The sequence below is a fragment of the Methylobacterium sp. W2 genome, assembly GCF_020662345.1.
In the GTDB taxonomy this organism is placed as follows: domain Bacteria; phylum Pseudomonadota; class Alphaproteobacteria; order Rhizobiales; family Beijerinckiaceae; genus Methylobacterium.
Genome location: NZ_VMOA01000028.1, coordinates 1 through 57401 on the forward strand (window position 1 = coordinate 1; position 57401 = coordinate 57401).

The following is a 57401-nucleotide window of genomic DNA, read 5'->3' on the forward strand; positions in this document are numbered from 1 at the left end:
CCCGATCCCATCTCGAACTCGGCCGTTAAACACACCAGCGCCCATGGTACTGTGTCTCAAGACACGGGAGAGTCGGTCGCCGCCAGACCTGCACAGAACAGGAAACATACACTCCCAATAAACGATCTCGACCTTGCCGGCGCACCCTCGCCGGCAGAACACCCTGGCGCGGGGTGGAGCAGCCCGGTAGCTCGTCAGGCTCATAACCTGAAGGTCACAGGTTCAAATCCTGTCCCCGCAACCAACATCACAGACCATCTCCAGGCACCCCATACCCAAAGCCCGCAGCGCACAACGCCGCGGGCTTTGTCGTGTCCGTCACAATAGAAATACTCAGCGCGAACGCATCACAATCCAAAGAGCGTGGATCGAGCCTGGCAGATAGAACAGAATGCACAGCAGGATGTTCAGGAAGAACTGAACCCCGATCCCGACGGTCATAAGCACCGCAATCGGCGGCAGGAAAATCGCGATGAGAATGCGGATAAGGCTGGACACGGTGTTTCCCTGATCGATCGAGTGATGGGTCGCCCCGGTGAACCGAAACGGCCGCGCTTAAGTTCCCTCAGCCTCGCTGTTCCCGCTGCGTGAATGGTCGACATCTCATGCTGATCGAAGGGTTTCATTACTTTACGACACCGGTCCCGCGGGCGCAGCGGAAGCTGGGTTATCTGCGCGAGAGCGTCCTCTTGATGTCGCGGTCGCGGCGTTGCCGTGCGGCATGGGCGGATCATCTCGATGCGGCCCGGTCCGCCACCCGGCAATCCTGCGCAGATCTGGTTCGTCGTCGCACCGCCGTGATCCTCGGCTCGGGCCTTCTTGACGACGTGCCCTTGGATGATCTGGCCCAACGCTTCGCGCGCGTGATCCTGGTGGACATGGTCCATCTCTGGCCGGCTCGCTGGGCAGCGCGTCGCTATGCGAATGTCACTCTCCAGGTCCTGGATCTGAGTGGATGCGTCAGCTGGCTGAGAGGGGAGGGGGAGCGGTGTGCCGATCCTCTCTCGGTGTTCGACCGGGACGACATCGACTTCGTCGTGTCTGCCAATTGTCTTTCCCAATTGCCGATCCTGCCCCTGGATTGGTTCGAGGCGCGCAATAGGCCCCCTCCCAGCGACCTCGGCCGCAGCATCGTGGCCGGTCACCTCGAAGGATTGTCGCGTCTACAGGCGCGTGTCTGCCTCATCGCCGATACCGGGCAGGTGACGGACGATCGCGAAGGCCACGTCATCGAACGGCTCGATCTGCTCCATGGCATCACTCTGCCCGATCCCGACCGGTCCTGGATCTGGGAGATCGCGCCGTTCGGTGAAGTCGGGCGGCACCGGAGGGAGCGCCATCACGTTCAGGCTCACCTCGACTGGCGGTCATAACGATCGATATGAAAAAAGCCGCCCCGAACGGGGGCGGCTTTCGAAATGTCTGAACGACCGACCTTCCGATAATGGTCGAGTAGCGGCTCCGATACCCTATTCCACGGTGGAGGGCGTATCGTCGGTGCTGTTGCCGCCGCCCTCGGAACTGTCCGATCCCTCGAAACGCGGACGACGCCGACGACGCGGCTTGGGGGTGGTGGGAGAGGTCTCGTCCCTGGGCACCTCGCCGGCGAGATCCCGCGTCGGCTCCGCCTCGCTCGTCGGTTCCACGAAGCGCTCGGGCGCCGGCGCCGCAACCGGACGGGGGGCGGCGGTCAGGAAAGCCGGCAGGGCACCGACGACATCCTCGGAAGAACGCAGATCGGGCTCCTCCCGGCGACGGGACCGCCGCGGAGCCGTCTCAGACGAACGGCGACTGTCGTTGCGCGGGGTGTCCTGACGGGGTGCATCCTGCCGAGCGGCTTCAAACCGGACAGGCTCCTGGCGTGGGCTCTCCTGACGAAGAGCTTCCTGCCTGGGCGCCTCCTGACGTGAGATGTCCTGGGAGGTCACATCCTGTTTCGGCGGAGCGTCGTTGCCCTGAAACTCGCTGCGAGGGGCGTCGTAGCGGGAGCTGTCGTTGCGGCCCTCGTTGCGGCCCTGGGCACGGTTGAAATCGGCACGCGGCTGGTCCTGGCGAGCGTAGTCCTGGCGCACCTGGTCTGGCCGAGCTTGGTCCGGTCTGGCCTGCTCGTTCCGTGGCTGCTCGTGCCTCGGGCTGTCCTGCCTGTTGCCCTCGCCCCGGAAGGAATCCTGCCGATTGTAATCCTGTCGGCCACCGTCGTTGCGGTTTCCCTCGTAGCGGGAGCCTTCCTGGCGGCCGCCATCTTGCCGGTTGCCGTCCTGCCGCTGGCTGTCCCGATTGCCTTCGAAACGCTGCGGACGATCGTTGCGGTTCTGGAAGCGCTCACGGCGCGGGTTGCGCTGATCCGACGGCGATTCCTGCCGTGTATCTTGGCGCGTATCCTGGCGGGGCTCGTAGGATTGCGGCTGAGGCTGCGGCTGTTGGGCCGGATCGCCGTATTCTTCGTTATAGCCGTTGCCGTAGCCGTTGGCGGCATAGCCCAGGCTCGCGCCCTGACCCTCATCGTCGCCGTCGTCATCGTCGTCGTAGCCGTTGCGGGCATACCCACCATTCTGCTGGCGGTTCTGCTCCTGGGCACCCGAGATGATGCGGAAATAATGCTCGCCGTGCTGGAAGTAGTTCTCCGCAGCCACCGGGTCGCCACTTGCTTGCGCATCACGCGCGAGCTGGGCGTATTTGTCGGCGATGTGCTGCGCCGTCCCACGGATTTTTACATCCGGCCCGTTGGACTCGTAGGAACGCGTCAGCGGATTCGGACCTTTGGGGCGGTTGCGACCGCGCATCCGTCTATTCTGGTTTGGTCTCATCGGTCTCGATTGACCCTCGTTCAAATCGGAGCGTCTGATGATGCGGCGGGGCTACGGGCGAAGAAAGATGACCCGTTTCGGGCTCTTCCTAGTCCTCGTAGGATCCGGTCAGTGGTTCCGCGATCGATTTTGCCGTGCTCGCCGTATGTCCGGTCAACCGATTCCCGCGCTCACAGTGCGGCGCTCATCGGTCGTCTGGCACTCAATTCATCAAGCTTCCACACGGCGTCTCGTGCGTATCGGCTTGATGGTGGGGAGATCGTCTAAAAGTATCGCGTGCTAGACGCCGCCGACACTTCTACCTCGATCCGCCTTGACGGATCGTTCGCGACCTGACTGTGACATTAGCGGCTCCCCAAGCCTACAACAAGCTCTTTTTCATCGCCTGTCATCGTTGGCTGTTGGCAGAAGGCCGGACAATGTGACGACACGGGCGTGACCAGCAAGATCATGCCTCACGGACCCGCGTGCGAAACCCGCTTGGCGGCCGATCCGCAAGACGTCCTCGGCCTGATCATGACCGATCTCGAAGACGAGGGCACCGTCCGGCGTGAGAAGAGCGCAACCGCCTGCTGCCCCGCGCACCTCCGTCACGATCCGTCTGTACGCCGCGAGTCCATCCTCGCCACCATCGAGGGCGCCGCGTGGATCGTGGCAGCGGACTTCCTTGGACAATGTCGAAATCGTTGCGCTCGGAATGTAGGGCGGGTTCGAGAGGACGATGTCGAAGGGCTTGCCGAGGGCGGAGCACCAATCGCCGGCCAGGAAGGCGGCACGCCGTCCGACACCGTTGATCCGCGCGTTGGTCCGGGCGCAGGCGAGCGCTTCGTGCGAGCGGTCGAGGCCTACGCCGAAGCCCTGTTTCCATTCGCTCAGGAGCGAGACGAGAATGCAGCCGGATCCGGTTCCGAGATCGAGGAGGCGCAGGGGGCGGTCGCGGGTGGGGTGGAGCGCCAATGCGGCATCGACAACTGTCTCGGTGTCCGGCCGTGGAACCAGGGTGGCGGCGTTGAGGACGAACGGGAGGCCCCAGAACTCCCACTCGCCGAGGATACGCGCCACGGGCTCGCCAGCGAGCCGCCGCCGCATCGCGTCCCCCAGCCGCAGGGCGCCCTGCTCGCCGATGGGGACCGTACCGGAAAGGGCGAGTTCGGTCGGCGTGATGCCAAGAACGTGGAGGAGGAGGAAGCGGGCGTCGTTTGCGCCGCCGTCGATCCCGGCCTCCGACAAAGCCGTGACGGCGTGGCGTAGGGCCTGCGCGCGGCTCTGCCGAGGATCGATGCCGCTGCTCACAGCGCCGTCGTCCGTGACGGCAATTTGCTTCACGCCATGCCTTCGGCGGCCATGAGTTCCGCCTGATGCTCGGTGATGAGGGCATCCACGAGCTCGTCCAGCGCCTCGCCCGCGAGCACCTCTTCCAGCTTGTAGAGGGTGAGGTTGATGCGATGATCGGTGACCCGCGCCTGCGGGAAATTATAGGTCCGGATACGCTCCGAACGATCGCCGGACCCGACCTGCGACTTGCGGTCTGCGGCCCGGACGGCGTCCTTTGCCGTCCGCTCGGCATCGTAGAGCTTGGCACGCAGGAGCGACATGGCGCGCGCACGGTTCTTGTGCTGCGAGCGTTCTTCCTGGACGAAGATGACGATCCCGCTCGGCATATGGGTGATGCGGATCGCCGATTCCGTCTTGTTGACGTGCTGGCCGCCGGCGCCCTGCGAGCGCATCGTGTCGATCTTCAGGTCGGCATCGTTGACGACGATATCGACCTCCTCGGCCTCCGGCAGCACCGCCACCGTGGCGGCGGAGGTGTGGATGCGCCCTTGAGCTTCGGTATCGGGCACGCGCTGGACGCGGTGCGCGCCGCTCTCGAACTTGAGCTTGGCGAAGACGCCCTTGCCCTTCACCTCGGCGATGACCTCGCGATAGCCGCCGACAGTGCCTTCGCTCTCGGAGATGACGTCGACCTTCCATCCCTTCAGGTCGGCGTATCGCGCGTACATCCGGAACAGATCGCCGGCGAAGAGTGCGGCCTCGTCGCCGCCGGTCCCGGCACGGATTTCGAGGATGGCGCTCTTCTCGTCGGCGGCGTCCTTGGGCAGCAGGATGACCTGGAGCGCCTTGTGCGCGGCCTCGAGCCCCGCTTCCGCATCGGGCTTCTCGGCGGCGGCGAGCGCACGCATCTCGGCATCGCCCCCTGGCTCGTCGATGAGGGCCTCGATCTCGGCAAGGTTCGTCGCCGCGGCGCGGTAGGCATGGATCGCCGCCACGACGCCGTCGAGTTCGGCGAGCTCCCTCGACAGTTGGACGAAGCTGTCGGAATCGGCCGAGCCCGCGCTGAGCGTGGCGGTGACGATGTCGTGCCGCGTCAGGATGGCGTCGAGACGGTCTGAAGGAATAGGGGTCATCGCCCGGAGGATACTCTCAACTGTGGAATGCGCATGTCCGACGGACGTGCCGGGTCCGCGGGGGTGGTCATGGCTGTCGGCAAGACGCCGTCACGCTCGCTAGATAGGCACGCCCTGCGCCTTGGCGAAGGCGGTGAGGACCGGCCTCAGGCTGGCGCTGTCGCCCGACCGTTCGATCTCCGCATCGATGAGAGCGGTAACGGCGGCCGCATCGAGGGCGAGCACCATCGCCTTGACCGGGCCGATGGAGGCCGGCGACATCGACAAGTTGCGGAAGCCGAGGCCGATCAGGGCCATCGCCTCCAGGGGCTTGCCGCCGATTTCGCCGCAGATGGTGACGGGGCAGCCGGCGGCGGTCGCCCGCTCCGCGATGAGGCGGAAGGCGCGCAGGGCCGGGATGCTCAGCGTGTCGAACCGGTTGGCGACGCGGCGGTTCTCGCGGTCCACCGCGAAGAGGAACTGCATCAGGTCGTTCGAGCCCACCGAGAGGAAATCGGCCACCTTGGCGATCTCGTCGATCTGGAACAGGAGCGAGGGCACCTCGACCATCACCCCGAGGCGGCAATCGCTCGGCAGGACATGGCCGTGGCGGCGCAGATGCGCCTTCTCGCGATCGACGATGGCCTTGGCGCGGACGAACTCGTCCACCGTCGCCACCATCGGGAACATGATCTTGAGCGGCCGGCCCGATGCGGCTCGCAGCAGGGCGCGTAACTGCACCCGCAGCAGGGCGGGGCGGTCGAGGCCGATGCGGATGGCGCGCCAGCCGAGGGCCGGGTTCTCCTCCTCGAGGGCCGGCATGTAGGGCAGGATCTTGTCGCCACCGATATCGAGGGTGCGGATCGTCACCGGCAGGTCGCCGGTGGCCGAGAACACCGCCTCGTAGAGCGATTGCTGCTCGGCGGCAGACGGCATCCGCTGCGCCACCATGAACTGCAGCTCGGTGCGGAACAGGCCGATGCCCTCCGCCCCGGTCTCGTGGAGATGGGTCAGGTCCACCAGCAGCCCGGCATTGAGCTGCAGGCCGATGGCGACCCCGTCCCTGGTGACGGCCGGCAGATCGCGAAGCGCCCGGTACTGTTCCTGGCGACGCGCACGCAGGCGGACCTGCTCGGCATAGGCAGCCTCGATCTCAGGCCCGGGCCGGACCTGGATCTCGCCGGTGACCCCGTCGACGATGATGGCGTCGCCCGCGTCGCAGAGCGCCGTGGCGTTGGCGATCTCGCCCACCGCCGGGATGCCCAGCGCCCGGGCGACGATGGCGATGTGGCTCGTCGGGCCGCCTTCCTCGAGCACCACGCCGCGCAGGGAGGCGCGGTCGTAATCGAGGAGGGCCGCCGGCCCCATGGAGCGGGCGACGAGGATCGCGTTCTCGGGGAGCTCGCGGTGCGTGCCGTTGCTCTCCGTCCCGATCAGCGTGCGCAGGAGCCGGTTGGCGAGGTCGTCGAGGTCGTGCAGCCGGTCGCGCAGATACGGATCGCTCTGCCGCATCATCCGGGCGCGATTGTCCGATTGGACACGCTCGACAGCGGCCTCCGCCGTGAGGCCGGAATGGACCGCCTCGCGCATCCGGCGCAGCCAGCCCTTGTCGTGGGCGAACATCCGCACCGTTTCCAGCACCTCGCGCGACTCGCCGGTGCCGATGATGTCGCCGCGCTCAACGAGCTCGTCGATGGCCGAGCGGACCTCGCCGATGGCCTCCTCCAGGCGCTCGACCTCCCGCTCCAGGTTTTCGGCGATGAGCTGCTTCACGATGATGCGCGGCTCGTGCAGCACCACGTGGCCGAGGCCGATGCCGTCGGCGAGCGCCACGCCGCGCTGGCTCACGGCACGGCGCGCGGCTGAGCCCGCACCCGGGGCCAGGGATTGCAATTCACCCGAAGCGATCATCTCGGACAGCACCATCGCCGTCGTCTGGAGCGCTTCGATCTCCTCCTCCGAATAGACCCGGTAAGTGAGGTTCTGCACCACGAGGACGCCGAGGGTGTTCCCGGCGCGCAGGAGCGGCACGCCGAGGAAGGCGTGGTAGGCCTCTTCCCCGGTCTCGGGCCGGTACGAGAAGGACGGATGCGACTGGGCGTCCGAGAGCGAGAGCGGCTCGGCGGTCTTGGCGATGAGGCCGACGAGGCCCTCGTCCGCCCGCATCCGGGTCAGGTGGACGGCCGAACGGTTCAGGCCCTCGGTGGCGAACAGTTCGAGCGTGTTGTCATCACTGAGGACATAGACCGAGCAGACCTCGGCGATGACGTTCGCCGCGATGAGGGTGACGATTCGGTCGAGGCGTGCCTGTGGACTGACCGGCTCCGCCATCGCTTCGCGGAGGCGGCGCAGCAGCAGGCGCGGGCCTCCGGGCGCAGCAGGCATAGACTCCTCGATCCGAATTCAGTCCCCCGAGACCCGCAGGCGCAAGTTTCATGCGCGGCGACGGGGGCGGCGCTCAAGCCTGATCGAGGCCGTATAGCGAGTGGAGCGTGCGCACGGCAAGCTCCGTGTAAGCCGCATCGATCAATACGGAAAACTTGATTTCCGACGTGGTGATCGCGCGGATGTTGATTCCCTTTTGCGCGAGCGCCCTGAATGCCTTGGCGGCGACGCCCGCATGGCTGCGCATGCCGACGCCGATGGCCGAAACCTTCACGACATCGGTGGCGCCCTCGATCTGGGCGAATTCGATGATGCCGCTCTGCGCGTCGAGAATCGTGCGGGCGCGGTCGTAATCGGCGGACGGGACCGTGAAGGTCATGTCGGTGGTCGACTGGTCGCCCGACACGGTCTGGATGATCATGTCGACGTTGATGTTGGCATCCGCCAGCGGCCCGAAGATCGCCGCGGCGACTCCGGGGCTGTCCTTGACGCGGCGGAGGGTGATCTGCGCCTCGTCCTTCGAGAAGGCGATCCCGGTGATGATCTGCTGTTCCACGATGTCGTCCTCGTCGCAGATGAGGGTGCCGGTGCGGGCATTGTCGGGCGGGTCGAAGCTGGAGCGCACCGTGGTGGGTACGCGATGGACCATGGCGAGCTCGACGGAGCGGACCTGGAGCACCTTGGCCCCGAGGGAGGCCATCTCCAGCATCTCCTCGAAGGTCACCCGCTCCATGCGCCGGGCCTTGTGCACCACGCGCGGGTCGGTGGTGTAGACGCCGTCGACGTCGGTGTAGATGTCGCAGCGCTCGGCGCCGATGGCGGCGGCGATGGCCACCGCGCTGGTATCCGAGCCGCCCCGGCCGAGCGTCGTGACGCGGCCGGTCTCGGCATGGATGCCCTGGAAGCCGGCGATCACGGCGACTTCACCGCGGGCGAAACCGGCATCGAGATTCTTGGGGTCGATCGCCTCGATCCGCGCCGAGCCGTGGGCATCGGAGGTCTCGATCGGGATCTGCCAGCCCTGCCAGGAGCGGGCCTTGATCCCGTTCTTCCGGAGCGCCGTGGCGAGGAGGCCCGCGGTGACGAGTTCGCCCGAGGCGACGACGGCGTCGTACTCCGCCTCGTCGTAGAGCGGGTTGGCGTCCTTGACCCAGGCCACGAGTTCGTTGGTCTTGCCGGACATGGCCGAGACCACGACGGCGACGTCGTAGCCCGCCGCGATCTCGCGCTGCACGTGGAGCGCCACGTTGCGGATACGGTCCACGGTCGCCACCGATGTGCCGCCGAACTTCATCACCAAACGGGGCATGTCGGGTCCGCGTCGATCCATTCCAGAGCCGGCTGTCTGCCGGGAGCGCGGCGCTTTATCGGCTTCGAGCCGGAGCGGCGTCCCGCCGCTGTACCGGCCGGTGCTTCGGCGGGTACAAGGGCACTTCGGACGTGTCAACAATCGGGCATGCGGGCGGGATGGCCCGCATCCGGGTCGGAAGGTCAGGCGAATGAATCCAGCGGCATCCTCTTCCGTCGACGCCGAGGAAGTCGCGCGCTTCGAAGGCATCGCCGCGACGTGGTGGGCCGAGGACGGGCCGATGAAGGTGCTGCACCGGTTCAACCCGGTGCGCCTCGCCTATATCCGCGACGCCATCTGCGCGAAGTTCGGCCGCGACCCGCGCATGTCCTACCCGCTGAAGGGGCTGACCATCGTCGATGTCGGCTGCGGCGGCGGGGTCCTGTCCGAGCCCCTGGCGCGGCTTGGCGCCACCGTCATCGGGCTCGATCCGGCACCCACCAACATTGCCGTGGCGCGTTCCCATGCGAAGGCCGGGGGCGTGACGGTGGATTACCGCTCTCAGACCATCGAGGAGGTGGTGGCCGCGGGCGAGCGGTTCGACGTCGTGCTAATCATGGAGGTGGTGGAGCACGTGGTCGACATGCCGGCCTTCGTCGCCAGCGCCTGCCAGGCGGTGAAGCCGGGCGGTCTCCTGTTCGCCGCCACCCTGAACCGCACGATGCGCTCCTTCGCGCTGGCCATCGTCGGAGCGGAATACGTCCTCGGCTGGCTGCCGCGCGGAACCCACGACTGGAACAAGTTCGTGAAGCCGGAGGAACTCTCCCGCGCCATCGCGCGCGGCGGCCTCTCCGTCACCGATACCACCGGCGTCGTGTTCAATCCCCTCGACGGGAGCTGGCGGCCTGCCCGCGACACGGCTGTGAATTACATGGTCGCGGCCGCCCGTCCGGCCTGAACCGGACCCCACCCTCCTCGTTGACGATGCGGATCGACGAGGAGACGTCATGCTGGAAAAGCTTCCGCACGCGGTCGGCTCGGCCCTGTCGGGTCTGAAAGCCGGCCTCGACACAACCGCTTACCACCAGGATTTCGAGAGTGTGCCCGAGACGATTGCGCTGACGAGCCCGGCCTTCGCCGATGGGGCGAGCCTGCCGGCTCGTTTCACCGAGGATGGGCCGGGCGTCTCGCCACCGCTGGCGTGGAGCGGCCTGCCGGCCGGCACGAGCCGCGTGGTGCTTCTGGTTGAGGATGCCGGCAGCCCGACGCCGAAGCCCCTGGTTCATCTCATCGCCTGGAATCTCCCAGCACAGGAGAGCCTGTCCGAAGGCGATCTCGCCAGCACCGCCGGCGAGGGGCGGGGGCATGACCTGGGCAAGAACAGCTTCCTCAAGGACCAATGGCTGCCGCCGGATCCGCCCACCGGACACGGTCCGCATGCCTACCTGTTCCAGATCTATGCCTTGTCTGCTCCGCTCGACCTGCCGGCGAGTCCGGGACGCGCCGCACTCATCGAAGCCATGGCGGGTCGGGTCCTCGCCAAGGGCTGCCTGACCGGGCTCTACGAGCGCCGCTGACGGCGAACGCTTGCGCTGCTGCCGCCAATCGGTGCAAGCGCGCTCAAGCAGGAGGCGCTGCGGCTCAAGGGAGGATCGGCATGAAGGCTTTGCTTTGCACCAAACTCGGCGGCCCCGAGGATCTCGCGATCGTCGAGGTGGCCGATCCGGTCGCCGCGACCGCCGAGGTCGTGGTGCGGGTGACGCTGGCCGCGCTGAACTTCTTCGATACGCTCATCATTGCCGGGCGCTATCAGGTGAAGCCCGATCTGCCGTTCTCGCCCGGCGGCGAAGCGGTCGGAATCATCGAGGCCCTCGGGGAGGGCGTCGAGGGGTTCGGGATCGGCGACCGCGTCATCGTCCACCGCACCTACGGCACCTGCGCCGAGCGCATCGCGGTGGGCATTCGGCATCTCACGCCCGTGCCCGATGCGGTGAGCGACGAGCAGGCCGCCGGCCTCACCATCACCTACGGCACCTCGCTCCACGCCCTGCGGGATCGGGCGAAGCTTCAGGCCGGCGAGACGCTGGCGGTGCTCGGGGCGTCAGGCGGAGTCGGTCTCGCCGCGGTGGAACTCGGCGTGATCATGGGGGCGAAGGTGATCGCCTGCGCCTCCTCGCCGGAAAAGCTCGCGGTGGCGCAGGCGCATGGCGCCGAGATGGGCCTCGATTACAGCGCGGACAATCTGCGCGAGGGGCTGAAGAAGCTCACCGAGGGACGGGGCGTCGATGTGATCTACGATCCGATCGGCGGCGACTATGCCGAGCCCGCCCTGCGTTCGCTCGGCTGGAAGGGGCGCTACCTCGTCATCGGATTCGCCGCCGGCGACATCCCGCGCATCCCCCTCAACCTCGCTCTCCTGAAGGGCATCGACATCCAGGGCGTGCATTGGGGCGTGTTCGTGGAGCGCGAGCCGGAGGCTCACCGGGCAAACCAGGAACAGCTCCTCGCCTGGGTGGCGGAAGGGCGCCTCAAGGCGAAGATCCACGGCACCTATCCGATGGAGGAGTTCGTCGAGGCCCTGGGCATCCTCAAGCGCCGCGAGGCGGTGGGCAAGGTGCTGCTGCGGCCGTGATCCTGTTTCCTTTCATCAATGGAAGTCCCGGCTGCGGTAGACGCGCCGGTCCGGCGGTGCCCCGAAATCCGTGGTCTCCGCCGGGAGCTTGAGGCCACCCTCGCGCAGGGTCCGCAATTCCTCCGTCAGGTCGCGGAACTGCTCGGCGAGGAGATGGACCACCAGCCCCGAGCGCTGGATGCGCCCGCGCACGGCGATGAACCGGGCACTCATGGCGATGCGCCGGTTGGCCTCGAACACCTTCTTCCAGACGATGACGTTGCAGATGCCGGTCTCATCCTCCAGCGTCAGGAACACCACGCCCTTGGCGGTGCCGGGGCGCTGCCGGGTGAGGACGAGGCCCGCCACCGTGACGCGGGCGTTCTGCGCCCATGAGGGATCGTGATGCGCTGCCGCCGGGATCGCGCCGATGCGGGCGAGGCGGGCGCGGAAGAACGCCATCGGATGGCCCTTCAATGAGAGCCCGGTGGAGACGTAATCCTCTGCCACATGCTCGGAGAGCGCCATCGTGGGCAGTTCCACCGCGGGCTCGGCCCGGAACAGGCCGTCATCGGCATGGAAGGCGAAGAGCGGCATGGCGGCGTCGAGGAGATGGGTGCGCCGGTCGGTGGGGACGCCCCGCGCGGCGCTGGCGCGCATCGAGGTGCCTTCCAGCGCCCGCACCGCCCAGAGGGCGGCTCGACGGTCGAGGTCGAGGGAGCGGAAGGCGTCGGCCTCGGCAAGGCGCTCGAGGGCGTTGCGGGGCAGCGTCAGGGCGGCTTGCAGACCCTCGACGCTGGCATAACCGTTGCCGCGCAGGGCCACGAGCCGGGCCATGGCGGCTTTCGGCAGGCCGCTCACCTGCCGCAGGCCGATACGGACGGCGAAGCGGCGCTCCGGCCCCCACTGCTCCGAGGCCGGCTCCAGGGTGCAATCCCATTCGCTGGCATTGATATCGGGTCCGCGCACCTCGACGCCATGGGCGCGGGCATCCCGCACCAGCTGGGCCGGCTGGTAGAAGCCCATGGGCTGCGAATTCAGGATCGCGGCGAGGAAGACGTCCGGGTGGCGGCACTTCATCCAGGCGGAGGCATAGACCAGCAGGGCGAAGCTCGCCGCGTGGCTCTCGGGAAAGCCGTAGGTGGAGAACCCCTCGATCTGCTTGAAGCAGCGCTCGGCGAAATCGCGCGGATAGCCGCGCCCGGCCATGCCCTCGATGAACTTGGTCTTGAAGTTTCCGATCTGGCCGTTGTGCCGGAAGGTCGCCATGGCCCGGCGCAACCCGTCGGCCTCCGAAGGCGTGAAGCCGGCCGCCGTGATCGCGATCTGCATGGCGTGCTCCTGGAACAGCGGCACGCCGTAGGTCCGTTTCAAGACCTCTTCGAGTTCGTTCACCGGCCCGTGCTCGGGAGAGGGGGAGGGGAAGACGACGGGCTCCTCGCCCGAGCGCCGCCTCAGGTAGGGATGGACCATGTCGCCCTGGATCGGCCCCGGACGGACAATGGCCACCTGAACCACGAGGTCGTAGAATTCCTGCGGCTTCAGGCGCGGCAGCATTGACATCTGCGCCCGGCTCTCGACCTGGAACACGCCGACGGAATCGGCCTTCGACAGCATTGCGTAGACGTCCCGCTGCTCCCTCGGGAGGTCTGCCAGGGTCTCGTAGGCAATGCCGTGATCCTCGCGCAGGAAGTCGAGGCCGCGCCGGAGGCAGGTGAGCATGCCGAGCGCCAGCACGTCGACCTTGAGGAGGCCGATCGTGTCGATGTCGTCCTTGTCCCATTCGATGAAGGTACGGTCGGCCATCGCTGCGTTGCCCACCGGCACGGTCTCGTCGAGACGTCCCTTCGTCAGCACGAACCCGCCCACATGCTGCGACAGGTGGCGCGGGAAGCCGATGAGCTGGATCGCGAGGTCCACCGCCTGTCGGATCGCCGGGTTGGCGGGGTCGAGCCCGGCCTGCGCGATATGCTGGTCGGGCAGGCCGGCGCCCCAGGAGCCCCAGACCGTGTCGGCCATCATGCCGGTGATGTCGGGGGTGAGGCCCAGCACCTTGCCGACCTCGCGGATCGCGCTGCGGGGCCGGTAGTGGATCACCGTGGCGCAGATCGCCGCCCGGTCCCGCCCGTAGCGCTCGTAGAGATACTGGATCACCTCCTCGCGGCGCTCGTGCTCGAAATCGACGTCGATGTCGGGCGGCTCGTCCCGGCTCTCGGAGATGAAGCGGGCGAACAGCAACCGGATCTTGGTCGGGTCCACCGCCGTGATGCCGAGGCAGTAGCAGACCACGGAATTGGCCGCCGATCCGCGGCCCTGGCACAGGATTCCCCGATTGCGGGCGAATTCGACGATGTCGTGGATGGTGAGGAAGTAGCGGGCGTAGTCGAGGCGGCGGATCAGATCGAGTTCGTCGGCGAGGGACGTCGCGACTCCATCCGGGATGCCGTCCGGGTAGCGCAGTTCTGCCCGTTGCCGGGTGAGGTATTCGAGATGCCCCTGGGCCGTCCGGCCGGGGGGGACGGACTCGTCGGGATACTCGTATTTCAGCTCCTCCAGGGAGAAGCCGCAGGTCTCGGCAATCTCGATCGTGCGCGCGATCGCCTCCGGGTGGTCGGCGAAGAGCCGGGCCATCTCGGCCGGCGGCTTCAGGTGACGCTCCGCATTGGCCTCCAGACGGTAGCCGGCCTCGACCAGGGTGCAGCCCTCGCGGATGCAGGTGAGCACGTCCTGCAGGGGGCGCCGGTCGGGATGGTGGTAGAGCGCATCCGAGACCGCCACCATCGGTGCGCCGAGGCGCTGCCCGAGCCCGGCGAGGCGGCCGAGTCGACGCCGCTCGTCGCCGCGGTAGCGGTGGCTCGCGCCCAGGAAAACGCGGCCGGGGGCCGCCTCCGCCAGGGCGGCGAGATGGCGGGCGAAAACGGGATCGTCCTCCTCCGGCGGGAGCGCGATGAAGACCTGCCCCCTTGTCGCCGCGAGCATGTCCGGGACACCGAACCGGCACGCCCCCTTCTCCGAGCGGCGGTTGCCATCCGTGAGCAGCCGGCAGAGCCGGCCGTAGCCGTCGCGGTCCATCGGATAGGCGACGGCCTCGAACCCCTCCTCGGTGACAAGGCGAACGCCCGGCAGGTAGCGGATCGTCGCTTCGCCCGCCTTCTCCCGGCGCTTGGCCTCGGCATGGCCGCGCACCACGCCCGACAGCGTGTTGCGATCGGCGATGCCGATGGCGTGGAGCCCGAACTCGGCACCCTGCGCCACCATTTCCTGCGGATGCGAGGCCCCGCGCAGGAACGAGAAGTTCGTGGTGACCGCGAGCTCGGCATAGGGCGGGGTCATGCGCAGAAAGATGGGCCGTTCGCGCAATCCCCTCTCCCCGCACGCGGGGAGAGGGCCGCGACGACCCCGTTGTCGGCGCGGCGAGGCGGTAGCCGAGGGTGAGGGGGCGCGTCCGAAGGAGCCTCGTCCGGAATCTCCCCCTCACCCTCGCTCCGGCTTCGCCTCCGCTCATCGCAGGCACGGCAAGGTGCCCGCGATCCTCTCCCCGCCCGGCGGGGAGAGGGGAGGGCGCTCATCTCGGCCCTCACGCGAACAATCCCTGCACGAACCAGCGCGCCGCCGTCTGCGCCGTGTGGAATCCTTCCCGGTAGAGCCAGAGGCGCCGGCCGGTTTCGTCCTCGACCACGTAGTAATCCCGGGTGGGGGCAGGCGCGTGCCACCAGGCGTCGGCGATGCGCTCCGGACCCTCGGCATGGGCGATCCGATGCAGGCGCCGCCGCCAGCGGAAGCGCTGGGGCGGCCCGTCGGGGGCCAGCGAAAACACCTCGTCGGCCGCCTCGCTGCGGGACAGGAGGACCAGGGGACGGGACGGCATCCCGCCCTGTGGCCGGGGGCCCACCCGCTCGGGCCACCGCATCTCGATTCTTCTCACCCGCCACGGCTCCAGGGCATCGGCGCGTTCGGGGATGTGGCTCGCCCGTGGGCTCACGCGGATGACCCTCGCCCCGATGCGTTGGCTGAGGGCGTCGGCGAGGCGGGCGGTCCTGCCGGTCTCGGCTTCCCGGTCGAGGCCCGTCTCGGCCAGTGCGCCCTGGCGTGCCTCCAACCGGCCGATGCCGGTCACGTCGAGCCGCACGGTCTCGAAACCGAAGCCGGCATCGAGGGCCGGCCCGAGCCGGTCGAGGCGCAGATCGAGCAGCCGCCCGATCTGGGTCGGGCATAGGGTCGGTTCCGATAGGCCGAGATCGAGGCTGCGCTCGATTCCGTCGACCCGGTGAAGGCTCAGCCGCAGAGATCGCGCACCGAGGCCCGAGGCGGCGAGGCGGGGGGCGATCTCCTGCATCAGCCGCATGGCGGTGGCGACGATGATCGTCTGATGCTCGATCGGATCGAGAAACCCCCGGCTCGCACCGAAGGTAGCCGGCTCCCCCAGGGAGACCAGCGGCTCCGGTCTCCTGCCCAGCGCCTGGTCGAGGCGCAGGAGCAGGCTCTCGCCGAAGCGTCGGGCCAGGGGAGGGCGGGCCGCCTCGGCCAGGGCTCCGATCCTGCGCAGGCCGAGGCGGCGGAGGGATTCGGCGATGGCCGGCTCGATCCGCAAGGCACTCACGCAGAGGTCGCGCAGGGCCGGCGCGTTGTCCCCCCGGGGCACCACGACGGGGTTCGTCGAAACGCCGTGGCGGGCAAGCGCGAAGGCGCAGGCCGGCGTATCGGCCAGGGCCAGCCGGGCGGGGACCGCATGGGCCGACAGACGGGCGGCGAGGTCGCCCAACAGGGCTTCTTCCCCGCCGAACAGGTGGCTCGCCCCTTCCACATCGAGAAAGAAGCCGTCCCCGCCTTCCCCCGGCCCGAACGGCGCCACCATGGGTGTATAGCGCCGGGCCCAGAGGCAGAGCCGCGCGAGGGCGGCGGCATCGGCTTCCGGGTCTGCGGGATGGACGGCGACGCCCGGCCCGATCCGGGCGCGAGCCCGTGCGAGGGGCTCGCCCGGACGCAGGCCGAGAGCCCGGGCCGCGGCATCCACGGCCGTGATGCGCAGGCCTCCCGGCCCGATGGCGGCCACGACGGCGGGGGAGGTCGCCTCATCCGGTGCGGCACGAGCGCGCCTGAGGCGCGTCAGCGGCCACTGCTCCAGCCAGACCGAAACGATGCGCGGCATGATCCCACTCCAGAAGCCAATTCCCCGTCCGTCCGTTGCGGCAGCGGTCGAGCCGCGCCTGCCAGCACGGCCGCTCGATGCAGCCGAACCGGTCCCGCAGGGCCGCGCCCGAGCCGATCCGCCAGCGGGTCGCCGCCATGTTCGGGTTTTCCGCCTGCGGTGGCCGCAGGACGAGAAGGAGGCGGGAGGACGCCTCGCCCGCCAGATGCAGCCGCCGGCTCTGCTTCAGCGGCAGGCCGGCATCCACCAGCCCCGCCACCGCCCTCAGCCCTTGCGAGCGCAGGGCCTCCTCCACGGCGCGGTAGGCATCCGCGTCGGTCTCGACCTCCAGGATCAGCAGGCGGCCCGGATCGAGGCCGAGCCCGGCCAGACCGTGGCCGTAGGGTGTCGGATGCCCCTTGCCGATGACGAGGAGAGCCTCCCCGTCCACCCGCGCGAGGTGGCGGGCCATGAGGGCGAGGGTGAAGCCCAACGCCGCCGCTTCGTCGCCCTCGGCTTCCGGGGCGATTTCGTGCGGCCGGCCGAGGGAAAGCCCTCCGCCGGGAAGGCCGGAATCGATATGGGCGATTCCCAGAGGCAGGGCCTCGACGGACAGGGCGTCGGCATGTCCTCCCCCGTGGCCGCGTAGGGCGTCCAGAGCGATCCGCCGGCGCCGCTCGAGCCCGTCCGTCTCCGTTTCGCCGTCATCGCGCATCTTCGTCGAGCCAAATCCATCTTGTCCGTCCCATCACCGGACAATAAGAACAAAACAAGAACAAGCTCAACCGATTTCGGGGGGATGAGAAATTCCTGAACGGTGACAGACGCTTCCCCTGTGGACGGCTGTGGATGAGTGTGGATGGAGGAACGACCGCGAGACGGCCGGAGGAGCTGGGCCGGACTTGACCGCATGACCGGACCCGGCATTGTCCCCCCGCCGTGCCGGACCTCCGGCGCATCAGCCTGGAGTGAATGCCCATGCGCCTCGACCATGCCGACAAGTGCCCGGCCCCGAGAGATTTCATGGCCAAATCATTGATAGGGTTGATGATCCTCGCCGGATTAGCGGCCGGTCCGGCAGCGGCTCAGGCGCCCGGTCAGGTCAGTCCCGGCCAGCCCGGCCGTGGGATGAGCGCCGCCCCTGCGACGGATGCCGCCGCGGCTCCGGGGCCCAGGGCGGCCAGGCCCAGGCCCAAGCGGGTCGTGGCGCCGTCGCAGCCGATCCAGGTCTACGATGCGCGGATCGAGGCGGGGGATCTGCGGATCTCCGGCAGCGTGCGCAAGGCCGGCACCGTCGTGATCCTCGACGAGGACATCTCGGTGATGGCCGATTCGCGCGGCCGATTCCTGTTCCGTCTGCCCTATCGGCCCGCCACCTGCGTCGCGGCGCTGAAAGCCGGCGAGGACGAGAGGGAGGCCGTGGTGGCCAATTGCGCGCCGGCCGGCGAGCCCGGACCCAAGGGCGATGCCGGCCCGCAGGGTGAACCCGGTCCCCAGGGTCTGGCGGGGCTGGCCGGTGCGCCGGGTGTGGCGGGGCCCGCAGGCGAGGCCGGGCCGAAAGGAGAGGCGGGACCGAAGGGCGAGGCCGGGCTCAAGGGGGAGACTGGCCCCCAGGGACCGATCGGCCCCAAAGGCGATGTCGGCCCCAAAGGCGACGTTGGCCCGAAGGGTGATAGTGGTCCCAAGGGGGATACGGGGTCCCGAGGCGCTGCCGGTCCGCAGGGTGAACCGGGAGCGGCGGGCATCACGGCCAGTGCCGCCACCTCCACCTTGCGTCCCGTTCGCAACGAGACGTGCTCGTCCGGTGGCTGCGAGTTGAGCTGTGACAGCGGTGAGGCCTTCGTCTCGGCCTATTGCCTGTCCTCCGGCAGCCCGTCCTTCGCCAATGGCGGGGCCAGCGCGTCCTGTCCGTCCGACGCCAAGGGCATGGTCGGGTTCTGCTCGCGTCTATAGGTCCGGGTCGGCCTCATCGAGCCAGTCCATCATTCCGGCGGCCGCGGCGCGGCCGCTGGAAAAGGCGCCCTGCAGCAGGTAGCCGCCGGTGGGGGCTTCCCAATCCAGCATCTCGCCGGCGACGAACACGCCGGGCCGCGCCTTCAGCATGAAGCGGGAATCGATGGCCTCGAAGGCGACGCCGCCCGCCGTGGAGATCGCCCGCTCGATCGGACGGGGGGCAAGGAGGCGTAAGGGGGCCGACTTGATCAGTGCCGCGAGATCGGCCGCCGCAGACGGAAGGGCGCGACCGGCGGCCTCGCGCAGCAAACTCGCCGCCACGGGGTCGAGCCCCGCATCCTTGCGCAGGCGCGTGGCGAGGGACGCCCCCGGCTTGTGCGTCGCGAGGCGTCGCATCAGCGCATCCTCGGTGAGGTCCGGCCGCAGGTCGAGGACGAGACGGGCCTCGCCCTTAGCCTCGATCTCCTCGCGGATGAGGCGCGACAGGGCATAGACCGCGCCTCCCTCGATCCCGTCCGCGGTGACCATGGCCTCGCCGCGCACGGTCGCGTCGCCGAGCCTGAGCGCGACGCGCTTCAGGGGCGTCCCGGCGAAACGGTCGCGGAACACGTCCGACCACGGCACGGTGAAGCCGACATTGGCGGGTTTGAGCGGCGAGACGGCGATGCCCGCCTCGGTGAAGACCGGAACCCACGCGCCGTCCGAGCCGAGCCTCGGCCAGCTCGCGCCGCCGAGGGCGACGAGCGTCGGCCGGGCCTCCAATGCCATCCGCCCTTCCGGTGTCTCGAAGAGCAGATGCCCGTCCTCCCAGCCGAGGAAACGATGACGGGAGAGGATGCGGACGCCCATGGCGTCGAGCCGCCCCAGCCAGGCCCGCAGGAGCGGGGAGGCCTTGAAGCTCTTCGGGAAAACGCGGCCACTGGAGCCGATGAAGGTCGGCTGGCCGAGCCCTTCGCACCAGTCCCGCAGAGCTTGCGGGGGGAAGGCGTCGATCGCTCCAGCGAGGGGCGGCTGGGCCGGGTGGTAGCGGCGGTGGAACGATGCCAGCGGCTCGCTGTGGGTGAGGTTCAGGCCGCCGCGACCGGCGATGAGGAACTTGCGCCCCACCGAGGGCATCCGCTCGTAGAGCGTGACGCGATGACCGGCTTCCGCCAGCATTTCGGCGGCGGCGAGCCCCGCCGGGCCGCCGCCGATCACCGCAATGTCCCTGGAAGTCGATCCTGTCATGGCGCTGGGAGGCCGTGGCTGCGCCTCGCTGTCAAGGGCGGATCGTGGTTGCGCGTGTCATCCGGCCTCGGAGGCGACCAGGGCGAAGGTGAGCACGTCCACCGATGAGGCGCCCCCGCGCAGAAGAGCGCGCGACGCAGCGTTGGCGGTGGAGCCGGTGGTGGTGACGTCGTCGATGAGCAGGACTTTGCGACCCTGAAGCCGTGACCTTGCGGCGGCCGGCACCCGGAACGCGCCCTGGAGGTTCGTCGCCCGCGCGGCGCGGCTGAGACCCACCTGCGAGCGTGTCGCCTTCACTCGTGCGAGTGTCGCGGTCTCGCAGGGCAGACCGGAGAGTCGGCCGATCCCGCGACCGAGGAGGGCGGCCTGGTTGAACCGGCGGCGCCACAGGCGCGTCCAGTGCAACGGCACCGGCACGAGGCAATCGGCCTCCCGCAACAGCTCGGCCCCGGCTGCCGCCATCATCCGCGCCATGGGGGCGGCGAGATCGAGCCGGTCCTCGTATTTCAGGCGATGGACGAGATCGCGAGCCACATCGTCGTAGAGAGCCACGGCTCTCGCTCGTCCGAAGACCGGCGGATCGGCGATGGCCCGAGGGGACAACAGGGGGCCAAGGCCGAGATCGACGGGAAACGGCGTGCCGAGGCGCTGGCAATAGGGCTCCTCAATGAGGCGCAGGCTCGACCAGCAGCGGGGGCACAGAGCATGCGGATCGGCGGTGGCGGCACCGCAGCCGGCGCAGGTCGGCGGATAGATCAGGCCGAGGGCGCCCGCCGAGAGCGAGCGGACGCCTCGCCGAAGGAACTGGGCGGCGGACACCATGCCCCTTGCTTACGGCCTCGTCCGCCGCCCCGCGACGAGATTTTTCCGAGATGGCCCTTCGTGGAGCGAGACCTGAGAAACGGCGCTTTACTGTCCGGCGGGCTGCTGTCCCTGGTTCTGCTGCTTGTCCTTCTTGTTGGCCCTGTGGTGGCCGATGGCGCATCCGGCCGCCGCCCCCATCTTGCCATGTCCGGCCATATGGCCGGCGACGCCGCCCACGAGGGCGCCCTTGATACAGCCCTTGGCCTCGGCGGAATGGCTCAGCGACAAAGCTGCGAGGGTGGACAAGGCGATCGCCGCAACGAGTCGAATCATGGGTCCGGTCTCCGGTTTCCGTTATGAGGCTCCAACATTCCGCCGCTCACGCCCGTTCCCCGCTGGCAGGATCACGTTTCCGCGCCAGCTATCAGGTCGAGATGACGATTCCACCGCCCCTCTTCGATACGGGTCTCGCTCGCCGGCGGCTCGCTCGCGCTACACGCGCGGGCTATGCGGATTTCCTGCTTTCACGCCTCGCCGACGACCTCGACGACAGGCTCTCTGCGATCCTGCGGGCATTTCCGGAGGCCCTCGACCTCGGGACGCCGAGTGCCGTCCCCGCCCGAGGCCTCCTGCGCTCCGGCCGTGTCGGCGCGATCATCCGCGTGGCTCCTTTCGCCGAGGCCGGCGGTGGTCTCGCCCTCGCCGTCGGTGATCCCGAGGCGCTGCCGCTGGCAGCCTCGCGCTTCGACCTCGCCGTGTCGCTGCTGGCCCTGCAGCACGTCAACGATCTGCCGGGGGCGCTGGCGCAGCTGCGCCGGGTGCTGAAACCCGACGGGCTGTTCATCGGCTGCCTCCTGGGTGGACGCACCCTCACCGAGCTGCGTCAGGCCTTCGGCCAGGCCGAGGCCGAGATCGAGGGGGGGATCAGCCCGCGCGTGGCCCCCTTCGCCGAGGTGCGCGAGATGGGCAGCCTGCTCCAGCGCGCCGGCTTCGCCCTGCCGGTGACCGATGTCGACACGCTCACCGTGCGCTACGCCGATCCCTTCGCCCTGATGCGCGACCTGCGCGCCATGGGCCTCACCAACGTGCTGACCGAGCGCCGCCGCACGCCCCTGCGCCGCGATACCCTGATGCGGATGGCCGCGATCTATGCCGAGCGGTTCGCCGATCCCGACGGGCGTCTGAGGGCGACGTTCGAGGTTCTGTGGCTCTCCGGCTGGGCGCCCCACGAGAGCCAGCAGAAGCCGCTCAAGCCCGGCAGCGCCAAGTCCCGTCTCGCCGACGCCCTGGGCGTTCCCGAGATCACGCCCGGCAAGATCACGACCGGTACGACCAGCGATCCTTAAGGAGACGACGATGAAAGAGCCCGGCCCGGACCACCCCATCATCATCGAGACGAGCCACCGGCGCGTCCGCGTCATCCTCGCCGGCACCGTGATCGCGGAATCCGGTGCCGCCCTCGTCCTTCGCGAGGCGAGCTATGGGCCGGTCTATTACCTGCCCCGCGCGGATGCGCGCTGGGAGTATTTCACGCGCTCGGCGCGCAGCAGCCACTGCCCCTACAAGGGCGAGGCCAGCTATTACACGCTGACGGTCGGCGATACGGTTCGGGCCGATGCGGTCTGGAGCTACGAGGCTCCATTCCCCTCCGTTGCCGAGATCAGGGACCACCTCGCCTTTTATCCGGACAGGGTCGACGCGATCGAGCTTCTGTAGGCCCCATCACGCGTGGGACTGTTCGGCTCGGGATCAGGCGATCGGTGAAGCGGAGACGGCGTCCATCGCATCGCTCAGCCCTTCACCTTCTCCCAAAAGGCCGATTTCCGCCCGTGCGCCTTGCGCAGGGCGTCCCGATAGGCGGCGTGGTCAGGCGTGAGGTCGCCCGGTTCGAGACGCTGAGCCAGGGCGTCGAGGGTCAGGAGGTGGCGGGCGCCGTAACCGTAGGCGCTGGAGCGGCCCTTGCTCAGCATGTCGTCGATCATGCAGCGGTAGAGCAGGCTGGCCGCCTTCGGGCTCGCCTCTTCCAGAGCCTCCGCCGCGGGAGCGAGGATTTCGTAGCGGTTGCCGTCCCATGTCGCAGCCTTGTCGATGACGAGGCGCGCCGCGCGGTCGAGCCTGGGCCAATGCACGAGGAAATGCAGGGCGCGGTAGGGGTCGGCGTGAGAGGCCGCATGGTCGAAGGCGCGCTCGAGCGCCTCTTCGTCCTCGAAATCGGGGAGCTTGGCAACGTAATCGCGCAGCATCTCGCGGTCGAGACGAGCCTCGAAACAGGCCCAGCGCTTCCCCTGTGCCTCCTCCCTGCGGCCGAGAGCGTCGAGGATACGGATTTCGAGGGAGGTTCGCTCACGCTGGGGCGCGTCCGGGTCGAAGCTTCCCGTCAACATCTGCTCGCGGGTGACGACGACGACTCCGCGCTTCTGCGGCCGCTCGATCCAATCGAGTGCCTCGGCGGCGCGGTTCGCCAGAAGCAGGCGCTCGGCCACGGCCACACTGTCCGGATGGTCGGGGGAGATCATCTGTTCGAGGGCGATGAAAGCCTCGACATCGCCGCGCCGGTCGGCCAGGGCCTGTCGCATCCGCAGCAGACGCCTGCGCTCCATCTTCCGGTCCCAGCCCTGCGTGCCGAAGGCAGCCGATCGGGATGGCGGCTTACCCGACGCCTTCGGTTCTGGTGGCGTCGCTGCGGCGAGGGCCGCGTCGACCGGTTCCAGTGCGGTCTCGGGTAGGCCCTCCACCACCGTGAGCAGCAGGGCATCGAGGATGCCGAACCCGTCCGTCTCAAGGAGCGGCACCAGTTTCACGGCCAATTGGGCGGCGTCGGCCGGGGGACGCCGAAGCGCCAGATCGGCGGCGGCATGCGTCGCCCGTTCGTAGACGCCCACTACCTGACCGCTGGAATCGTCGACGCGCTCCAGCACGCCCTGCGCTCCGCCGAGGAAACGGATCAACCGGTTGAGGGCGGCGTCCACGTCGAGGGGAGCCAGTTCCGAGACGATGGTGGAGACCGTGGCGTCGAGATCGGCGGCGAAGGCACGCCGCTTCTGCCAGTCGATGTAGCCGTGGGCCCGCTCCAGGGCGGTGAGCCGCCGGTCGACGAGGGCGGCGACGGCATCGGGGCCCTGCAATCCGGCGATCGCCGCGGTGACGAGCTTCTTGAAGGCGGGGTTGCGCGCGGTCTCGTCGAGGACAAGGCCGATCAACCGGTCGAGTCCCAGCGGCGCCAGGGTCTCGGGCGACGGCGTGGTCTTGCGCGAGACGCGTTTCGGCTTCTCAACCGCGACTGTTTCCGGGATCGCCTTCACCGTTGCCTTGCGCGCCATGCTCCCCGCCTCCCGCCTCCGACGGACAACCTGTAGCGGCCGGGCTTTGCCATCAAGGCCCGAGGAGATCGACCAGGAACGGGATCAGCGGCGCATCGGCCGGAGGCATCGGCTGCTCCTTAAGAGCGCGCGGGCGCACCCATTTCAGCGCCTGCCCCTCCATGGAACGGGGCGTGCCCTCCCAGCGGCGGCAGACATAGAGCGGCATCAGCAGGTGGAAGTCGGGATAGGCGTGGCTGGCGAAGGTGAGAGGGGCGAGGCAGGGCTCCTTCACTTCGATCCCGATCTCCTCGCGCAACTCGCGGATCAGCGTCTCCTCCGGCCGCTCGCCCGGCTCGACCTTACCGCCGGGGAACTCCCAGAGACCGGCGAGCTGCTTGCCCTCCGGGCGCTGGGCCAGGAGAACGCGGCCATCCGCATCCACCAGGGCGACCGCCACCACGAGGAGGATGCGGAACGGAGGCGGCGTCACGGCAGGATCGCGAAACTGGCCGAGACCTCGGCGCTCGTCTCGATCGTCCCCGCCGCGAGCGGCACCGGCACGCCGGAGCGCTTGGACCGCATCGGAGGCGCCGCCATCGCCATCGGCATGCCGCCGCCCTGGGGCGTCGTCTGGATCAGCAGGGGCGCTCCGAGCTTCACTCCGGCGGCTTCGGCGAGGCGTCCGGCCTGCGCCATCGCATCCTTCATGGCCGCCACCTGCACAATGGCTTCCGCCGCGTTGGGATCCGTCAGGCCGAACGCCACGCCCTCGATCCGGTTGGCGCCCGCGTCCAAGGCCTTGCGCATCAGCTCGCCGAGCTTGCCCATATCGGCGAGGCGCACCCGCACGCTGTTGGCGGCGCGGTAGCCGTCCGGTTTCTCGGTGATGCTGCCGTCGGGCTGGCGCAGCTCCCGCGTCGCCTGGGTGAGGGTGACCGCCGTCGTGCCGATATCCGTCTCGCCGACGCCGAACCCGGACGACAGCGTGATGAGCGCGCGGACGACAGTGCTCGCTCCGTCGAGGGCGGCGGCGGGCGTCGCGCCCCTGGCCTCGATCCCGATCTCCACCGAGGCGAAGTCCGGCGGCGTCTCGGCGCGGGCGCGGCCCGTCACCACGATGCGGCTCTCGTGTTTGGGCCTGTCGTCGTCCGCCGAGGCGGGGATCGCGAAGGCGGGAATCGTCAGGGCGAGGGCGAGGCTCGCCGCCGCCGCCCGGCGGAGGAGGCGCCTCATGAGCGGTAATCCCCGTTGATCTCGATGTAGCCCTTGGTCAGGTCGCAGGTCCAAACCCGCGCCGTGCCGTCGCCGAGACCGAGGTCGACCGTCACCGAGACGTCGGGTTCGCGCATGACGGCGCTCGCCGCCGCCTCGCTGTAATCCGGGTCGCGGGCGCCTTCGCGGGCGACCCGGACGTCGCCGAACCAGATCGCGAGGCGATCGCGGTCGGCGGGCTCGCCGGCCTTGCCCACCGCCATCACGACGCGGCCCCAATTGGCGTCCTCGCCGGCGATGGCCGTCTTCACCAGGGGCGAGTTGGCGATGGACATGGCGATGCGGTGAGCGGAGGCGTTGCTCGTCGCGCCCTTCACGTTGACGGTAACGAACTTGCGCGCGCCCTCGCCATCCTTGGCGACGAGCTGCGCCAGCTCGATCAAGAGGTCGTCCAGCGCCGCGCGGAAGCCCGACAGGCGTGCATCGCCCGGATCGGTCACGGGCGCGTTGCCGGCGGCTCCGGTGGCGAACAGCATCAGCGTGTCGGAGGTGGAGGTGTCGCCATCCACCGTCACGCAGTTGAAGCTGGTCTGCGTCCCGGCGCTCAGAAGGGTCTGGAGCACCACTTGCGGCAGGGCCGCGTCGGTGAAGACGAAGCTCAGCATCGTCGCCATGTCGGGGGCGATCATCCCCGCACCCTTGGCGATGCCGTTGATCGTCACGTGCGTCCCGTCGATCGTCGCCGTGCGGGTGGCGAGCTTGGGGAACGTGTCGGTGGTCATGATCGCCTGGGCCGCCGCCGCCCAGGCTTCGGGGCCGGTCTCGGTCCGCGCGGCGCAATCCGCCAGCACGCCCTCGAATTTCGTCGCGTCGAGGGGTTCGCCGATGACGCCGGTGGAGGCGATGAAGATCTCGTCGGGCCGGCATCCGGCCGCTTCGGCGCCGATCTTGGCGGTCAGCGCCACGGCGTCCCGGCCGCGCGCGCCGGTAAAGGCGTTGGCGTTGCCGGAATTGACGATCAACGCGCGGGCGCCTTCTCTCGCCAAGGCTTCACGGCACCAATCCACGGGGGCCGAGGGGCATTTGGAGCGGGTGAACACCCCCGCCGCCTGCGTTCCCGGCTGCATCGCGAGGTAGAGCACGTCGGTGCGCCCGGAATAGCGGATGCCGGCCTGTGCGGTGGCGATGCCGACGCCGCCGATGGGGGGGAGCTCGGGCACGCTCGTCGGGGCGAGGGGCGAGACGGGAGTGGCTTTGGTTGATGACATCGGTCGGTCCGGCTCCGGCTGTCCGCCGCGCATGTTGGCGTCGCGCGGCGGGGCCGTGTTGCCCCGTGCGCTGCCGCCCCGTCAACCGCCGGAGAGGCGGATGCGCCTCCGATCTAGGGAACAGTCGAGCCGGAGAGGAATTCCCTTGATACAGGTCGCCTGCCGGCAAAGGCTCCTTGTCTTGCGATACCATCGCATCTTACGATGCTGCGTCGCACAGTAATCGCAGTGCCGGTGGCGGCTCATGCCGATCCAGGCAAGTCCCGACAGGAACGAGGAGCTTCCATCATGGAATCGACGGCTTCCACCGGTGGAGCCTATGGCGTTCAGGTTCTGATCGCCGGACGACAAAAGCACTGGCGCGACGAGGTCGCCTCGCAGATCCGGCGTGCCGGTTACTCGGCGACCACCGTCGATTCCGGTGTCGATGCGATGACGATTCTGGCGCTCGGCCTCCCGGTCGACGTGCTGGTGACCGATATCAGCCTCAAAGGCGAGTTGTGTTCCACCAAGCTGGTTCTGGAGGCACGCGCATTGCGGCCAGACCTGCGGATCGTCTTCGCCAACGAGCCGTCATGCGACCCTCTACCCAACGTGATCGACGAGGGGGCCGACGATGTGTTCGTCACGAACGAAGTGAGGAACGACGCGGTCGCCAGCACCGTGCGCGAGGCTCTCTGCACGCGCAACTGAGGCGGGCTGACCGGATCTGGGATCCTGAGCGAGAGAGGCGGCCGAGGCAACGATGTCTCGGCCGCCTCTTTCGTTTGATGACCGCGACCGGGATGCGCGGCAAGATCGATCTCAGGGGGCCGTCTTGCTCTCCGCCGGCTTGGTCTCGGACGCCTTCGTGTCCGCCGGCTTCGCGTCGCCGGAATTGGGCTTGGCCTGACCGAGATAGACATATTCCGGTGCGGCGCGGAGCTGATCCTTGTTGGTCTCGATCGTCGCCTTCAGCGTCTTGTCGTCGACGCGGGTGAGCTTCAGGGCGCTGGGATCGACGGCCACGTATTTCGTGCCGATGCCGAGGAAGCCGCCGACGCCGACCACCCAGGCCTTGATGGTGCTGCCCTCGTCGAGAACGATGTCGGCGATCTCCCCGATCGTTTCGTTGGCGCCGTTCTGGATCGTCAGGCCGATCAGCTTGGACGTGACCCGGTCCGTGGGGGTCTGGGCGACGAAGGTCGGACGCAGATCGTTGCTGAGGGTCGCGGGCGCCGCCGGCACTGGTGCCGTGCCCGCATTCTGCGGTTCCGTCGTCTGAGCAGCGGCGATCGTCGCTCCCGCGAAGACGAGGGGCGTCGCGAGGGTCGCTGCAAGCAACAGGATGCGCATAGGGCGTGTCTTTCCGCTCTGGGTTCGGGGGTCGAACTCGGTCCTCGCTCAAGCTGAGCCCTTGCGAAAGGTTCCACCCTCCTTGCGCACGATGGTGGACAGGCCGCCTGGCCGGACTAGTTTCGGCAGGGTCGCGGGCGGGCCGATTCCCATCCTCGGCTCTGCAAGGGAGCGACCCTCGATGACCCTACTTCGCCGCCAGGCCCTGATTCTTCTCGGCACCGTCATCGCCACCGGCGCGCGCGCCGCGGCCAGCGACGGCAAGGCGGGGGCCTTCACCTTCGAGAAACCGGAGGGCGGGCTGATCGCCCTGAAGGATTTCGCGGACAAGCCGATCCTCATCGTCAACACCGCCACCGCCTGCGGCTATGCCGGGCAGTTCTCCGGGCTTCAGGCTCTGTGGACGCGCTTCGGCGGGCGCGGTCTGACGGTGATTGCTGTGCCGTCGCCGGATTTTGGCAATCAGGAGCCCCTCGACGGCGTCGCCATCGCCGAGGCGGCCCGCAAGAATCACGGCGTCACCTTCCCGGTTGCCGCCAAGACCCATGTGCGTGGCCCTCAAGCCCATCCGTTCTATCGCTGGGCCGCCGCCGAGAAGCCCGGCTCCACGCCGAACTGGAACTTCCACAAGTATCTCGTGGGCCGCGACGGAGGTCTGGTCGGCGCCTATCCCTCGTCGGTGGAACCCAACGATCCCCGCATCGTCACCGCCATCGCCGGTGAATTGAGCCAGAGTTGACCCCCCCTATGGGCGCATCACCGAGGGATGTCGCGGGGTGGAAGAAACTCATCGGTCCGCTGCGGTCGCACGGCGCGTCGCCGAACCTCCCCGCCCGGTGAACGTTCGTAGGCGGGGTAGGCGCGGGGTGGGGCGGCCGAGGGGTAGTTCGACGCGAACGGATTGGCCGGCACGCGCTCGGGACTCCCGAACAGGCTTCCGCCCGATTGGGCAAAGGCCGCCGGACAGGCGAGAATCGCGCAGAGGGACGCAGCAGGCAGGAGAAGGCGCATCGCCGGATCTTTCGCATTCCATTCGGTCGTTGACGCCATAGCCCGGCTTCCCACATCCGGCGAGGCCCACGGGACGGGCCGTGATCCGCCGGCCCGGAAGGAACACAGAGATGGACCCTCACGAATTCGAGCATGACGGCACACGGTACGAGGTGCACTTCGAGCGGGTCGTCGAGGGCTGGATCTGTCGGATTCTCCGGGAAGGGGGAGATACCTCTCACGTCATGGCGTTCCCTGATGCCATCGGCTTCGACCCAAGCGATGTCCGGGAGTCTCTGATTGCGGGTTGTGAGGCCGCCGTGGCCGTCCTGGACCCCATTCCGCCCACCCGGCACTGATCCCGCGACGGAACCTCGGACAGGCCCGCCCCGTTCGCCTTGCCGATGACCCTGATGCCGACACGCCGGCACAGCGAGGAGAAACCAGCATGTCCGAGATCACCTATCGCATCGTTGAACACGATGGCGGCTTCGCCTACAAGGTCGGCGACGTCTTCTCCGAGACCTTCCCCAGCCACGACGAAGCCCTGCAGGCCGCCCAGGCCGCAGCCGCCGAGCAGCAAGTGCCGGGCTCCACGGAAGGCATCCGCTATCAGGACGGCAAGGGCGCCTGGCACGACGAGACCGCCCAGGGCAACGACCGGCCCACGGCCAAGGTCGTCGATTAGTTCACACCCAGCCCGCGCCGGCCTCGTCTTCCGGTTGGACGAGACCGGCGTAGGCCGCGATCCAGCGCGAGCCCTGCGGATAGCCTCTCATCCTCCTGAACCTGGAACAGCCTGAGCGTCAGCGCGCTGGCCTTGTCGCAGCCCGCCGGCGGGCGGCCATGGCGTCGAACGCGCCGGCGATCCTGTCGAACTGAATGATGCCGAATCGAGGCAGACGGCTCACCGCGTCGCCACGCTCGAGGCCCTGCAGACCGGCGATGATGGCACCGACCGGCGCGAGCAGGGGAGGCGCCGTCAGGGCCGTGAGGACCGCCATGGCGAGGGTCAATGGCGGTCGCGATCGCGAGGATCGGCCGGATCTGCCGCCAGGCCTGGGTGGAGGTGGCTCCGCGCTCGGCGAAGGCGCCGACGGTCCGATGAAGCGACCGCGACAATCGATGCTGCGCAGGGTCGGCGCCGACGCGTCGACGGTCAGGTCGAACAGAGCCCGGAAACCAGGCCGGCGCCGGGTTACCGACCCCGGCCCATCCGCCGCACAGGCGCTGCGTCGCCTCGGCCCGCATCACGATCGCGACGCAGATCCCCGGAACGATGGTGAGGACCGTCGGCATTGCCGGCCAGTTCGGGGCGGGCAGCCTCCGGCCGTTCTCCGCGCTGCCGAGGCCGGGCTGACGGGCGAGTTCGGCCGCGTCCCGGCAAGGTAGAGAGCCGCTACCATCAGGAAGCGCATGCTGCCGAGGCCCAGGCTGCAAGAGGGATGAGCCGGACGATTCATGATGAGCGCATCCCGGCCGAGAGGATCGGCGCGACCGCGCCCTGCGGCATCTGGCAACGATAGCGCCCCTCCGGGCAAGCGGTGGCCGAACCGATCGGGAAGAATTCCCGCCCGCCATCGGGACGGTTTCCCTCGCATCGGGCGAAGACCTGCGCGACAATCGGACCACGATCGACGTCAGGACCATCACCATGCACGGCTCGACACCTCCCGCCTCCCCGGCGCTCCCCAGCCTGACACGCCGAACTCTGCTCGGCGCCGCGCCGCTGCTGCCGTTGCTGTGGTCGGAGACCGCCCTGGCCACTCCCGCCGCCGCGATCTACCGGGTCGGCGCGTTCGAGATCGAGCCTCTCGACGACGGCGTCTTCCCCTTGGAGCCGAGCATGATTCCGGCTGCCGACAGCGAGGCGGGGCGCGCTCTGCTGACCGCCGCCGGCCTCCCGCCGGCTGGTCCTTCGCCGGAGCCGGTCAATGCGTTCCTGGTCCGCCGCGGGACGCGGCTGTGCCTGGCGGATGCCGGCTGCGGCACCCTGTTCGGCCCCGATCTCGGGCGGATGCCGGCGGCTCTTGCCGCTCGCGGGGTCGATCCATCCCGCATCGACGCCGTCTGGCTCACCCATCTCCACGTCGATCATGCCGGCGGCCTGCTCCTTCCCGGCGGCGCGGCGCGCTTCCCCAATGCGGAGATCGTGGTGCAGGACGCCGAGGTGGCCTACTGGAGCGATCCGGCCTCGCGCGCCCGAGCTCCGGCGGAGATGGGTCCGTTCTTCGACACCGCCCTGGCCGTTCTCGCTGCCTATGCGGGGCGCGTACGGCGTGTCGCCGGCCATGCCGACCTGATGCCGGGCGTCACCTCCGTCCCCTTGCCCGGCCATACGCCCGGCCATGCCGGCCTGCTCTTCGAGGATGGCGGCCAGCGCCTGCTGGTCTGGGGCGACGTGATCCACTCCCGCATTCTGCAGATGCCGCATCCCGATTGGTCCGTGATCTGGGATCTCGACCGGGCCGAGGCCTTGGCGACGCGGCGGCGGGTTTTCGACAGGGCGGTGGTGGAGGGGCTGACGGTGGCCGGGATGCACCTGACCAACCGTGGACATATCGAGAGGAGCGGCGTCGGCTATGCCTTCATCGCCTCGCCGCCCTGATCGAGACCATGCCCCTAAGCAGGTTCGCGGTGATTCGGCTCTCCAAGTGTCGCGGGTTTTGGGATGCAGGACCGGCGACCACTTTTGCTGAACCTGTCTAGGCGTGCCGGTCATCCCGCCTTGGCGATAGGTGGTTTCTGGTTGACGCTCCAATGGGCGGCCGCCACGCGTCTTGTGGGGCCCCCTTCGCCGTGGCCGGCCTTGCCGTTGCGGCAGGTCCGGTTCCGGCCCGTGCCCTTCGCCTCGTAAAGCGCCATGTCGGCCGCCTCGACCAATCCCCCGGCCGTGGCCGCGACCCCGCAACTCGTCGCCACCCCTATGCTGACGCTGACGAAGCCGAGATCGTCGTTCCTGTTGCCGTGCAGGAGGCCCTTCTCGGCGACGCTGCGGCGGAACCGTTCCGCGAATCCATAGGCTTCGTCGGGGTCCTTGGTGTGCATGAGGACGGCGAATTCTTCGCCGCCATAGCGGCACACGAACGCCCCGGAGCCCGCGGCCGTCTTGGCCAGGAGGGTTGCGACCTCACGCAGGCATGTATCGCCGGCGCCGTGGCCGTAATGATCGTTGAAGAGCTTGAAGTGGTCGACGTCGATCAACATCACGGCGAAATGCCGGCCAGCCAAGCTGGCTTCCCAGAATTCCGAGAGCTCGCGGGCGAAGGCCCGGCGATTGGCGATGCCGGTGAGGGAATCGGTGGTGGAGAGGTGGGCGAGGGTCGTGTTGTCCTCGGCCAACCGCTTGGCGCGCAGGGTCTCGCGCAGGTTGACGAGATAGTCCCGGCGGTTCGCGGCTTCGATCCGGTAGGTGGCGACGAGACTGAAGAGGATGCCGGTCATCATGTCGAGACCGAGGACGCCCCCCACGGAAGGAACGATCTCCGGCTTGAGACACAGACCCGCCACCGTGGCCACGGCCGTGATGCCCGACAGGAAGCAGGCCCAGAAGAACCGCAGGGGCAGGGTGATGTTGGCGAAGAGGACGCTGAGCCAGATCGTTGCGGTGGTCAGCGAAACCAGGGGGCCCGTTCCCATCCAGAAGATCAGGATGGGGATGCCGGTGGCGGCAAGCATGCCGATTCCGCCGATGGCTTCCCGAACCGGCCCGCTGACCCGCCCCACCGCCCAGATGATGAGCAGAGCGAGCGGCGTCATCGCGAAGACGCGCAACCCGACATTGAGCAGGGCCAGGTCCGGCGTCGTCACGAAACCGGCGATATTGTAGATGTGGAAAACCACCATGCCGAGGATGATCGTACGACGGATGTCGCGGATGCGTTTCTCGCGCGTGTCCTCCTCGAAGCGTGCTTCGAGAGCGGGGTCGAAGGCGAGCTTCAAGCTTTGCGTGTGCAACTGCCGATCGATGGCATTGAGCATGCGCACGTCTTCGCCGACGCTCGAGGCATCGAGCGCTGGCTTCGCGTCAATCTTCAACCGGCATATTGATTGTTCAGTCACGCGATGCGTCCACGGCTCACGGCCATTCGCCCCGAAGTCACCCGAGCCCAAGCTTTGGACCACACCGTCCTAAACCTCGAAATTGGCGTTTCGTCCCATCGCTGTGTCAAACATCTTACCAGCGTGGATGAATATACCTAATGGCGCTGGACTTTCCTGAAAACGATCGTTCAAATTTGATCGATTCTTATACAACTTAAGTTAGAATTCAGCGACCCTTCGGTTCGGGTCCGCAGGGGACATTTGCGCTTTGCACCCAACCTCGTGCATCTCCGCCTGAACGCGCCGCTGGCACGAATGTGCCCTGCGGATTCGTCATCCTTGGAGATTGCCTTGCCGCCTCGTCAGACCGACCACGAGATCGATCCGCTCTTCATCGAACGCCGCTCGCCGCGCGCCTTCACAGGTGAGGCCGTGCCGGAAGCGGAGTTGCTGCGCATGTTCGAGGCGGCCCGATGGGCGCCGTCGGCGTATAACTCGCAGCCCTGGCGCTTCCTCTACGCCCTGCGCGATACGCCCGACTGGCAGGTGTTCTTCGACCTGATCGTGCCCGGCAACCAGAAATGGGTGAAGGATACCGGGGCCATCGTCATCCTGGTGTCGAACACGCAGATGAAGGTCGGCGACGAGTTGAAGCCGTCCTGGAGCCATTCCCTCGATGCCGGCGCGGCCTCGGCGAACTTCCAGCTCCAGGCGATCCGCCAGGGCTGGCATGCACATGGAATGACCGGCTTCGACAGGGAGCGTACGATCACGGCCCTCAACGTGCCGGCGACCTACCGGGTCGAGGCCGCCTATGGCGTCGGCCGCATGACCAAGGCGGCCGATCTCACGGAGGAGCAGACCGCGAAGGAGAGCCCGACCGGACGCCGTCCGATCACGGATTTCGTGTTCGCCGGCGGCTTTAGAACCGCCGCGGAGTGAGGTCGTCGTCGTGCTGAAACCGGCCTCCGATTACGATGCCCTGGTGTCGGGCTTCACCTGGGACATCCCCGAGCGGTTCAACATCGGCGTCGATGTCTGCGACCGCTGGGCCGGGATCGAGCCGGATCGCGCCGCGATCCACGAGGTCTCGCCCTCGGGGGCGGTGACGACGACGACCTTCGGAGATTTGAGCGAGGCGTCGAACCGCCTCGCTCACGCCCTCGTCGGCCTCGGCCTGCGCCCGGGCGACCGCGTCGGGGTGCTTCTGCCGCAATCGGCTGCCGTGGTGATCGCCCATGCCGCCGCCTACAAGCTCGGTGCCATCGCCCTGCCGCTGGCGGGCCTGTTCGGCCCGGAGGCGCTGGAATACCGCCTGTCGGATTCCGGCGCCGCCGCGCTCATCACCGATGTGGCCGGACTGGCGAAGATCGAGGGCATCCGCCATGCCCTCCCAGCCCTTGCCCATCTCGTCTGTCTCGACGGCGCCATCGGCGGAGCCTTGGACTATGCCGAACTGATCGCCTCGGCCTCGGCCGGTTTCACGGCCATCGACAGCCGGGCCGACGATCCGGCCCTGATGATCTACACCTCCGGCACCACCGGTCTCGCCAAGGGGGCGCTCCACGCCCACCGCGTGCTCCTCGGCCATCTGCCGGGCTTCGCCATGATGCACGACTTCCCCCCCAAGCCCGGCGACCTGATGTGGACGCCGTCCGACTGGGCCTGGGCCGGCGGCCTCCTCAACGCGGTGTTGCCGAGCCTGCATCACGGCGTGCCGGTGGTGGCGCGGGCCACCGCGCGGTTCGCGCCGGATTCGGCCCTGGCGCTCATCGCCGAACTCGGCATCACGACGACGTTCCTGCCGCCCACCGCCCTCCGGATGCTGCGCGGCGTGCCCGACCCGCGCGGGCGTTTCGACCTCTCCCGCCTGCGCAACATCGCCTCGGCCGGCGAGGCCCTGGGCCCCGAGACGTTCGAATGGGTCCGCAACGAACTCGGTCTGACCATCGGCGAAGCCTATGGTCAGACCGAGTGCAACCTCGTCCTCGCCTCCTGCAAGACGGCCGGCATCGCCCGGGCCGGCTCCACCGGCCGGCCGGTGCCCGGCCACCGGGTCATGATCCAGCGCACCGACGGCAGCGAGACGGCGGTGGACGAGCCCGGCGAGATCTGCGTCGCCCGGCCCGACCCGGTGATGTTCCTCGGCTACTGGAACCAACCCGAGGCCACCGCCGCGAAGTTTCGCGGCGAATGGATGCTCACCGGGGACACCGCCCGGCGGGATGCCGACGGCTACGTCCATTTCATCGGCCGCGAGGACGACCTCATTACCTCGGCGGCCTACCGCATCGGACCGGTGGAGATCGAGGATTGCCTCTTGCGCCACCCGGCGGTCGCCTCCGCGGCGGCGGTGGGCAAGCCGGACCCGCTCCGCACCGAGATCGTCAAGGCCTTCGTAGTCCTGCGGGAAGGGATCGTCGCGAGCGAGGCCCTGGCCGACGAGATCAAGGCCTTCGTCCGCTCGCGCCTCTCGGCGCACGAATATCCGCGCGAGATCGCGTTCCGCGACTCCCTGCCGATGACCACCTCGGGCAAGATCATTCGGCGGCAATTGCGCGACGAGAGCTGAGGCTCATCCACCGCGCGCAGGGGTGACCGGAGCGGTCGCCTCGACCGCCGGCGGCGCGATTCCGGCCGGCGCGGGCAGGCCGAGGAGGAAGGCGAGATCGGGCGCGGCATCCTTCACGAGAAGATCGGCGAGCGTGTACCGGTCCAGCACCGCGAGGAAGGCGGCCAGCGCCTCGCCCAGCGCCTTTCGGAGCCGACAGGGGGCGGTGATCGCGCAGGCCCCGTTCGCGAAGCATTCGACGAGGGCGAGATCCTCCTCCGTCTGCCGTACCACGGCGCCGACCGCGATCTCGGCGGGTGCGCGCGCGAGCCGCAGGCCGCCGCCGCGACCGCGCGTGGTCTGGACGAGGCCGATGCGGCCGAGCTGATGCACCACCTTCGTGAGATGGCTTTCTGAAATTCCGTAGGCGCGCGCGATCTCGGCGATCGAACTCACCCGAGTCTCGTTCAACCCGAGATAGATCAAGGTGCGCAGGGCGTAGTCGGTGTAGCGGGTCAGGCGCATCCCACCCTCCTACAGGATTTTAAAGATACATTCCGCTTGCATCTTATGACGCGCATCGGCGATAAGGTTCATATGAAATGAACCTTTGGAGCCCGCCTTGTCCCAGCCCCTGACGCCCGCCACCATCGCCCTCATCAAGGCCACCGTTCCGGCCCTCGAAGCCCATGGGCTGACGATCACGAAGCGGATGTACGAGCATCTGTTCCGCGATCCGGCCCTGCGCGACCTGTTCAACCAGTCGCATCACGGCGAGACCGGTTCGCAGCCGAAGGCGCTCGCCCTCGCGGTCCTGGCCTATGCGCGCCACATCGACGATCTCGGTGTGCTCAGTGGTGCGGTCGAACGGATCGCCCAGAAGCATGTCGCCCTGAACATCCTGCCGGAGCATTACCCCTTCGTGGCGGACGCGCTCCTCGGCGCAATCCAGGACGTCCTCGGCGATGCCGCGACTGCGGAGATCTGTGCCGCATGGGGGGAGGCCTACTGGTTCCTGGCGCATATCCTGATCGGCCGCGAGGCGGAGATCGCGCGCGACCTCGCGCACAAGCCGGGCGGCTGGAACGGGTGGCGCGACTTCGTCGTCGAATCGGCGACGCAAGAAAGCGACACGATCCGGTCCTTCGTCCTGACGCCGCGCGATGGCGGAGCGGTCCTGCGTCACGAGGCCGGCCAGTATCTCGGGATGCTCATCGACTTGCCTGGGCAGGCCGTGCTCAAGCGCAACTACTCGATCTCCTGCGCACCGAACGACCGGGCCTACCGCATCACGGTCAAGCGTGAGGAGCGGCCGGGTGAACCGGCCGGGATCGTCTCCAACTGGCTGCATGCAGAGGCAAAGCCGGGCACTGCCCTGCGCTTGGCGCCCCCCGCCGGCGACTTCTTCCTCGACCGTTCGACGAACGCGCCCATCGTCCTCGTCAGCGGCGGCGTCGGCCTCACGCCGATGCTGAGCATGCTGGAGACCCTGGTCGAAACAGGAGCCGACCGGCCGGTCTGGTACGTCCACGGCTCCATCAGCGGCCGTTTCCATGCGATGCGTGAGCATGTCCGGGGACTGGCGGCTCGAGCGCGCAATATCGAGGTCCGGACGTTCTACGCGCTACCGGAGGGCGGAGACCGCCAGGGCATCGATTACGATGCCGGCGGCCTGATCACGGCGGAGTGGCTGGCGCGCGAGACTCCGCTCACTGAGGCGACCTACTACCTGTGCGGCCCCAAGCCGTTCCTCGCCTCCCTCGTCCACGGCCTCGCCCGGCACGGCGTTCCGGCCGAGCGGGTGCGGTTCGAGTTCTTCGGCCCCGCCGACGAACTCATGGAGGAGCCCCGTCGGGCGGCCTGACATTAGGCAAGCCTCAGAGCGGGTCAGGGGCCGGGCGGGGTGGCCCCGTCCCTGGCTTCCTGCAATCGGCGAACCCATCGCCAGAACGGGTCGTCGCTCGTCTCCGCGACACTGCCCGGCGGTGTCGGTACGATCTCGGAGACCGTTCTGGGGATCGTCACGCCGTAGGTCGTCGTCAGCCAATTCCGGAAGGGCGGGTTGTCGACCTCCATCTCGTAATCCGGTTCGTCCTCCGGCTCCGCGTCGGGAAGCGCGAGACCGGTGCCCAACTCGTTGTGACCGATGGCCAGAAGCCGCAGAAAATCGAGGGGCGTCTGTCCGAGCACGCAGAGGCCATCGCCTTCGGAACCGAGATGAACGATGCGCTGACTTCCATCGTCATCGAGCCAGAAAGCCGCATAGGAACCATCCGCGCCCGTCCGGGCGAAGGGGATCAGGCGCGCGGCGGGGTCCGGGCTCCCGAACCAGGCCTCGGCATAGGAAAGAACCTCGTCCTTACACTCGACCCGGAACAGAACGACCGCACCGCGGTAAGGCGGCTCCAGCGGCTGGAGCGTCCCGAACCTGTCGCCGGGCACACGTTGGCTGTCGTGCAGCAGGCCGTGCTCCTCGATCCAGTCGAACAGAGCCGCGATCTCCGGCGGCAGCGTGAAGCCGCCCGGCAGGCGCGTTCGCATCTCGTCGGTGAAGCGTCCCATCCTCTCGGTACCTCCAAATCCCGCTATCTGAGTTCCAACCAAGCCTAGCCTGGAACACGTATAAAGACATCTTTATGTCTTGATTGCTTCCCGCCGGTTCGCCTGCTATACGCCTCGCCATAACGAAGCGAGAGACGGAGAAGCGACCTCATGGCCCAGGATTACATCGTCAAGGACATCGGCCTGGCCGAGTACGGCCGCAAGGAAATCTCGATCGCCGAGACCGAGATGCCGGGCCTGATGGCCACCCGCGAGGAATACGGTCCGTCGCAGCCCCTGAAGGGCGCGAAGATCGCCGGCTCGCTGCACATGACGATCCAGACGGCCGTGCTGATCGAGACCCTGAAGGCGCTCGGCGCCGACATCCGCTGGGTCTCGTGCAACATCTACTCGACCCAGGACCATGCCGCCGCCGCCATCGCTGCCGCCGGCATCCCGGTCTTCGCGATCAAGGGCGAGACGCTCACCGAGTATTGGGATTACACCTCCAAGCTGTTCGACTGGCATGACGGCTCGATGCCGAACATGATCCTCGACGATGGCGGCGACGCCACCATGTTCGTCCACCTGGGCCTGCGCGCTGAGAACGGCGACACCGCCTTCCTCGACAAGCCCGAGTCGGAAGAGGAGGAGATCTTCTTTGCCCTCCTCAAGAAGAAGCTCGCCGAGAAGCCGAAGGGCTGGTTCGCCGGCCTCGCCGATTCGATCAAGGGCGTCTCGGAAGAGACCACCACCGGCGTGCACCGCCTCTACAACCTCGCCAAGGAGGGCAAGCTCCTCTTCCCGGCGATCAACGTGAACGACGCCGTCACCAAGTCGAAGTTCGACAACCTCTATGGCTGCCGCGAGTCGCTGGTCGACGGCATCCGCCGCGGCACCGACGTGATGATGGCCGGCAAGGTCGCCATGGTCGCCGGCTTCGGCGATGTCGGCAAGGGTTCGGCCTCTTCGCTGCGCCATGCCGGCTGCCGCGTGCTGGTCTCCGAGGTCGATCCGATCTGCGCCCTCCAGGCCGCCATGGAAGGCTACGAGGTCGTGACGATGGAGGACGCCGCTCCCCGCGCCGACATCTTCGTCACCGCCACGGGCAACAAGGACATCATCACCCTCGACCACATGCGGGCGATGAAGGACCGGGCGATCGTCTGCAACATCGGCCATTTCGACAATGAGATTCAGGTCGCCGGCCTGAAGAACATGCAGTGGTCGAACATCAAGCCGCAGGTGGACGAGATCACCTTCCCGGACGGCCACCGCATCATCCTCCTGTCGGAGGGTCGCCTGGTGAACCTCGGCAACGCCACGGGTCACCCGTCCTTCGTGATGTCGGCCTCGTTCACCAACCAGACCCTGGCCCAGATCGAGCTCTGGACCAACCCGGGCAAGTACGAGCGTCAGGTCTACACCCTGCCGAAGGCCCTCGACGAGAAGGTGGCGATGCTCCACCTCGAGAAGATCGGCGTGAAGCTCTCGAAGCTCCGTCCCGATCAGGCCGCCTATATCGGCGTGTCCGAGAACGGCCCCTTCAAGCCGGACCATTACCGCTACTGAGCGGACCGGCGGGCGGCGACGTTCGCCAGCGCTCGAATACGCAAGGAGAAAGGCCCGGCGTCTCGCCGGGCTTTTTTCGTCGCACGGTCCGCGCCGCGGCGGCACCGCGAGTGTGTCCTTTCTGCGCCGATCCCCGGGCAACCGATCGGCAACATGGTGAACTTAAGCTTAACCCTCTTCCGGCAGGATTCCGGCTCGCGCTAGTGTGGGGTGATTCCTCATGTGGAGGTAACCCCGCAGCCGCCTTTCGAGGCGTGTCGCGGGTAGGGCGCAGTTGCGCCTCAGCGACGATTCGTAGGGGCGGTACGTGTCATGAGGGTCGATGAAACGGCACGCCTGTACGGGCGTGTCGGCGCTACCGTCGTCTCTGTCGCGGTCGGCCTCGCGGCAGGCATCGCGATGGTGAGACAGGCCGCGGCGGCCTCCGCCGAGGGAGCGGTTGCGCCGGTGCCGAGTGCGGCGACGCTCGGCTCCGGCTATGCCGCCGACCCATCGTCGTGGGGGTTCGGCCTGCCGCTGCATATGCACAACGCCACCGGCCTGGCGATCCTCATCGGTCTCACGGTCTTCGCCACGATCCTGTCCCTGCTGCATCTGCGCGAGCGCGGGCGATGGACCCGGCGTGAGCGCGCCCTCATCGCCGATCTGGATACCCTGCGCGGCTCCGAGGACCGGGCCGAGATGCTGCTCAGCTCCGAGCGGCAGGTCATCGTCACATGGTCGGGGCGCGGCGAGGCCGTCATCGAAGGCGACCTCACCCTCGCCTTCGACGGCAACCGCGTGAAGCCCGGCCCGGCCGGGCTCATCCTCGCCTTCGGAACCTGGCTGGTGCCGGCGGATGCGGGCGCGATCGAAGCCGCCCTCGATGCGTTGCGCGAACGCGGCGCCGGGTTCCGCATGACGGTGCGGGCCCAATCGGGGCGGATCATCGACGCGCACGGGCAGCCCCTGGCCGGACGGGCCCTGCTGCGTCTGCGCGAGACCACCGAGGAACATCGCGAACTCGCCGAATTGCGCGAGACCCTCGACGAGACCAAGCGCGGCCTGTCCGCCCTCGCAAACCTCCTCGACGCGATCCCCCAGCCGGTCTGGCGCCGGAACCGCGATGGCAGCCTGGCCTGGGTCAACACGGCCTATGTCGCCGCCGTCGAAGCCGGAAGCCGCGAGACGGCCATCGCCGACGGGATCGAACTCCTCGACCGTCAGGCGCGGGATCTCATCGCCCGCAGCGATGGTGACCGGACGGCATCCGGGGGCAGGGCGGCAAAGCGCCTGTCGGCGGTGGTGGCCGGCGGTCGGCGCATCCTCGACGTCACCGAGGCCGTCATCGATTCCGGCCGCGTGGGCATCGCCGTGGACGTCTCGGAACTGGAGAGCGTCCGCGCCGACCTGCAGCGCCAGATGGACGCCAACGTCCGCACCCTCGACCAGCTTCCCACCGCCGTGGCGATGTTCGACGCGCGCCAGCGGCTGATCTTCCACAATGCCGCCTATCGCCAGCTCTGGAGCCTGGACCAGGCCTTCCTCGATTCCGGGCCCCTGGACGGTGAGATCCTCGATCATCTGCGCGCCGCCCGGAAGCTTCCCGAACAGGCCGACTTCAAGGCGTGGAAATCCGACGTGCTCGCCGCTTACCGCGCCGTGGAGGCCAGTGAAACCTGGTGGCATCCGCCGGATGGGCGGTCGCTGCGTGTCGTCGCCGATCCCAATCCCCAGGGCGGTCTGACCTACCTGTTCGACGACGTCTCCGAGAACGTGAAGCTCGAATCCCGCTACAACGCCCTGATGCGGGTGCAGGCCGAGACCCTGGACACCCTGAAGGAACCCGTCGCGGTGTTCGGCGCCGATGGCCGCCTGACCTTCGCCAACCGCGCCTTCGCGACCCTGTGGCGCTTGGAGGACGAGACCCTCGGTGAGCGTCCCCGCGTCGATACGGTGATCGAGGCCTGCCGCAAGTTGTCGCCGGACGAGGAGCCCTGGCTCGACATCCGCGGCGCCATCACCGGGCTGGAGAGCCGGGCCGGCCTCACCTGCCGCCTGGAGGTCGTGGACGGAACGGTCCTCGATTGCGCCGCCCAGCCCCTGCCGGAGGGGGCGACGCTGCTCACCCTCATCGACGTCACCGCCAGCGTGAACGTGGAGCGGGCGCTGACCGACAAGAACGATGCCTTGGAGAGGGCCTCGCAGCTGCGCGACACCTTCGTCCACCACGTCTCCTACGAACTGCGCTCGCCGCTCACCAACATCATCGGCTTCACCCAGCTTCTCGGCGACGAGAGCGTGGGGGCGCTCAACGAGCGCCAGCGCGAATATTCCGACCACATCATGCGCTCTTCGGGGGCGCTCCTCGTGATGATCAACGACATTCTCGATCTCGCCTCGATCGATGCCGGTTCCCTCGAACTCGCCCGCGAGGTCATCGACGTTCGGGCGACGGTGGAGGCGGCCGCCCGCGGGCTGGAGGACCGTCTGGCCGAATCCGCCATCGGCCTCGATCTCGACATGCCCGCCGACATCGGCAATTTCGTCGCCGACGGAAAGCGCGTGCGCCAGATCCTGTTCAACCTGCTCTCCAACGCCGTTGGCTTTTCCTCACCCGGTCAGGTGGTTCGCGTCACGGCCCACCGGACGGAGTCGGAGCTCACCCTGACCGTCCGCGACGAGGGCCGCGGGATGCCGGAAGAGGTCGCCGCGCGGGTGTTCGACCGCTTCGAGAGCCGCACCCTGGGAACCCGCCATCGCGGCGTCGGCCTCGGCCTCTCCATCGTGCGCTCCTTCGTGGAGCTCCACGGCGGCCGGGTGGAACTGGTCTCCAAGCCGGGGAGTGGCACCCGTGTGACCTGCACCTTTCCCGTGAACGTCGCGGAGCCGAAACGCGCGGCGGCGGAATGACGCCTTCGATCGATGGGCATCGAGGCCACGGCGACGACATGGTCGCCGCGGCGCTTTCCCCGGACGTCCGGCCCATTCCGGCGTTGGCAGCGCCCTGACGTCTCCCCGCAACCTCATCGACCCCGATCCATCCCCGGTGAAAACGAGGTCGGCCCGCTCGCGCCGCTGGCCCGGACATGCGCCACACCTTAGGGTGAGTGGCGATTTTGATTAAGGGTGCTTGCGTTAGATGAGCGGCGCGCCTCGCGTCTCGGCCATTCCGTGGCCGGACTTCGAGTTCTCGGCGGCTGAGCAGGTTCGCGTTGGCGATCTAACGCGTCGCCTTGCTTAGGCCTTTGAAGTATCGCAGGTTTTGGGACGCAGACCCGGTGACCGCTTTGGCGAAACCTGCTTGGTTCGGACGGAGGATGTGGCGGTGAGTGAGGACGGTTCGGGCGAGCCCCGGCGCGAGACCAAAGCCGCCTGGGCCTTCGTCCTTCCCGACGAGGGCGCCACGGAGGATCTCGGCCGCTTTCTCGCGGAGTTCCTGCTGCCGGGCGACATCGTCGCCCTTTCCGGCGGGCTCGGCGGCGGCAAGACCACCCTGGCGCGGGCGCTGATCCGCGAACTCACGGGCGAGCCGGAGCTCGAAGTGCCGAGCCCGACCTTCACTCTGATCCAGCCCTACGAAGGCAAGAACGGCCGGCAGATCGTCCATGCCGACCTGTACCGCGTGCGCGGGCCGGACGAGTTGGTGGAACTCGGTTTCGACGAGATGACCGAGACCGCGATCACCCTGGTGGAATGGCCGGAGCGCCTCGGATTGCGCGAGGGGCCGATCCTGTCCGTCGACCTGTCACTGCGGCCGGAATTCGGCGAGGGCTCGCGTTTTGCCCGCATCGACGGCCAGGGCGGGATGCGCGCACGCATGCAGCGCGCCCGAGCCCTCCGCTCCCTCCTCGACCGAAGCGGCTGGGACGAGGCGGAGCGCATCCTCATGCAGGGGGATGCGTCCTCCCGCGCCTACGAGCGGCTGGTGAAGCCCGACGGGACCAGGGCCGTGCTGATGATCTCCCCGGCCCGGCCGGACGGGCCGCCGGTGCGCAACGGCAAGCCCTACAGCGCCATCGTCAAGCTCGCCGAGAGCGTCCATGCCTTCGTCGGCGTCGACCGTGGCCTTCGCGCCCTCGGCTTCTCGGCGCCCCGCATCTATGGCGAGGATCTCGACGAGGGCCTGCTCATCATCGAGGATCTCGGCTCGGAGCCCGTGGTGGATGCCAATGGCCCGCGCCCCGAGCGCTATGCCGAGGCGGTGCGGCTGTTGGCGAAGCTCCACGCCACCGAACTCCCCGGAGTTCTCCCCGTCGCCGATGGGGTCGACCACGTCCTGCCGCCCTACGATCTCGAAGCCCTGCTGTTCGAGACCGAGCTCCTGCCGGACTGGTACTGTCCCTCGGTGATCGGCGCCTCGCTGCCCGCACCCGCCCGTTCCGAATTCGTGGCGCTCTGGGCCGAGGTGTTGCGCGGTGTCGAGCCGGAGCGTCCGACCTGGACCCTGCGCGACTATCATTCGCCGAATTTGATCTGGATGCCCGACCGCGAGGGGCTTGAGCGCATCGGCGTCATCGACTTCCAGGACGCGGTGCTCGGCCACCCCGCCTACGATCTCGCCTCCCTGCTGCAGGATGCCCGCGTCGACGCCACGGCCGAATTCGAACTGCGCCTGCTCGGCCTCTACGTGCGTGAACGGCGCAGTCGCGAGCCGGATTTCGACATGCAGGGCTTCGCGCGGGCCTATGCGGTGATGGCCGCGCAGCGCGCCACCAAGATCCTCGGCATCTTCGCCCGGCTCGACAAGCGCGACGGCAAGCCGGCCTATCTCGCCCATCTGCCGCGGATCGAGGGCTATCTCGCCCGCAACCTCGCCCATCCGGCGCTCACCCGCATTCGCCTGTGGCACGAGGAGCATCTGCCGCATCTGGTGGCCAAGGAGGCAGCGGAGGAGGGCGAGGCCTGAGGCGGCTTCCGTCAGACCGCCGGGATGGCGGGGTCGCGCGGGGCGAAAGCCCGAGCCCGCGGAGGCGGGCGCCCGCGAGTGAGGCCGGCGAGAACGCCAGGGCAAGCGCTTCAAGCGATTGCCCTGGCGGGCCGCGCTTTCGGGCTTGACCCGAGGAGCGAGTTCCCCACGATGCCGCCGCACCCGATGCCATAGCCCTCGCCTCCGAGACGCCGACGGAATGTCCGACAGCCCCGTATCCGCCATCCAACGCGCCTTCGTCCTTGCGGCGGGCCTCGGCAAACGCATGCGGCCGATCACGGCGACCGTGCCCAAACCCCTGGTGGAAGTGGCCGGCCGCGCCCTGCTCGACCATGCCCTGGACAGGGCGGCGGAAGCCGGAATCGGGCAGGCGGTGGTCAACGTCCACTACCTCGCCGACCTGCTCGAAGGTCATCTGGCACGCCGCAGGACGGCGCCGGCGATCCAAATTTCCGATGAGCGCGACGCCCTCCTGGAGACCGGAGGCGGCGTGAAGAAGGCCCTGCCGCTTCTGGGCCCGGACCCCTTCGTCGTCCTCAACTCGGATTCGTTCTGGCTCGAAGGGCCCAAGCCCAATCTCGGCCGTCTCCTCGAGACCTGGGAGCCGGAGCGGATGGACATTCTCCTCCTCGTCGCGCCGACCGCGACGAGTCTCGGCTACGAGGGCAAGGGGGATTTCGTCATGAATGCCGGTGGCGTTCTCCAGCGCCGGAGCGAGCGCGAGGTGGCCCCCTTCATCTATGCCGGGGTCGCCATCCTCAAGCCGGAGCTGTTCGCCGACACGCCCGACGGCTCGTTCTCCCTCAACCTGCTGTTCGACCGCGCCATCGAGCGGGAGCGACTGTTCGGCCTGCGCCTCGACGGCCAATGGCTCCATGTCGGCACGCCGGAGGCGATCGAGGCCGCCGAGGCGCGGGTGAAGGCGAGCGTGCAGGTGCAGTGACGGGGCAGGATCGGCCACGACGGGAGGATCGGAACCACGACATGACGGAGTCCCGCGTCTTCACGATCCCCCCCGGCGCCTCGTTCCTGCCGACCCTCGCCGAGGCGCTGACCTCCGGCCACCTCGTGGGGAATGTCGCCGGTGATCCCTTCGCCCTGGCCAGCGTCACCCTCTATCTGCCGACGCGGCGCGCGACGCGGGCCCTGTCCGCGATCCTGGCCGAGCGGCTCGGCAGCGCGCTCCTGCCGCGTTTGATCCCGCTGGGCGAGGCGGACGAGGCGGAGCTCGACGTCGCCGCCAATCCCCTGATCGAGAACGGCTCCGACCTGCTCGCCCCGGCGATGCCGCCCCTGGAGCGCCGGCTGATTCTCGCCCGCCTCGTCCAGGCCTGGGCCGAGACCGTCGACCGCAAGCTTCTCCCCATGGGCGACGACGTGCCCTTCCTCGTTCCCTCCTCGCCGGCGGACGCCGTCTATCTCGCCTCCGATCTCGAAAAGCTGATGGACGCGCTCACCGTGGAGGGCGTGGCCTGGACCGAAATCGCCAGCGCGGTGGAGGCCGAGTACTCACATTACTTCGGCCTCACCCTCGATTTCGTGCGCATCGCCGCCGAGAACTGGCCCAAGATCCTGCATGACCGCGCCTTGAGCGACCCGGTGGCCCGTTCGCGCACGCTCATCCTCGCGGAGGCGACGCGGCTGCTTCGTGACAAGCCCACCGACCCGGTCATCATCGCCGGTTCCACCGGGTCGGTGCCCGCGACCGCAAAGCTGATCGCGGCCGTCGCCACCCTGCCGAGGGGGGCGGTGGTGCTGCCGGGCCTCGATACCGACCTCGACGAGGCCGGTTGGGACGCCATCGAGACGGGGGAGGGGGCGGATCGCGAGATCGCCCACGGCCATCCCCAGGCCATCCTGCATCGGCTTCTCGGTCCCGGCTGCCTCGATCTCGGTCGCGGAGCGATCACGGTCCTGGGCCAGCCGACGCCTCGGGACCGGGCGCGGACGGCGCTGCTGTCGCAGGCTCTGCGCCCGGCCGAGACCACCGATGCCTGGTCGGAGCTGCCGCTCGACGAACGCCGCGACACCGCCGATACGGGAATGGCGGGCATCGCGGTGATCGAAGCCGCCGACGAGCGCGAGGAGGCCCTGGCCGCCGCCATCGCCCTGCGCGAGACCCTGGAGACGCCCGGCGCCACGGCCGCCCTCGTCACCCCCGACCGCAACCTCGCCATACGGGTGGCGGCCGAACTCGCGCGCTGGGGGATCGTCGCCGAGGATTCCGCCGGCGAGGCACTCTCCGTCAGTCCGGCCGGGCGCCTGGCGCGCATGGCGGCCGAGATGGCGGCGGACCTGCAGCCGCATCGGGTGATCGCCCTCCTCGCCCACCCACTCGTGCATCTCGGCATGACACGCGACGAGGTCCGGCGCGGTGCGGCCGCCCTCGAGATCGGGGCCCTGCGCGGGCCGGCGCCCGCTCCCGGATTCGACGGATTGCGCCGGGTCCTCGCCGACCGGCGGAATGCGACGGGACGCATTCCCCGTGCCCAGCGCCGCCTCACCGACATCGATTGGGATCTGGCGGCCCGTATCGTCGATCGCCTGGAACAGGCTTTCGACGGGTTCCTCCGCTCCGAGGAGGGCGGCAGGGTCGATCTCGTCGCCCTCGGGCGCAGCCATGCCGCGGTCTTCGACCGGCTGATCGCGCCGGCCGAGGGAGACGAGCCGCTGGAGGACAATTCGATCTGTGTCCTCGACACCCTGTTCGACGACCTGTCCACCTCGGAACCGGGCCTGTTGCCGGGAATGCCCCTCGACTACCCGGCATTCTTCACGGCCCTCGCCCGCGAGCGGGTCGTGACCTGCACCGGCGAGCGCCCCCATCCCCGCCTGCGGATCCTCGGCCTCCTCGAAGCCCGGTTGCTCGATGCCGACCGCATCGTGCTCGGCGGCCTCGACGAGGGCGTGTGGCCGATGAAGACGGTGACCGACGCCTTCCTCAACCGCCCCATGCGCGAACGCATCGGCCTCAATCCCCCCGAGCGGCGGATCGGGCAGACCGCCCATGATTTCGTGCAGGCGCTCGGCTGCCACGATGCCGTCATCACCCGCTCGGCCAAGCGCGAGGGTGCACCAACGGTGCCCTCGCGCTTTCTCCAGCGGCTCCAGGCCTTTGCCGGCGAGGCCTGCTGGGACCGCGCCCGCGAGAGGGGGCGGCGCTTCCTCGGCTATGTCGCCGCCCTCGACCGAGGCGCCGGCCCGGTGCCGGCGCGCCTGACCCAGCCGAAGCCGAAGCCCGACCCGGCCCTGTTTCCGCGGACCTTGAGCGTCACCGAGGTCGAGACCCTGGTGCGCGATCCCTACGTCATCTTCGCCCGCCACGTGCTCGGGCTCGATCCCCTGGAGCCCGTCGCCGGGCGGCCCGGTGCCAGCGAGCGGGGGACGCTGATCCACGCGGTCCTCGGCGACTTCGCCGAGGCCCATCCCGACATCCTGCCCGACGATGCCGCCGACCGCCTGAACGCCCTGGCGCAGGCGGAATTCGCCGATATCGCCAACACCTTTCCCGAACTCTATGCCGAGTGGTGGCCGCGCTATGGCCGGATCGCCGCCGAATACCTGGACTGGGAGGCCGAGCGTCGTCCCGCCCTCACGCGGGTGCGGCCGGAAATGTCGGGCCGCTGGGCCCTGCCCATGGGCAGGGAGATCTTCACCTTGCGCGGGCGTGCCGACCGGATCGAGTTGCGCCGCGACGGGACCGCCTGCATCGTCGATTTCAAGACCGGCCAGCCGCCCAGCAACAAGGAGGTCTTCGCCGGCTTCTCGCCCCAGCTCACCCTTGAGGCGGCGATGCTGAAAGCGGGAGCCTTCGAGGGCGTTCCGCGCAGCGAGGCGACGCCGGACTTGCTCTACGTCCACGCCACCGGCGGGCGGAACCCGTTCACCCCCCTCCCGGTCAAGCCGCCGAGGGGCGATCCCCGCACCCTGGACGCCATCGTCGAGGAGCACGAACGACGCTTCCGCGGCCTCGTCGCCCGCTTCATGGCCGGCGACGCGGCCTACGTCTCCCGTCCGTACCCGAAATTCGCCAAGTCCTACGGCGACTTCGATCACCTCGCCCGCGTGCTGGAATGGTCGCTGGCGGGGGAAGGCGAGGGGTGAGGGTTGGTTGGAACGGGCGGGCGCCCGTTCCGCGAGCCCTCTCACGGCAAGGCCCATGAATCGGTCCGGCTGCGCGATCCGGTTCGATCCGAGGACCGGGAATCCAAAGGCCAGGAATCCAAGGGCCGGGACATGCCGGACCGCTTGCTTCAGGCCAACTCGAACCTGCTTAGAACAGGAAGTTGCCCTCGGTCAGCGATTGGTACGCAACGTCGAGCAGGATGATCTTGTCGGTAGGGGCGGAGGCACCCTCGAACGTGATCACGATGCCGGTTCCGCCGCGGTATGACGTGAAGGTCATGTCATCGATGCTCGCGGCGAGGGTGTGGACGTCCAACTTGTCCTCGAGCGCATCGAACTTGCGGATTACGTCGCGGCCGTCGCCGTCGGTGAACACGAACGTGTCCGCGCCGGCGCCGGCAAAGAGGGCATCTCGACCTTCACTGCCGGTGATGACGTCGTCGCCCTTGCCGGCCTGGATGCGGTCGTTGCCGGCGGTCCCGACGATCGTGGACCCGCCCTGTTCCTTGCTCTGGGAATAGATCTTCGTGCCCTCATCGACGCGCGACATGTCGAGGGACACGCCGTCACGCACATAGGCTTTCTCGATGTCGATGTAGGAAATGCTCGTCAGGATGACGGGGCTGCCCTTGTTGATGAACAGAGAGTCCGTTCCGCTTCCGCCGTCCACGGTCGACGGGCTTTCGCTGATGACGAGACGATCGTTGCCGCCCCTGCCGGTCAGGGTGTCCCCGCCACCATTGCCGTTGAGGATATTGGCGTCGTCGTTTCCAAGAAGGTTATCGGCTGCGGTGCTGCCGATCACGTTCTCGAAATCGCCGAACGAATCACCCTCCGCGTCACCACCGCCGGCAGTCGTGTTGAGGAGATCGATCCCCACGCCCTCGCTCGACAGTCGATAGCTCAACGTGTCGTTGCCCTCGTCGCCAAACAGGATGTCGGCGCCGATGCCGCCCTCTATCACGTTGTCGTTGGCGTCCCCGTAGAGTTCGTCGCTCGCAGCACTGCCGAGCAAATTTTCGAACGACTCAATGTGATCTCCCAAAGCATCGCCGCCGGAAGCGGTACTCTTCGAGAGATCGATCTTCACGCCTGCGCTGGAATGTTGATAACTCAAGGTGTCACGGCCGTCCCCGCCATGGAGATAGTCGGTGCCACCGCCCCCCTCGATGACGTTGTCGCTGTCGTCTCCGGTGATATTATCCTCGTAGTCTGATCCGCGAATATTTGATATGTTAGTGAAATTGTCGACTAATATTTGACCGGTATAATCTTCGGTCGAGCCGATTTTCATATAGACACTGAATCCCACGACAATGCTCGGCATGACGTCGTAGGGAGCATCGAAGTGCTCATAGCTAAGTGTATTCGTTCCAGAGCCGCCATCGATTGTATTGCTGCCGCGACCACTTTCCAGTGTGTCGTTGCCGCCGCCGCCGTTCAGGACGTCGTCGCCCGCCCCCGTGCGAAACACATCGCCATAATCTCCGCCGGTGATCCTCGTCGTGAGGGCGAAGTCGCTGGAATCGCCGAAAACACCGATTCGCTGCGCCTTGTATCCAACTTCACCGTAATCGGCATCGAATCCCAAGCCGGTGAAGACATAGATAAAGGAGTCTCCAAAGCTCTCCTATCCGTCGATGGCCGTGCCGGGGCCGAAATCAATCGAGCGAACGCCGGATGCCATCGGGAGGTTGAAGATCGGGTCCGAGTTGTTCGGTGTGTAATCACCCTCGTAAGTAAATCGAAATAACGCCACGCCCAGCCCCTATAAAACGAATTATTTTGCCGTTCGAAAAGCTTAGAATGACAATTATATTTTAAAATTCATTTAAAGCGAATGGTACAGTGGCGTATATCGAATAAAAATCCTCGTCGGGATGTCGAGTATTGCTAATAATTTCTATAAACCTACGCAAAGATTAGATATACAGTCATGACTTTGAATTAGAATTGATCAGGCGACCGTACGTCCCATCAAAGCGTGCGCTCTATACTTGGGATATGCCATGTCGCGTTTGATTCGGCGGTGGGGGGAAGGCAAGCTTCCGTCACCGGCCCGCCGCCCGGCTGCTTGATCGACGCCATGACGAATGGCGTGCCGCGACAGACACCCGGCGCCGAGCGGATCCCGCCGGTACGCTCAAGGCCCGTCCGGTTCACCGCCGGATGCCGGGCATGCCGCCCTCCGAACCCGATGCGTTCCGGAGATTGCGGACACTACGCTCTACACAGGACGCCGTTCCGGCCCATGGTTCGGGCATCGGTTCGCCTCCACGGTGACGTGCGAGAGCCCTTCCAGCTCGGCCAGCTTTGCCTTGTACGTCGCCGGTTCCTGCGGGTGGTCGGATACGAGGGAGACGATCAGCCCGGTATGGCCCGGGCCGAGGCGCCAGAGGTGGAGATCGGTGATCGTGTCGCCGTTCGTCTCCAGCCGCGTCCGCACGGAGCGAGCGAGATCCCGATCCGGCACCGCATCGAGCAGCGTTGCGCCGGCGGAGCGGATCAGGGTCCAGGACCAGGCGACGATGACCGCAGCACCCACCAGTCCCATGGCCGGATCGAGCCAGGCGATGCCGAGATAGCGACCCGCCAGCAGGGCGACGATGGCCAGCACCGATGTCAGCGCATCGGCCAGGACGTGGACATAGGCCGCCCGCAAGTTGGCGTCCCCATGATCGGCATGGCCGTGCCCCTCGTGAGGGGCGTGGCCGTGATCATGCCCGTGATCGTGGTGATGGGCGTGGTCGTGCCCGTCGCCGTGGAGCAGCCACGCGCTGGCGAGGTTCACGAGTAGGCCGAGGATCGCGATCGGCAGGGCCTCGCCGAAGGCGATGGCCTGGGGGCTGGTGAGGCGCGAAATGCTTTCATAGCCGATGGCGAGTGCGATCATGGCGAGGATGATGGCGCTGGCGAAGGCCGCGAGATCGCCTAGCTTGGCGGTGCCGAAGGCAAAGCGCGGGTCGTCGGCATGGAGGCGGGCGAAGCGATAGGCCAGGGCCGCGATGCCGAGGGCGGCCGCATGGGTGGACATGTGCCATCCATCGGCGGTGAGGGCCATCGACCCGAAGACCGTCCCGCCGACGATCTCGGCGACCATCATCGCCAGGGTCAGCCCGACGACGAGGACAGTCCGGCGCTCGTTGCGCTCATGCGCGTGTCCGAGGAAGTCGTGGCGATGCTGCCAGGTCTCGCTGCTGTGGCTGTGCATGACGGGGTGTCCTGAGGGAATCGTTCGGCCGACCATAGGGCGCTTTGGCGAGGCGATCATCCTTCTCTATGGAGAGAGGGAGCCAAGCCCGGAGCAGACAGGTTGCCCTTCGTCGTCGACGATCTCACCAAGGCGAGCCAGCGCCGTGCCGCCGATCCCCTGGCCTCGGCCTGGGTCTCCGCCAATGCGGGGGCGGGAAAGACGAAGGTGCTCACCGACCGGGTGGTGCGCCTGCTGCTGAACGGGGCGCCCCCCGCCCGCATCCTCTGCCTCACCTTCACCAAGGCGGCCGCCGCCAACATGTCGATCCGGGTGTTCCGGACCCTCGGCCGCTGGGTCACCCTGGACGATGCCGCACTCACCGCCGAACTCACAGAACTGACCGGCGCGGCTCCGGCACGACGGACCCTGAAGGCGGCACGCCGTCTGTTCGCCCGTGCCGTGGAGACGCCGGGCGGTCTCAAGATCGAGACCCTGCACGCCCTCTGCGAGCGGCTCCTGCACATGTTCCCGTTCGAGGCCAACGTGCCCGCCCGCTTCCAGGTGCTCGACGAGAACCAGGCCGCTGACCTGTTCGCGGCCGAGACCGACCGGGTCCTCGCCTTGGCGATGACCGGCCGCAACCCCGATCTGCGCTCCGCCTGGGACAGGGTCGGCCCGGAGGCCACGGGCGATACGCTCCGGGCGATCCTGCGCGCGGCCATGCGGGCGCAATCGACCTTCGACGGGACGGACGGTCTCTCGGGGCCGCTTGATGCCCTGTCGCGCTCCCTCGGTCTCTCCGCCGGCGAGACGGCCGATACGGTCCTCGATCGTATCCTCACCGGGGGGCTCGACGATTGGAGCAGCCTCGCCGAGCGTCTTCGCACGGGAAAATCCACCGATGAGGGGCTCGCCGACAGGCTGATCGCAGCGGAGGCCACCCGTGAGGCTGCCGCCCGGCTCGACCTCTACCGGTCGGTGTTCTTCACCGAGAAGGGCACGCCGAAGGCGGACAGGAGTCTCGGCACGAAAGACGTCCCGGCGGAGGTGAAGGAGGCGCTCCTGTCCGAGCGTGACCGGCTCGATCCCCTGTTCGACACCTTGCGCGCGGCCAAGGCCCTGGAACGGACGCAGGCCTTGTTCGTCCTCGTCGCCGAGATCCATCGGCGGGTCGAGCGTCAGAAGGCGCGGCTCGGGGCCCTCGATTTCGACGACCTGATCCACAAGGCCCTCGACCTGCTCTCGCGGGTGGACGCCGCCTGGGTTCTGTACAAGCTCGATCGCGGCATCGATCACGTCCTCGTGGACGAGGCGCAGGATACCAACCCGCGCCAATGGGACATCCTGCGCCGCATCACGGCCGATTTCGCCAGCGGCGAGGGCGCTCGCGAGGGGCTGCGCACGCGCTTCGCCGTGGGAGACCCGAAGCAGTCGATCTACAGTTTCCAGGGGGCCGAGCCGCGCGAGTTCGAGACCGTGCATCGCGAATGGCGCTCGGCCTCGAAGCAGGCGGGCCTCGCCTTCGAGGACGTGACGCTGAACGTGTCGTTCCGCTCGACCAAGGGCATCCTGCGCGCGGTGGACGCCACCTTCGCCGTGCCCGAGCATTACCAGGGCCTGTCCTTCGACGACACGGCCGTGGGGACCACGCACGAGACGGCCCGGCGGGACGCACCGGGCGTGGTCGAGATCTGGCCCGTCGAGGTTCCGGCACAGGAGGAGGAGCCCGACGCCTGGGCCGCCCCGGTGGACGCACCGGAGGCCAACGCGCCCTCCATCGTCACGGCCCGGCGTGTGGCGCGGGCGGTGAAGGCCTGGACCACTACCGGCGACGAAGGCGGGCGCGTGTGGCGTCCCGGCGACGTGCTCATCCTGGTGCGCAAGCGCTCCGCCGCGTTCGAGGAGGTGATCCGCGCCCTGAAGGTCTGCGGCGTCCCCGTGGCGGGCCAGGACCGCCTGGACATCACCGCCCATATCGCGGTGAACGACCTCGTCTCCATCGGCCGCGCCGGCCTGCTCCCCGCCGACGATCTCACCCTGGCCGGCGCCCTGAAGACCCCCCTCGTCGGGCTCGACGATGACGACCTCGTCCGCATCGCCGCCCGGCGCGACGAGAGCGAGACCCTGGAGGATGCCCTGGCCCGCCATGCGGCAGCGGGCGACCCGGCGGCCTTACGCGGGCATGAGGCCCTCACCCTGTGGTCCGACCTGGCGGCCCGGCATGGGCCGTTCGGGTTCTATGCGAGCCTGCTCGGGCCGCATGAGGGGCGGATGCGGCTGGTCGCCCGCCTCGGTGGCGAGGCGGGGGACGCCATCGACGTGTTCCTCATGAAGGCGGCCGAGGCGGAGCAGGCCTCCGAGGCTCCCTCGCTGGACTGCTTCCTCACCCGCTACGACAGCGCTCCGGGACGGGGCGTCAATGGTCTGACCGTCAAGCGCGACCTCGAATCCGGCCGCGACGAGGTCCGGGTGATGACGATTCACGGCGCCAAGGGCCTGGAAGCCCCCGTCGTCGTGATGATCGACGGCTGCGAGCCCCTCGGGCGCAACGATCCGCATCTGCTCGCCATGCCGGGGGGCCGTGACGGGGCGATGCCGCCGGTCTGGGCCGGGTCGAAGACCCAGGATACGCAGGCCGTGGCCGCCGCCCGCGAGGCGCATCAGGCCCGAGCCCGCGAGGAGCACAACCGTCTCCTTTACGTGGCGCTCACCCGTGCTGCCGATCGCCTCACCGTCGCGCCCTATCGCGGCCACGAGGAGCAGGGCGAGACCGCCTGGTGCGAGATGGTCCGTAAGGGGCTGGAACAGGCATTCGGGCCGGGCGAATCCCTCGAGGCCGCCTATGGTCCCGTGCTGCTGTGGCGGGACGGGCCGGTACGATCCGTTGCCGCCGCGTCCTCTCCCGCCGCCGACGCCGCATCGGCGATCCCCGGATGGTTGAGGCAATCGGCGGGGTCGGAGGTCGAGGCGGCGCCGCCGGTCAGCCCCTCCGGCGCGCTCGGCGCCGCGGATGGACAGCGTGCGGTGCCGAGGCGGCAGGCCAACCCGCAGGCCCGCCGTCGCGGCATCCTGATCCACTCGCTGATCGAACATCTCCCGCGCCTCGATCGACATCAGCGGCCGAGCGCGGCCTCCGCCTTCGTCAAGGCGCGGGCACCGTCGCTTCCGGCGGCCGAGCAGGATCGGCTGGTCGAGGACGTTCTGAAACTCGTGAACGATCCCGCCCTCGCCGTGCTCTTCGACAAAGATGCGAGGGCCGAGGTCACGATCTCGGGGCATGTCAGCGTCGGCGGGGCGTCACGACCGGTCTTCGGACGGGTCGATCGCCTGAGCATCCGTCCCGACGGGATCGTCGTGGCGGATTTCAAGACGAGCCGGCCACCGTCGGATCGCGCTCCCATTCCCGAAGACGAGGCGGCGCAAATCGCCCTCTACGTGGCGCTTCTGCGGGACATCTATCCGGGGCGTCCTGTCGAAGCGATGCTAGTCTGGACGTCCGGGCCGGTCATCCGCCACCTCGGCGAGGCCGACATCGCGTCGGCGCTCGCCTCGCTCTCCACCCGCCCGGTTCACACCGCCGTTACGGTGTGAGCTTGAGGATCTGTCCGTCCGGGCCGTCCGTCACCGCATAGACCGCCCCATCGGTGCCGACCCTCACGTCGCGGATCCGGTGATCGAGGGGGATGCGTTCCTCGGTGACCACTTTGTCGCCGTCGAGCTTCAACGCAACGATGCCGCCGCTCATGAGGCCGCCGACGAGGAAAGCGTCCTTCCAGGCGGGGAACAGGGTTCCGGTGTAGAGCGCCATGCCGGACGGCGCGATGACCGGGTCCCAGTAATAGACCGGCTGGACCGTACCGCCCGCCTGGGTCTTTCCCTCGCCGATCTTCTCGCCGCTATATTCGATGCCGTAGGTCACTTCCGGCCAGCCGTAGTTCAAGCCCGGCCGGGGGCGATTGAGTTCGTCGCCGCCGCGCGGCCCGTGCTCGACGGTCCAGAGGCGGCCCTGGCCATCGAGGGCGGCGGACTGGATGTTGCGGTGGCCGTAGGACCAGATTTCGGGCTTGGCCTTCTCGCCGCCCGTGAACGGGTTGTCCTTCGGCGCATTGCCGTCCGTGTCGATGCGGAAGACTTTGCCGAGTCCGCTGGTGAGGTCCTGGGACTGGACCCGCGGTCCCTTGTCCGAGCGCTCGCCGACGGTGACGAACAGCTTGCCGTCCGGCGCGAAGACGAGGCGGGAGCCGAAATGCTTGTCGCCCTCGTAGGACGGCGTCTGACGGAAGATGACCTTCACCTCGTCGAGACGACCGCCATCCTTCTCCTCGATCAGCTTGGCGCGGGCGACCGTCGTGCCGTTACCCTTGTCGCGCGGCTCGGAGTAGCTGAGATAGATGAGACGATCGGAGACGAAGCTCGGGCTCAGGGCCACGTCGAGCAAACCTCCCTGGCCTCGCGCATCCACCTTGGGCACGCCGGCGATGGGCTGGCCGACCGTGCCGTCCTTGGCGACGATACGCAGCTTTCCGCCCTTCTCCGTCACCAGCATGCGGCTATCCGGCAGAAACTCCATGGCCCAGGGGCTGTCGAGGCCCTTGGCGACGACGGTGCTCTGAACCTTGGTGGCCTCGAGGGGCTTCGGCGCGCGGGTCTGGTTGGGCAGCAGGGGTTTGTAGGTGGTGTTGGCGGGTGCCGTCTCGGCCGGCTCTCCGCCCGTGGCCTCGTTCTGGGGCGCTGCGAAGGACTCGCCTCCGATCCTCGGTTGAGGCGTTCCGGATTTGCCATCCTGAGCGAACGCACCGGTGCCGAGGCTCAGGGCGGCGAAGGAGGCAAGCAAGGTCGGAGAGATGCGCGTCACGTGGTGATATCCTCCATGGCCGGCGTCGAGAGGACCGGCTCTCGGCCTGTTTCGGGGCTCGATCGCCGGATGGCGGCCTGGCCCGTTTGGCACCGGCTCTTCATGGGCATGCGTGCTCGGACGCTCGCCTCATGGGTTACCGGTCACGGTGGGAGATGGGGCGAAGCGACGGCTTTGGCGAGGGGCAACGGGAATCATGCACAGGACAGGCCTCCGGGTCGGCTCGCGCAAGAGCGGAGCACGAGCGGTGGAGGATGCATGAGAGAATCGAACGGCTGTCCCGCCCTTGGCATCTTACGCCTTGACCGTCCCGGCTCACGTTGCCAACTCTCCTTTCAAGCCGGCGCAGACATCGTCGCGTCGACTGTGAAATGGGAAAGGGATCGTGATGGCGACGGTAAAAGTGACCGACGCGAGCTTCGAGCAGGATGTTCTCCAGTCCGCCGAGCCCGTGGTCGTGGATTTCTGGGCTGAATGGTGCGGCCCCTGCCGTCAGATCGGCCCGGCTCTCGAAGAGATCGCGGCTGACATGCAGGGTCGCGTGAAGATCGCCAAGGTCAACGTCGATGAGAATCCCGGGATCGCCGCCAAGTACGGCATCCGCTCGATTCCGACCCTGTTGATCTTCAAGGGCGGTGAACTCGCCAGCCAGAAGGTCGGCGCGGCACCGAAGGGCGATCTCTCCCGCTGGATCCAGGCCAGCGCCTGAACGCACCCGGTCGTCCATCTTGAAAAAGCCCGGCCTCGGAAGGCCGGGTTTTTTTATGTCCGGTGGCGCGCACCGGTTTGTACCGCCCCTGGTTCGGAAACGAAAAAACCCGGCCGTGAGGCCGGGCTTCTCCGTTTCGAGACCTGTGTCGACGTTGCGACGTATCGGCTTAGTACGAGCCGAACTTGTAGTTCAGACCAGCGCG

The 57401-nt window shown here is 68.2% G+C and carries 47 protein-coding genes, 1 tRNA gene and 1 rRNA gene (1 of these 49 running past the window's edge); 24 read left to right on the forward strand and 25 right to left on the reverse strand.

What is annotated here, in order from left to right; genetic code table 11:
- Positions 1-88 (forward strand): 5S ribosomal RNA (gene rrf, locus FPV16_RS15960); the annotation flags it as partial.
- A 79-nt stretch (positions 89-167) separates the two neighbouring features.
- Positions 168-244, forward strand: a tRNA-Met gene (locus FPV16_RS15965).
- An 89-nt stretch (positions 245-333) separates the two neighbouring features.
- On the opposite strand, the gene FPV16_RS15970 is transcribed toward FPV16_RS15965, so the two are convergent.
- Complete coding sequence (locus FPV16_RS15970) at positions 334-498, reverse strand: YqaE/Pmp3 family membrane protein (protein ID WP_227439375.1); 165 nt, start codon at positions 496-498, stop codon at positions 334-336.
- A 107-nt stretch (positions 499-605) separates the two neighbouring features.
- Here FPV16_RS15970 and FPV16_RS15975 point away from each other — a divergent pair, with 107 nt between their 5' ends.
- Positions 606-1373, forward strand: a complete 768-nt coding sequence (locus tag FPV16_RS15975) for a hypothetical protein (protein WP_227439376.1) — start codon at positions 606-608, stop codon at positions 1371-1373.
- Between the two features lie 96 nt (positions 1374-1469).
- Here the strand turns inward: FPV16_RS15975 and FPV16_RS15980 are convergent, their stop codons facing one another.
- From FPV16_RS15980 to FPV16_RS16000, 5 genes are all read right to left on the reverse strand, one after another.
- Positions 1470-2783 (reverse strand): DUF4167 domain-containing protein, encoded by a 1314-nt coding sequence (locus FPV16_RS15980; RefSeq protein ID WP_227439377.1) that lies wholly within the window; start codon positions 2781-2783, stop codon positions 1470-1472.
- A gap of 402 nt (positions 2784-3185) precedes the next feature.
- Positions 3186-4133, reverse strand: a complete 948-nt coding sequence (gene prmC / locus FPV16_RS15985; protein ID WP_227439378.1) for a peptide chain release factor N(5)-glutamine methyltransferase — start codon at positions 4131-4133, stop codon at positions 3186-3188.
- Entirely contained in the window at positions 4130-5215 is a 1086-nt protein-coding gene (prfA, locus tag FPV16_RS15990) for a peptide chain release factor 1 (protein WP_227439379.1), read from the reverse strand. Before prfA ends, prmC begins: the two co-directional genes overlap by 4 nt.
- Positions 5216-5314: 99 nt before the next feature.
- On the reverse strand, positions 5315-7579 hold the full coding sequence (ptsP, locus tag FPV16_RS15995; protein ID WP_227439380.1) for a phosphoenolpyruvate--protein phosphotransferase: 2265 nt from the start codon (positions 7577-7579) through the stop codon (positions 5315-5317).
- Between the two features lie 73 nt (positions 7580-7652).
- The gene (locus FPV16_RS16000) at positions 7653-8888 is read right to left on the reverse strand and encodes an aspartate kinase (protein ID WP_227439381.1); all 1236 of its coding nucleotides are present in this window, start codon (positions 8886-8888) and stop codon (positions 7653-7655) included.
- Between the two features lie 190 nt (positions 8889-9078).
- Here FPV16_RS16000 and ubiG point away from each other — a divergent pair, with 190 nt between their 5' ends.
- The 3 genes from ubiG (at position 9079) to FPV16_RS16015 (ending at position 11499) form a co-directional block, all read left to right on the forward strand.
- A complete protein-coding gene (gene ubiG / locus FPV16_RS16005; protein WP_227439382.1) occupies positions 9079-9825 on the forward strand; it encodes a bifunctional 2-polyprenyl-6-hydroxyphenol methylase/3-demethylubiquinol 3-O-methyltransferase UbiG in 747 nt (248 codons plus the stop codon).
- Positions 9826-9874: 49 nt separating this feature from the next.
- Positions 9875-10444, forward strand: coding sequence for a YbhB/YbcL family Raf kinase inhibitor-like protein (locus FPV16_RS16010; RefSeq protein ID WP_227439383.1), 570 nt, complete (start codon positions 9875-9877; stop codon positions 10442-10444).
- A gap of 80 nt (positions 10445-10524) precedes the next feature.
- Positions 10525-11499: an NADPH:quinone oxidoreductase family protein gene (locus FPV16_RS16015; RefSeq protein WP_227439384.1), complete on the forward strand. Its 975-nt coding sequence runs from the start codon at positions 10525-10527 to the stop codon at positions 11497-11499.
- 15 nt (positions 11500-11514) lie between these two features.
- Here the strand turns inward: FPV16_RS16015 and FPV16_RS16020 are convergent, their stop codons facing one another.
- The 3 genes from FPV16_RS16020 to FPV16_RS16030 form a co-directional block, all read right to left on the reverse strand.
- The gene (locus tag FPV16_RS16020) at positions 11515-14811 is read right to left on the reverse strand and encodes an error-prone DNA polymerase (protein WP_227439424.1); all 3297 of its coding nucleotides are present in this window, start codon (positions 14809-14811) and stop codon (positions 11515-11517) included.
- Between the two features lie 244 nt (positions 14812-15055).
- Complete coding sequence (locus FPV16_RS16025) at positions 15056-16627, reverse strand: DNA polymerase Y family protein (RefSeq protein ID WP_227439385.1); 1572 nt, start codon at positions 16625-16627, stop codon at positions 15056-15058.
- The gene (locus FPV16_RS16030) at positions 16551-17321 is read right to left on the reverse strand and encodes an ImuA family protein (protein ID WP_227439386.1); all 771 of its coding nucleotides are present in this window, start codon (positions 17319-17321) and stop codon (positions 16551-16553) included. The genes FPV16_RS16025 and FPV16_RS16030 overlap by 77 nt, the downstream gene beginning before the upstream one ends.
- 308 nt (positions 17322-17629) lie before the next feature.
- On the opposite strand from FPV16_RS16030, the gene FPV16_RS16035 reads away from it, so the two are divergent.
- Positions 17630-18559, forward strand: coding sequence for a collagen-like protein (locus FPV16_RS16035; RefSeq protein WP_227439387.1), 930 nt, complete (start codon positions 17630-17632; stop codon positions 18557-18559).
- Here FPV16_RS16035 and FPV16_RS16040 read toward each other — a convergent pair.
- From FPV16_RS16040 to FPV16_RS16050, 3 genes are all read right to left on the reverse strand, one after another.
- Positions 18554-19786, reverse strand: a complete 1233-nt coding sequence (locus tag FPV16_RS16040; protein WP_227439388.1) for a TIGR03862 family flavoprotein — start codon at positions 19784-19786, stop codon at positions 18554-18556. The two genes, FPV16_RS16035 and FPV16_RS16040, sit on opposite strands and share 6 nt — an antisense overlap.
- Positions 19787-19843: 57 nt before the next feature.
- Positions 19844-20608 (reverse strand): ComF family protein, encoded by a 765-nt coding sequence (locus FPV16_RS16045; protein WP_227439389.1) that lies wholly within the window; start codon positions 20606-20608, stop codon positions 19844-19846.
- 87 nt (positions 20609-20695) lie between these two features.
- Complete coding sequence (locus FPV16_RS16050; protein ID WP_227439390.1) at positions 20696-20923, reverse strand: hypothetical protein; 228 nt, start codon at positions 20921-20923, stop codon at positions 20696-20698.
- A 101-nt stretch (positions 20924-21024) separates the two neighbouring features.
- On the opposite strand from FPV16_RS16050, the gene FPV16_RS16055 reads away from it, so the two are divergent.
- Together FPV16_RS16055 and FPV16_RS16060 are read left to right on the forward strand one after the other, a co-directional pair.
- A complete protein-coding gene (locus tag FPV16_RS16055; RefSeq protein WP_227439391.1) occupies positions 21025-21936 on the forward strand; it encodes a methyltransferase domain-containing protein in 912 nt (303 codons plus the stop codon).
- A gap of 10 nt (positions 21937-21946) precedes the next feature.
- A complete protein-coding gene (locus FPV16_RS16060; protein WP_227439392.1) occupies positions 21947-22306 on the forward strand; it encodes a DUF427 domain-containing protein in 360 nt (119 codons plus the stop codon).
- 74 nt (positions 22307-22380) lie between these two features.
- Here FPV16_RS16060 and FPV16_RS16065 read toward each other — a convergent pair whose 3' ends face one another.
- The 4 genes from FPV16_RS16065 to argJ are packed head-to-tail and all read right to left on the reverse strand — an operon-like array spanning position 22381 to position 26372.
- Entirely contained in the window at positions 22381-23910 is a 1530-nt protein-coding gene (locus tag FPV16_RS16065) for a DUF6880 family protein (RefSeq protein ID WP_227439393.1), read from the reverse strand.
- 52 nt (positions 23911-23962) lie between these two features.
- The gene (gene mutT / locus FPV16_RS16070; protein WP_227439394.1) at positions 23963-24382 is read right to left on the reverse strand and encodes an 8-oxo-dGTP diphosphatase MutT; all 420 of its coding nucleotides are present in this window, start codon (positions 24380-24382) and stop codon (positions 23963-23965) included.
- Complete coding sequence (locus FPV16_RS16075; protein ID WP_227439395.1) at positions 24379-25125, reverse strand: SIMPL domain-containing protein; 747 nt, start codon at positions 25123-25125, stop codon at positions 24379-24381. Before FPV16_RS16075 ends, mutT begins: the two co-directional genes overlap by 4 nt.
- On the reverse strand, positions 25122-26372 hold the full coding sequence (gene argJ, locus FPV16_RS16080) for a bifunctional glutamate N-acetyltransferase/amino-acid acetyltransferase ArgJ (protein ID WP_227439396.1): 1251 nt from the start codon (positions 26370-26372) through the stop codon (positions 25122-25124). The genes FPV16_RS16075 and argJ overlap by 4 nt, the downstream gene beginning before the upstream one ends.
- Before the next feature lie 288 nt (positions 26373-26660).
- Here argJ and FPV16_RS16085 point away from each other — a divergent pair, with 288 nt between their 5' ends.
- Positions 26661-27065 (forward strand): histidine kinase, encoded by a 405-nt coding sequence (locus FPV16_RS16085; protein WP_227439397.1) that lies wholly within the window; start codon positions 26661-26663, stop codon positions 27063-27065.
- A 111-nt stretch (positions 27066-27176) separates the two neighbouring features.
- Here FPV16_RS16085 and FPV16_RS16090 read toward each other — a convergent pair whose 3' ends face one another.
- The gene (locus FPV16_RS16090; RefSeq protein ID WP_227439398.1) at positions 27177-27707 is read right to left on the reverse strand and encodes a PRC-barrel domain-containing protein; all 531 of its coding nucleotides are present in this window, start codon (positions 27705-27707) and stop codon (positions 27177-27179) included.
- Positions 27708-27888: 181 nt separating this feature from the next.
- Between FPV16_RS16090 and FPV16_RS16095 the strand changes: the two genes are divergently transcribed.
- The 3 genes from FPV16_RS16095 (at position 27889) to FPV16_RS16105 (ending at position 29385) form a co-directional block, all read left to right on the forward strand.
- The gene (locus FPV16_RS16095) at positions 27889-28446 is read left to right on the forward strand and encodes a glutathione peroxidase (protein ID WP_227439399.1); all 558 of its coding nucleotides are present in this window, start codon (positions 27889-27891) and stop codon (positions 28444-28446) included.
- 382 nt (positions 28447-28828) lie between these two features.
- Entirely contained in the window at positions 28829-29056 is a 228-nt protein-coding gene (locus FPV16_RS16100; protein WP_227439400.1) for a hypothetical protein, read from the forward strand.
- 89 nt (positions 29057-29145) lie between these two features.
- Entirely contained in the window at positions 29146-29385 is a 240-nt protein-coding gene (locus tag FPV16_RS16105; protein ID WP_027170783.1) for a hypothetical protein, read from the forward strand.
- 118 nt (positions 29386-29503) lie between these two features.
- Here the strand turns inward: FPV16_RS16105 and FPV16_RS16110 are convergent, their stop codons facing one another.
- Positions 29504-29701 carry a hypothetical protein gene (locus FPV16_RS16110; protein ID WP_227439401.1) on the reverse strand — a complete coding sequence of 66 codons (198 nt, stop codon included), beginning with the start codon at positions 29699-29701 and terminating at the stop codon, positions 29504-29506.
- 650 nt (positions 29702-30351) lie between these two features.
- Here FPV16_RS16110 and FPV16_RS16115 point away from each other — a divergent pair.
- Positions 30352-31305: an MBL fold metallo-hydrolase gene (locus FPV16_RS16115; protein WP_227439402.1), complete on the forward strand. Its 954-nt coding sequence runs from the start codon at positions 30352-30354 to the stop codon at positions 31303-31305.
- A gap of 110 nt (positions 31306-31415) precedes the next feature.
- Here the strand turns inward: FPV16_RS16115 and FPV16_RS16120 are convergent, their stop codons facing one another.
- Positions 31416-32678 carry a GGDEF domain-containing protein gene (locus tag FPV16_RS16120; RefSeq protein ID WP_227439403.1) on the reverse strand — a complete coding sequence of 421 codons (1263 nt, stop codon included), beginning with the start codon at positions 32676-32678 and terminating at the stop codon, positions 31416-31418.
- Positions 32679-33056: 378 nt separating this feature from the next.
- Here FPV16_RS16120 and FPV16_RS16125 point away from each other — a divergent pair, with 378 nt between their 5' ends.
- Positions 33057-33683 (forward strand): nitroreductase family protein, encoded by a 627-nt coding sequence (locus tag FPV16_RS16125; protein WP_227439425.1) that lies wholly within the window; start codon positions 33057-33059, stop codon positions 33681-33683.
- Between the two features lie 10 nt (positions 33684-33693).
- Positions 33694-35313: an AMP-binding protein gene (locus tag FPV16_RS16130; RefSeq protein ID WP_227439404.1), complete on the forward strand. Its 1620-nt coding sequence runs from the start codon at positions 33694-33696 to the stop codon at positions 35311-35313.
- A 3-nt stretch (positions 35314-35316) separates the two neighbouring features.
- Here the strand turns inward: FPV16_RS16130 and FPV16_RS16135 are convergent, their stop codons facing one another.
- A complete protein-coding gene (locus FPV16_RS16135; protein WP_227439405.1) occupies positions 35317-35817 on the reverse strand; it encodes an Rrf2 family transcriptional regulator in 501 nt (166 codons plus the stop codon).
- 97 nt (positions 35818-35914) lie between these two features.
- Here FPV16_RS16135 and hmpA point away from each other — a divergent pair, with 97 nt between their 5' ends.
- Positions 35915-37156: an NO-inducible flavohemoprotein gene (gene hmpA / locus FPV16_RS16140; protein ID WP_227439406.1), complete on the forward strand. Its 1242-nt coding sequence runs from the start codon at positions 35915-35917 to the stop codon at positions 37154-37156.
- 23 nt (positions 37157-37179) lie between these two features.
- Here hmpA and FPV16_RS16145 read toward each other — a convergent pair whose 3' ends face one another.
- Complete coding sequence (locus tag FPV16_RS16145; RefSeq protein WP_227439407.1) at positions 37180-37854, reverse strand: hypothetical protein; 675 nt, start codon at positions 37852-37854, stop codon at positions 37180-37182.
- Between the two features lie 150 nt (positions 37855-38004).
- Here FPV16_RS16145 and ahcY point away from each other — a divergent pair, with 150 nt between their 5' ends.
- From ahcY to addB, 5 genes are all read left to right on the forward strand, one after another.
- Positions 38005-39405 (forward strand): adenosylhomocysteinase, encoded by a 1401-nt coding sequence (gene ahcY, locus FPV16_RS16150; protein WP_227439408.1) that lies wholly within the window; start codon positions 38005-38007, stop codon positions 39403-39405.
- A 312-nt stretch (positions 39406-39717) separates the two neighbouring features.
- Positions 39718-42297 (forward strand): sensor histidine kinase, encoded by a 2580-nt coding sequence (locus tag FPV16_RS16155; RefSeq protein WP_227439409.1) that lies wholly within the window; start codon positions 39718-39720, stop codon positions 42295-42297.
- 409 nt (positions 42298-42706) lie between these two features.
- Complete coding sequence (tsaE, locus tag FPV16_RS16160) at positions 42707-44293, forward strand: tRNA (adenosine(37)-N6)-threonylcarbamoyltransferase complex ATPase subunit type 1 TsaE (protein ID WP_227439426.1); 1587 nt, start codon at positions 42707-42709, stop codon at positions 44291-44293.
- A 220-nt stretch (positions 44294-44513) separates the two neighbouring features.
- On the forward strand, positions 44514-45257 hold the full coding sequence (locus FPV16_RS16165) for a nucleotidyltransferase family protein (RefSeq protein ID WP_227439410.1): 744 nt from the start codon (positions 44514-44516) through the stop codon (positions 45255-45257).
- 41 nt (positions 45258-45298) lie between these two features.
- Positions 45299-48418, forward strand: a complete 3120-nt coding sequence (gene addB / locus FPV16_RS16170; RefSeq protein WP_227439411.1) for a double-strand break repair protein AddB — start codon at positions 45299-45301, stop codon at positions 48416-48418.
- A gap of 169 nt (positions 48419-48587) precedes the next feature.
- On the opposite strand, the gene FPV16_RS16175 is transcribed toward addB, so the two are convergent.
- Both FPV16_RS16175 and dmeF read right to left on the reverse strand, forming a co-directional pair.
- A complete protein-coding gene (locus FPV16_RS16175) occupies positions 48588-50030 on the reverse strand; it encodes a calcium-binding protein (RefSeq protein WP_227439412.1) in 1443 nt (480 codons plus the stop codon).
- 636 nt (positions 50031-50666) lie between these two features.
- On the reverse strand, positions 50667-51650 hold the full coding sequence (gene dmeF, locus FPV16_RS16180; RefSeq protein ID WP_227439413.1) for a CDF family Co(II)/Ni(II) efflux transporter DmeF: 984 nt from the start codon (positions 51648-51650) through the stop codon (positions 50667-50669).
- A 102-nt stretch (positions 51651-51752) separates the two neighbouring features.
- On the opposite strand from dmeF, the gene addA reads away from it, so the two are divergent.
- Positions 51753-55223 (forward strand): double-strand break repair helicase AddA, encoded by a 3471-nt coding sequence (gene addA / locus FPV16_RS16185; RefSeq protein WP_227439414.1) that lies wholly within the window; start codon positions 51753-51755, stop codon positions 55221-55223.
- Here the strand turns inward: addA and FPV16_RS16190 are convergent.
- The gene (locus FPV16_RS16190) at positions 55213-56487 is read right to left on the reverse strand and encodes a PQQ-dependent sugar dehydrogenase (RefSeq protein WP_227439415.1); all 1275 of its coding nucleotides are present in this window, start codon (positions 56485-56487) and stop codon (positions 55213-55215) included. The genes addA and FPV16_RS16190 overlap by 11 nt on opposite strands.
- Positions 56488-56875: 388 nt before the next feature.
- Between FPV16_RS16190 and trxA the strand changes: the two genes are divergently transcribed.
- Positions 56876-57196 carry a thioredoxin gene (gene trxA, locus FPV16_RS16195; RefSeq protein WP_227439416.1) on the forward strand — a complete coding sequence of 107 codons (321 nt, stop codon included), beginning with the start codon at positions 56876-56878 and terminating at the stop codon, positions 57194-57196.
- 169 nt (positions 57197-57365) lie between these two features.
- On the opposite strand, the gene FPV16_RS16200 is transcribed toward trxA, so the two are convergent.
- On the reverse strand, positions 57366-57401 hold the 3' portion of the coding sequence (locus FPV16_RS16200; RefSeq protein WP_227439417.1) for an outer membrane protein. It continues 786 nt past the right edge of the window; only the last 36 of its 822 coding nucleotides appear in the window; its start codon lies off the right edge, out of view; the stop codon is at positions 57366-57368.

Bases quoted from the DNA above. Each gene is read 5' to 3' on its own strand.
- FPV16_RS16125 (WP_227439425.1), top strand. From the start codon at position 33,057: ATGTGCCCTGCGGATTCGTCATCCTTGGAGATTGCCTTGCCGCCTCGT.
- argJ (WP_227439396.1), bottom strand. From the start codon at position 26,372: ATGTCATCAACCAAAGCCACTCCCGTCTCGCCCCTCGCCCCGACGAGC.
- FPV16_RS16000 (WP_227439381.1), bottom strand. From the start codon at position 8,888: ATGCCCCGTTTGGTGATGAAGTTCGGCGGCACATCGGTGGCGACCGTG.
- FPV16_RS16060 (WP_227439392.1), top strand. From the start codon at position 21,947: ATGAAAGAGCCCGGCCCGGACCACCCCATCATCATCGAGACGAGCCAC.
- FPV16_RS16075 (WP_227439395.1), bottom strand. From the start codon at position 25,125: ATGAGGCGCCTCCTCCGCCGGGCGGCGGCGGCGAGCCTCGCCCTCGCC.
- ptsP (WP_227439380.1), bottom strand. From the start codon at position 7,579: ATGCCTGCTGCGCCCGGAGGCCCGCGCCTGCTGCTGCGCCGCCTCCGC.
- FPV16_RS16135 (WP_227439405.1), bottom strand. From the start codon at position 35,817: ATGCGCCTGACCCGCTACACCGACTACGCCCTGCGCACCTTGATCTAT.
- FPV16_RS16025 (WP_227439385.1), bottom strand. From the start codon at position 16,627: ATGCCGCGCATCGTTTCGGTCTGGCTGGAGCAGTGGCCGCTGACGCGC.
- FPV16_RS16115 (WP_227439402.1), top strand. From the start codon at position 30,352: ATGCACGGCTCGACACCTCCCGCCTCCCCGGCGCTCCCCAGCCTGACA.
- FPV16_RS16010 (WP_227439383.1), top strand. From the start codon at position 9,875: ATGCTGGAAAAGCTTCCGCACGCGGTCGGCTCGGCCCTGTCGGGTCTG.
- FPV16_RS16145 (WP_227439407.1), bottom strand. From the start codon at position 37,854: ATGGGACGCTTCACCGACGAGATGCGAACGCGCCTGCCGGGCGGCTTC.
- FPV16_RS16045 (WP_227439389.1), bottom strand. From the start codon at position 20,608: ATGGTGTCCGCCGCCCAGTTCCTTCGGCGAGGCGTCCGCTCGCTCTCG.
- FPV16_RS16055 (WP_227439391.1), top strand. From the start codon at position 21,025: ATGACGATTCCACCGCCCCTCTTCGATACGGGTCTCGCTCGCCGGCGG.
- FPV16_RS16155 (WP_227439409.1), top strand. From the start codon at position 39,718: ATGAGGGTCGATGAAACGGCACGCCTGTACGGGCGTGTCGGCGCTACC.
- prfA (WP_227439379.1), bottom strand. From the start codon at position 5,215: ATGACCCCTATTCCTTCAGACCGTCTCGACGCCATCCTGACGCGGCAC.
- FPV16_RS16100 (WP_227439400.1), top strand. From the start codon at position 28,829: ATGGACCCTCACGAATTCGAGCATGACGGCACACGGTACGAGGTGCAC.
- FPV16_RS16085 (WP_227439397.1), top strand. From the start codon at position 26,661: ATGGAATCGACGGCTTCCACCGGTGGAGCCTATGGCGTTCAGGTTCTG.
- FPV16_RS16050 (WP_227439390.1), bottom strand. From the start codon at position 20,923: ATGATTCGACTCGTTGCGGCGATCGCCTTGTCCACCCTCGCAGCTTTG.
- FPV16_RS16165 (WP_227439410.1), top strand. From the start codon at position 44,514: ATGTCCGACAGCCCCGTATCCGCCATCCAACGCGCCTTCGTCCTTGCG.
- FPV16_RS16040 (WP_227439388.1), bottom strand. From the start codon at position 19,786: ATGACAGGATCGACTTCCAGGGACATTGCGGTGATCGGCGGCGGCCCG.
- dmeF (WP_227439413.1), bottom strand. From the start codon at position 51,650: ATGCACAGCCACAGCAGCGAGACCTGGCAGCATCGCCACGACTTCCTC.
- FPV16_RS15975 (WP_227439376.1), top strand. From the start codon at position 606: ATGCTGATCGAAGGGTTTCATTACTTTACGACACCGGTCCCGCGGGCG.
- FPV16_RS16015 (WP_227439384.1), top strand. From the start codon at position 10,525: ATGAAGGCTTTGCTTTGCACCAAACTCGGCGGCCCCGAGGATCTCGCG.
- FPV16_RS16030 (WP_227439386.1), bottom strand. From the start codon at position 17,321: ATGCGCGATGACGGCGAAACGGAGACGGACGGGCTCGAGCGGCGCCGG.
- FPV16_RS16020 (WP_227439424.1), bottom strand. From the start codon at position 14,811: ATGACCCCGCCCTATGCCGAGCTCGCGGTCACCACGAACTTCTCGTTC.
- ahcY (WP_227439408.1), top strand. From the start codon at position 38,005: ATGGCCCAGGATTACATCGTCAAGGACATCGGCCTGGCCGAGTACGGC.
- FPV16_RS15980 (WP_227439377.1), bottom strand. From the start codon at position 2,783: ATGCGCGGTCGCAACCGCCCCAAAGGTCCGAATCCGCTGACGCGTTCC.
- FPV16_RS16110 (WP_227439401.1), bottom strand. From the start codon at position 29,701: ATGGCGGTCCTCACGGCCCTGACGGCGCCTCCCCTGCTCGCGCCGGTC.
- FPV16_RS16120 (WP_227439403.1), bottom strand. From the start codon at position 32,678: ATGCTCAATGCCATCGATCGGCAGTTGCACACGCAAAGCTTGAAGCTC.
- FPV16_RS16090 (WP_227439398.1), bottom strand. From the start codon at position 27,707: ATGCGCATCCTGTTGCTTGCAGCGACCCTCGCGACGCCCCTCGTCTTC.
- FPV16_RS16095 (WP_227439399.1), top strand. From the start codon at position 27,889: ATGACCCTACTTCGCCGCCAGGCCCTGATTCTTCTCGGCACCGTCATC.
- FPV16_RS16035 (WP_227439387.1), top strand. From the start codon at position 17,630: ATGGCCAAATCATTGATAGGGTTGATGATCCTCGCCGGATTAGCGGCC.
- addB (WP_227439411.1), top strand. From the start codon at position 45,299: ATGACGGAGTCCCGCGTCTTCACGATCCCCCCCGGCGCCTCGTTCCTG.
- trxA (WP_227439416.1), top strand. From the start codon at position 56,876: ATGGCGACGGTAAAAGTGACCGACGCGAGCTTCGAGCAGGATGTTCTC.
- FPV16_RS16105 (WP_027170783.1), top strand. From the start codon at position 29,146: ATGTCCGAGATCACCTATCGCATCGTTGAACACGATGGCGGCTTCGCC.
- FPV16_RS16065 (WP_227439393.1), bottom strand. From the start codon at position 23,910: ATGGCGCGCAAGGCAACGGTGAAGGCGATCCCGGAAACAGTCGCGGTT.
- ubiG (WP_227439382.1), top strand. From the start codon at position 9,079: ATGAATCCAGCGGCATCCTCTTCCGTCGACGCCGAGGAAGTCGCGCGC.